General features: G+C 46.3%; 49 protein-coding genes and 1 rRNA gene. 20 read left to right on the top strand and 30 right to left on the bottom strand.

Going from position 1 to position 45,271, the window contains the following annotated elements; all coding sequences use genetic code 11:
* Nucleotides 1–87 precede the first annotated feature (87 nt).
* On the bottom strand, nt 88–690 hold the full coding sequence (locus L876_RS0114010; RefSeq protein WP_028764383.1) for a YhgN family NAAT transporter: 603 nt from the start codon (nt 688–690) through the stop codon (nt 88–90).
* Nucleotides 691–924: 234 nt separating this feature from the next.
* Here L876_RS0114010 and L876_RS0114005 point away from each other — a divergent pair, with 234 nt between their 5' ends.
* Together L876_RS0114005 and L876_RS0114000 are read left to right on the top strand one after the other, a co-directional pair.
* Nucleotides 925–2,508 (top strand): hypothetical protein, encoded by a 1,584-nt coding sequence (locus L876_RS0114005; protein ID WP_028764382.1) that lies wholly within the window; start codon nt 925–927, stop codon nt 2,506–2,508.
* Between the two features lie 98 nt (nt 2,509–2,606).
* The gene (locus tag L876_RS0114000) at nt 2,607–3,365 is read left to right on the top strand and encodes an NRDE family protein (protein WP_028764381.1); all 759 of its coding nucleotides are present in this window, start codon (nt 2,607–2,609) and stop codon (nt 3,363–3,365) included.
* Here L876_RS0114000 and L876_RS0113995 read toward each other — a convergent pair.
* On the bottom strand, nt 3,362–3,784 hold the full coding sequence (locus L876_RS0113995; RefSeq protein WP_028764380.1) for a YybH family protein: 423 nt from the start codon (nt 3,782–3,784) through the stop codon (nt 3,362–3,364). The genes L876_RS0114000 and L876_RS0113995 overlap by 4 nt on opposite strands.
* 111 nt (nt 3,785–3,895) lie before the next feature.
* On the opposite strand from L876_RS0113995, the gene L876_RS0113990 reads away from it, so the two are divergent.
* Together L876_RS0113990 and L876_RS0113985 are read left to right on the top strand one after the other, a co-directional pair.
* Nucleotides 3,896–4,447 carry a lysophospholipid acyltransferase family protein gene (locus L876_RS0113990; protein ID WP_028764379.1) on the top strand — a complete coding sequence of 184 codons (552 nt, stop codon included), beginning with the start codon at nt 3,896–3,898 and terminating at the stop codon, nt 4,445–4,447.
* An 82-nt stretch (nt 4,448–4,529) separates the two neighbouring features.
* Nucleotides 4,530–5,153 carry a LysE family translocator gene (locus L876_RS0113985; protein WP_028764378.1) on the top strand — a complete coding sequence of 208 codons (624 nt, stop codon included), beginning with the start codon at nt 4,530–4,532 and terminating at the stop codon, nt 5,151–5,153.
* A 129-nt stretch (nt 5,154–5,282) separates the two neighbouring features.
* On the opposite strand, the gene L876_RS0113980 is transcribed toward L876_RS0113985, so the two are convergent.
* Complete coding sequence (locus tag L876_RS0113980; protein WP_028764377.1) at nt 5,283–6,533, bottom strand: mechanosensitive ion channel family protein; 1,251 nt, start codon at nt 6,531–6,533, stop codon at nt 5,283–5,285.
* A 177-nt stretch (nt 6,534–6,710) separates the two neighbouring features.
* On the opposite strand from L876_RS0113980, the gene L876_RS0113975 reads away from it, so the two are divergent.
* Both L876_RS0113975 and L876_RS0113970 read left to right on the top strand, forming a co-directional pair.
* Nucleotides 6,711–7,247 (top strand): hypothetical protein, encoded by a 537-nt coding sequence (locus tag L876_RS0113975; RefSeq protein ID WP_028764376.1) that lies wholly within the window; start codon nt 6,711–6,713, stop codon nt 7,245–7,247.
* A gap of 100 nt (nt 7,248–7,347) precedes the next feature.
* Complete coding sequence (locus tag L876_RS0113970; protein ID WP_028764375.1) at nt 7,348–7,989, top strand: DUF3157 family protein; 642 nt, start codon at nt 7,348–7,350, stop codon at nt 7,987–7,989.
* 52 nt (nt 7,990–8,041) lie between these two features.
* On the opposite strand, the gene L876_RS0113965 is transcribed toward L876_RS0113970, so the two are convergent.
* From L876_RS0113965 to hutC, 4 genes are all read right to left on the bottom strand, one after another.
* Complete coding sequence (locus L876_RS0113965; RefSeq protein WP_028764374.1) at nt 8,042–8,503, bottom strand: PaaI family thioesterase; 462 nt, start codon at nt 8,501–8,503, stop codon at nt 8,042–8,044.
* A 170-nt stretch (nt 8,504–8,673) separates the two neighbouring features.
* Nucleotides 8,674–10,206, bottom strand: coding sequence for a histidine ammonia-lyase (gene hutH, locus L876_RS0113960; protein WP_028764373.1), 1,533 nt, complete (start codon nt 10,204–10,206; stop codon nt 8,674–8,676).
* A gap of 3 nt (nt 10,207–10,209) precedes the next feature.
* A complete protein-coding gene (gene hutU / locus L876_RS0113955) occupies nt 10,210–11,880 on the bottom strand; it encodes a urocanate hydratase (protein WP_028764372.1) in 1,671 nt (556 codons plus the stop codon).
* A 125-nt stretch (nt 11,881–12,005) separates the two neighbouring features.
* Complete coding sequence (hutC, locus tag L876_RS0113950; RefSeq protein WP_028764371.1) at nt 12,006–12,713, bottom strand: histidine utilization transcriptional repressor HutC; 708 nt, start codon at nt 12,711–12,713, stop codon at nt 12,006–12,008.
* A 186-nt stretch (nt 12,714–12,899) separates the two neighbouring features.
* Between hutC and hutI the strand changes: the two genes are divergently transcribed.
* Nucleotides 12,900–14,126 (top strand): imidazolonepropionase, encoded by a 1,227-nt coding sequence (gene hutI / locus L876_RS0113945; RefSeq protein ID WP_028764370.1) that lies wholly within the window; start codon nt 12,900–12,902, stop codon nt 14,124–14,126.
* A gap of 179 nt (nt 14,127–14,305) precedes the next feature.
* Here the strand turns inward: hutI and L876_RS22550 are convergent, their stop codons facing one another.
* The 5 genes from L876_RS22550 to L876_RS0113925 form a co-directional block, all read right to left on the bottom strand.
* Nucleotides 14,306–14,713, bottom strand: a complete 408-nt coding sequence (locus L876_RS22550) for a GFA family protein (RefSeq protein ID WP_081730715.1) — start codon at nt 14,711–14,713, stop codon at nt 14,306–14,308.
* A gap of 39 nt (nt 14,714–14,752) precedes the next feature.
* The gene (locus tag L876_RS0113940) at nt 14,753–15,052 is read right to left on the bottom strand and encodes a hypothetical protein (RefSeq protein ID WP_028764369.1); all 300 of its coding nucleotides are present in this window, start codon (nt 15,050–15,052) and stop codon (nt 14,753–14,755) included.
* An 89-nt stretch (nt 15,053–15,141) separates the two neighbouring features.
* Entirely contained in the window at nt 15,142–15,375 is a 234-nt protein-coding gene (locus tag L876_RS23060) for a GDCCVxC domain-containing (seleno)protein (RefSeq protein WP_081730714.1), read from the bottom strand.
* 236 nt (nt 15,376–15,611) lie between these two features.
* Nucleotides 15,612–16,784, bottom strand: a complete 1,173-nt coding sequence (locus L876_RS0113930; RefSeq protein ID WP_028764367.1) for an alpha/beta hydrolase-fold protein — start codon at nt 16,782–16,784, stop codon at nt 15,612–15,614.
* 111 nt (nt 16,785–16,895) lie between these two features.
* Nucleotides 16,896–17,702 carry a tetratricopeptide repeat protein gene (locus L876_RS0113925; protein ID WP_248674618.1) on the bottom strand — a complete coding sequence of 269 codons (807 nt, stop codon included), beginning with the start codon at nt 17,700–17,702 and terminating at the stop codon, nt 16,896–16,898.
* A gap of 241 nt (nt 17,703–17,943) precedes the next feature.
* On the opposite strand from L876_RS0113925, the gene mtnC reads away from it, so the two are divergent.
* Together mtnC and L876_RS0113915 are read left to right on the top strand one after the other, a co-directional pair.
* Nucleotides 17,944–18,621 (top strand): acireductone synthase, encoded by a 678-nt coding sequence (gene mtnC / locus L876_RS0113920; protein WP_028764365.1) that lies wholly within the window; start codon nt 17,944–17,946, stop codon nt 18,619–18,621.
* A 141-nt stretch (nt 18,622–18,762) separates the two neighbouring features.
* Nucleotides 18,763–19,191 (top strand): acyl-CoA thioesterase, encoded by a 429-nt coding sequence (locus tag L876_RS0113915; protein ID WP_028764364.1) that lies wholly within the window; start codon nt 18,763–18,765, stop codon nt 19,189–19,191.
* Between the two features lie 35 nt (nt 19,192–19,226).
* Here L876_RS0113915 and L876_RS0113910 read toward each other — a convergent pair whose 3' ends face one another.
* Nucleotides 19,227–20,195: a Solitary outer membrane autotransporter beta-barrel domain gene (locus L876_RS0113910; RefSeq protein ID WP_248674616.1), complete on the bottom strand. Its 969-nt coding sequence runs from the start codon at nt 20,193–20,195 to the stop codon at nt 19,227–19,229.
* 223 nt (nt 20,196–20,418) lie between these two features.
* On the opposite strand from L876_RS0113910, the gene L876_RS0113905 reads away from it, so the two are divergent.
* The gene (locus L876_RS0113905) at nt 20,419–20,664 is read left to right on the top strand and encodes a GNAT family N-acetyltransferase (RefSeq protein ID WP_028764362.1); all 246 of its coding nucleotides are present in this window, start codon (nt 20,419–20,421) and stop codon (nt 20,662–20,664) included.
* 43 nt (nt 20,665–20,707) lie between these two features.
* Here L876_RS0113905 and L876_RS0113900 read toward each other — a convergent pair whose 3' ends face one another.
* The 5 genes from L876_RS0113900 to L876_RS0113880 all read right to left on the bottom strand — a co-directional run bounded on the left by L876_RS0113900 (nt 20,708) and on the right by L876_RS0113880 (nt 25,677).
* Nucleotides 20,708–21,112 carry an acyl-CoA thioesterase gene (locus tag L876_RS0113900; protein WP_028764361.1) on the bottom strand — a complete coding sequence of 135 codons (405 nt, stop codon included), beginning with the start codon at nt 21,110–21,112 and terminating at the stop codon, nt 20,708–20,710.
* Between the two features lie 146 nt (nt 21,113–21,258).
* Entirely contained in the window at nt 21,259–23,052 is a 1,794-nt protein-coding gene (locus L876_RS0113895; protein ID WP_028764360.1) for an AMP-dependent synthetase/ligase, read from the bottom strand.
* Nucleotides 23,053–23,179: 127 nt separating this feature from the next.
* Nucleotides 23,180–24,445 (bottom strand): hypothetical protein, encoded by a 1,266-nt coding sequence (locus L876_RS21810; protein ID WP_037428794.1) that lies wholly within the window; start codon nt 24,443–24,445, stop codon nt 23,180–23,182.
* Complete coding sequence (locus tag L876_RS0113885; protein ID WP_028764359.1) at nt 24,442–25,287, bottom strand: ABC transporter ATP-binding protein; 846 nt, start codon at nt 25,285–25,287, stop codon at nt 24,442–24,444. Before L876_RS0113885 ends, L876_RS21810 begins: the two co-directional genes overlap by 4 nt.
* A 15-nt stretch (nt 25,288–25,302) precedes the next feature.
* Nucleotides 25,303–25,677: a GntR family transcriptional regulator gene (locus L876_RS0113880; RefSeq protein ID WP_028764358.1), complete on the bottom strand. Its 375-nt coding sequence runs from the start codon at nt 25,675–25,677 to the stop codon at nt 25,303–25,305.
* A 91-nt stretch (nt 25,678–25,768) separates the two neighbouring features.
* On the opposite strand from L876_RS0113880, the gene L876_RS21805 reads away from it, so the two are divergent.
* Genes L876_RS21805 through L876_RS0113855 form a run of 5 tightly spaced genes read left to right on the top strand, consistent with a single transcriptional unit; the run spans nt 25,769 to nt 29,756 of the window.
* Nucleotides 25,769–27,334 carry an alpha/beta hydrolase gene (locus L876_RS21805; RefSeq protein WP_051413140.1) on the top strand — a complete coding sequence of 522 codons (1,566 nt, stop codon included), beginning with the start codon at nt 25,769–25,771 and terminating at the stop codon, nt 27,332–27,334.
* Nucleotides 27,327–28,061, top strand: coding sequence for an ABC transporter ATP-binding protein (locus L876_RS0113870; RefSeq protein ID WP_028764357.1), 735 nt, complete (start codon nt 27,327–27,329; stop codon nt 28,059–28,061). Before L876_RS21805 ends, L876_RS0113870 begins: the two co-directional genes overlap by 8 nt.
* Nucleotides 28,061–29,194 (top strand): ABC transporter permease, encoded by a 1,134-nt coding sequence (locus L876_RS0113865; RefSeq protein ID WP_028764356.1) that lies wholly within the window; start codon nt 28,061–28,063, stop codon nt 29,192–29,194. The genes L876_RS0113870 and L876_RS0113865 overlap by 1 nt, the downstream gene beginning before the upstream one ends.
* A 60-nt stretch (nt 29,195–29,254) precedes the next feature.
* Entirely contained in the window at nt 29,255–29,506 is a 252-nt protein-coding gene (locus L876_RS0113860) for a superinfection immunity protein (RefSeq protein ID WP_028764355.1), read from the top strand.
* A gap of 13 nt (nt 29,507–29,519) precedes the next feature.
* A complete protein-coding gene (locus L876_RS0113855; protein WP_028764354.1) occupies nt 29,520–29,756 on the top strand; it encodes a hypothetical protein in 237 nt (78 codons plus the stop codon).
* 7 nt (nt 29,757–29,763) lie between these two features.
* Here the strand turns inward: L876_RS0113855 and L876_RS0113850 are convergent, their stop codons facing one another.
* A complete protein-coding gene (locus L876_RS0113850) occupies nt 29,764–30,771 on the bottom strand; it encodes a GlxA family transcriptional regulator (RefSeq protein WP_028764353.1) in 1,008 nt (335 codons plus the stop codon).
* Nucleotides 30,772–31,267: 496 nt separating this feature from the next.
* On the opposite strand from L876_RS0113850, the gene L876_RS0113845 reads away from it, so the two are divergent.
* Nucleotides 31,268–31,528 carry a hypothetical protein gene (locus L876_RS0113845; RefSeq protein ID WP_139151853.1) on the top strand — a complete coding sequence of 87 codons (261 nt, stop codon included), beginning with the start codon at nt 31,268–31,270 and terminating at the stop codon, nt 31,526–31,528.
* 32 nt (nt 31,529–31,560) lie between these two features.
* Here the strand turns inward: L876_RS0113845 and mog are convergent, their stop codons facing one another.
* From mog to L876_RS0113805, 8 genes are all read right to left on the bottom strand, one after another.
* A complete protein-coding gene (gene mog, locus L876_RS0113840; protein ID WP_028764351.1) occupies nt 31,561–32,094 on the bottom strand; it encodes a molybdopterin adenylyltransferase in 534 nt (177 codons plus the stop codon).
* Between the two features lie 146 nt (nt 32,095–32,240).
* Nucleotides 32,241–33,137, bottom strand: a complete 897-nt coding sequence (locus tag L876_RS0113835) for a GGDEF domain-containing response regulator (RefSeq protein ID WP_028764350.1) — start codon at nt 33,135–33,137, stop codon at nt 32,241–32,243.
* Between the two features lie 140 nt (nt 33,138–33,277).
* Entirely contained in the window at nt 33,278–33,793 is a 516-nt protein-coding gene (locus L876_RS0113830) for an NlpC/P60 family protein (RefSeq protein WP_069670913.1), read from the bottom strand.
* A 22-nt stretch (nt 33,794–33,815) separates the two neighbouring features.
* A complete protein-coding gene (locus tag L876_RS0113825; RefSeq protein WP_028764348.1) occupies nt 33,816–35,132 on the bottom strand; it encodes an anaerobic C4-dicarboxylate transporter in 1,317 nt (438 codons plus the stop codon).
* A gap of 286 nt (nt 35,133–35,418) precedes the next feature.
* Nucleotides 35,419–36,603, bottom strand: coding sequence for a BaiN/RdsA family NAD(P)/FAD-dependent oxidoreductase (locus L876_RS0113820; protein ID WP_028764347.1), 1,185 nt, complete (start codon nt 36,601–36,603; stop codon nt 35,419–35,421).
* A 76-nt stretch (nt 36,604–36,679) separates the two neighbouring features.
* Nucleotides 36,680–37,702: an NAD(P)H-dependent glycerol-3-phosphate dehydrogenase gene (gpsA, locus tag L876_RS0113815; protein ID WP_028764346.1), complete on the bottom strand. Its 1,023-nt coding sequence runs from the start codon at nt 37,700–37,702 to the stop codon at nt 36,680–36,682.
* 6 nt (nt 37,703–37,708) lie between these two features.
* A complete protein-coding gene (gene secB, locus L876_RS0113810) occupies nt 37,709–38,200 on the bottom strand; it encodes a protein-export chaperone SecB (protein WP_028764345.1) in 492 nt (163 codons plus the stop codon).
* A 205-nt stretch (nt 38,201–38,405) separates the two neighbouring features.
* Nucleotides 38,406–38,840: a rhodanese-like domain-containing protein gene (locus tag L876_RS0113805; protein ID WP_028764344.1), complete on the bottom strand. Its 435-nt coding sequence runs from the start codon at nt 38,838–38,840 to the stop codon at nt 38,406–38,408.
* A gap of 240 nt (nt 38,841–39,080) precedes the next feature.
* On the opposite strand from L876_RS0113805, the gene gpmM reads away from it, so the two are divergent.
* From gpmM to L876_RS0113785, 4 genes are read left to right on the top strand one after another with little or no spacing between them, the layout of a single operon-like run.
* The gene (gpmM, locus tag L876_RS0113800) at nt 39,081–40,625 is read left to right on the top strand and encodes a 2,3-bisphosphoglycerate-independent phosphoglycerate mutase (RefSeq protein WP_028764343.1); all 1,545 of its coding nucleotides are present in this window, start codon (nt 39,081–39,083) and stop codon (nt 40,623–40,625) included.
* A gap of 58 nt (nt 40,626–40,683) precedes the next feature.
* Entirely contained in the window at nt 40,684–41,769 is a 1,086-nt protein-coding gene (locus L876_RS0113795; RefSeq protein WP_081730716.1) for a murein hydrolase activator EnvC family protein, read from the top strand.
* Nucleotides 41,770–41,802: 33 nt separating this feature from the next.
* Nucleotides 41,803–43,008, top strand: a complete 1,206-nt coding sequence (locus L876_RS0113790; protein ID WP_028764341.1) for a S41 family peptidase — start codon at nt 41,803–41,805, stop codon at nt 43,006–43,008.
* A 14-nt stretch (nt 43,009–43,022) separates the two neighbouring features.
* On the top strand, nt 43,023–43,781 hold the full coding sequence (locus tag L876_RS0113785) for a divergent polysaccharide deacetylase family protein (RefSeq protein WP_028764340.1): 759 nt from the start codon (nt 43,023–43,025) through the stop codon (nt 43,779–43,781).
* A gap of 9 nt (nt 43,782–43,790) precedes the next feature.
* Here L876_RS0113785 and L876_RS0113780 read toward each other — a convergent pair whose 3' ends face one another.
* The 3 genes from L876_RS0113780 to rrf form a co-directional block, all read right to left on the bottom strand.
* Nucleotides 43,791–44,243, bottom strand: coding sequence for an Rrf2 family transcriptional regulator (locus L876_RS0113780; protein WP_028764339.1), 453 nt, complete (start codon nt 44,241–44,243; stop codon nt 43,791–43,793).
* Nucleotides 44,244–44,253: 10 nt separating this feature from the next.
* Nucleotides 44,254–44,508 (bottom strand): YkgJ family cysteine cluster protein, encoded by a 255-nt coding sequence (locus L876_RS0113775; RefSeq protein ID WP_028764338.1) that lies wholly within the window; start codon nt 44,506–44,508, stop codon nt 44,254–44,256.
* 527 nt (nt 44,509–45,035) lie between these two features.
* Nucleotides 45,036–45,151: ribosomal RNA gene (gene rrf / locus L876_RS0113770) — 5S ribosomal RNA — on the bottom strand.
* Nucleotides 45,152–45,271: the final 120 nt, after the last annotated feature.

Below are 45,271 nucleotides of genomic sequence, written 5' to 3'. Positions count from 1 at the left end.
TTGAGGGCTTGAGGGCTTGAGGGCTTGAGGGCTTGGCAATTATATCAAACGCCCAAGCCAATCAAGCACTCGCTGTTTTAATACCGATCAGTTCACCTGACCCGTATGCGCAATATAGTTAGCAACACCATCAAGGAACATCTGCACAGAAATCATTACCAGTACCATCCCCATCAGCCTTTCTACCGCGGTGAGGCCTTTCTCACCAAGCAGTTTAGTAAACACCTTATAGAAGAGCAAAATCACCGCACTCGCGCCCCAGGCCGCCAATAACGCAATCGTCCAGTCCACCATGCGGGTACTGTCGGTATGGGCTAATAGGATCAATGCCGCCAATACCGAAGGGCCAGCCATTAAAGGAATCGCCATCGGAACGATAAACGGCTCCTCACCTGCGGCCAAACCAACAACGCCGCCAGGCTGTGGGAAAATCATTCGAATCGCAATAAGGAACAAGATAATGCCACCAGCAATACTGACCGACTCAGATCGCAAATTCAAAAAATTAAGGATTGCTTCACCAGCAAATAGAAATAGCAGCATGATCCCCAACGCAAACAACAACTCGCGAATCAGTACTCTGCGTCTCTTTTTAGGATCGATATGGCGCAATATTGAAGCGAAAATTGGCAGATTCCCTAAGGGATCCATAATTAAAAACAACATAACGGCGGCTGAAAAAATATCCATAACTCAATGATCTTCTAATGAAGTAGACCTATATTGTATAACGTATTTTCAATAGTATTCAGCAAATAACATAACAAAATCCCAGCTAATGGCGTAAAACCTCACAAACTTGCCAATTTCCTACAGTTCATGAAGGAGTGTAAATATCATCCCTCCTTGACGCTAATTATTCGATTGGTGTCAATAACACTGATATACTAGCTGGCTTTCTAGGCTCCCTTGTTAACACTATCTATGTACTATCTCATCGCCAGTTGTATTGCGCTGTTGCTTGGCCCGGTTTTTTATCGGTTCTTTACCACAGGTACTGGCCTACAAAAAGGCTTAGACGGCTTTATATTCGTCTCGCTTGGCGGCTTAGTGTTGATCCACATTCTTCCTGAACTGCTGGAACATGGGGGCTTTCTTGCCATTGTCTTTGTGATCATAGGCTTATGGGGCCCCACGATCAGTGAACGTCTATTTCATCGCTATTCTGAAGTCACCCACAATCTCACCCTAACCTTAGGGATTACGGGCTTACTGCTGCACACTATTACCGATGGCGGCGCTATGGTATTGGCTCAACAAGATGGCAATTCGGCGCTACTGGCGCTAGGTGTCATACTGCACCGACTTCCCGTCGGTTTAGCAATTTGGTGGCTACTAAAGCCACAGGTGGGAAGCCGGTGGGCAATGACAGTCTTAGTGGGGATGATGCTACTTACAGGCGCTGGCTACTTTGCTGGTGAGCAACTTTTAGCTCATTTAAGCCTAGATAAAACAGTTTATTTACAAGCGTTTGTCACAGGTTCCATTTTACATGTGGTACTGCACCAACCCCATGGCAATAGCTTGAATGATGTCCAAGGTAAGTATGAATATCAAGCTGGCATCGGAAGCCTGCTGGGTATCGCCTTGCTATTTGTCCTGCTAATCATGGACTCTGGCGGTCATGAACATCATGATCATAGCCACACAACAGAGCAGCTAATAGCATGGTTACTCACCTTAGGTCCTGTATTGCTACTCAGTTATGCCATAGCTAGCTTACGCTTCAAACTCGGCCTGTCACCGCATAATAAGGGATTGGCACAGCGTTGGTTACAACGGTTAGCTGGCCCAGAAGCCCTTGTGATCACCTTGCTACTCCTGGGCCCCAGCATTGCCATTATTCAGTTAATCGGCGTAACGCTTGTGGGACTATTGCTCACATTGATTAAGGTCGAACCGACCGATCCTCACCTCAACCTGCCAGAATCAGCCTTCCGATTTGGCTTTGCCCACTTGGTCGATAGAAGTGCACCATGGATAATTTTGAGCCTTATTCTGGCCAACCTTATTGGCCACCCATCAGTACCACTGTCTAACCCAATGGTACAAGTGGCTGTGTTGCTCGTACTTTTTCTACCAATGCGCTTTTGTAATCTAGGAGGAGCGGTTCTCGCCCTATCACTGGCATACAGCGGTTGGAGTATTGAGGCTGTCATGGTGGCATTGATTGCCGCGCCCATTTTCAACCTGGCGCAACTCAAACTCATGAGTTGGATGCAGCGAGTAATGTTGTCGGGAGTCATACTTATCTGCCTGCTGGGCACCCAATGGCTTATTCCGCAATGGCACACCATTATTGCACTGCCGCAAGAGCTGAACATCGCCGCCTTAGCTGCCATAGCCCTGCTATTTGCGAGCAGTCTATTGCGCTTAGGGCCGCGTAAATTTATGGCGCGTATCATGCTTTGGAAACCGAAAGGGCACCACCATGATCACGATAGGCCATCACACCATCACGAGCCCGCTGTAACAGGCGAAGTGCACAAGCATAAACATCATCATTAGATAGCTTTTATTTTGGATGACGGCTAAGTTAAACCTATTAAATAAGATCAACGTTTTATTCATCGAACTGATATAGAACTGACTTTAAGGCTTAGCCCATGTGCATTCTCTTCGTGGCCATTGAGGCCCACCCCGATTACCCAGTGATCATTTGCGCTAATCGTGATGAGTTTCATCTCCGGCCTACTGAACCCGCTCATTTTTGGCCACCTGAAAACAATCTATTAGCGGGCAGAGATCTCGAAGCAGGGGGCTCTTGGCTCGGCATTAATCGTCAGGGATATATTGCAGGCCTAACCAATATCCGCGCCCCCGAGTTACACAAACCAGATATGCGCAGCCGCGGTGAATTGGTCGTCAATGCCCTATCCGATCCAGCATCGACTACAGTGGGCTGGTTGCGAGAACATGGTCACCAATATAACCCTTTCAATCTGCTTTTTGGCCGCCAGCATGAACTTTACTGCTATCACAGTATTAGCAAAGAGGTAAAACGATTAACCCCTGGATTTCATGCGATCAGCAATGGTGCATTAGATGATATCTGGCCCAAAATGGCCAAAGGAACCCAAGCATTAGAACACTATTTATCTTACCAGCAGCCAGATATTGATGCGCTACTTGCCATCATGACAGATCAAACACAAGCACAAGATAGCGAACTACCACAAACCGGAGTGGCGCTAGAGTGGGAGCGGCAGCTTTCTTCAATCTATATTAAGCACCTAGAATACGGAACCCGCTCCACCTCCATTATCTTGCAAGATCAGCAAGGAAACATCAGTTTTACCGAAGTACGCTATGACGGCAAAGGCAGAAATTTAGGCAAGCAGAGCTTTAAATTTTCAACCGCCTAATCGGAAGTATGGTCATGAGTGATTACCCACTTATCATCAACCTTCTCAACCAACAGGGTAAACACGCCATTAGGATTGTCTTTTACCCGCTTTAATTCCCAACGCCCCACCACAATAGCAGCATAGTTACTTAGCATTTTGGTTTCATTGATGCTGAAACTCAACACCCCCAAGGCTTCTTTATTAGGGTAGTTTTTCTTATAAGCGGCTAGCGTTTCTTCCCAGCCATAACGAAATTTTTTTCCTGAAACAAAACGCACTTTTTCATCATGCCAATAGCCTTGCATGTAGGCATCTAAATCTCCTCGGTTCCACGCATCCTGCTGCTCAGATAAAACTTGTGCAATATCATCCGTCGGCACAGCTTGCACCTGAAATGCTGCAATCAGCAACAGGGCTATCAATCCATTTTTTACCATCTTGTACTCCAAAGGGAGAAATTAAGGTGTAGTATATAATAATCGCTAAGGCATTATCCTTTAAACAAAAACGAGCCTAAAGCACATGATTATCTAATTCGAGTTTAACTTATGTTTCAAACTTTTTGTAAAGCCATACTAAAAATAGCCGGCTGGAAAATTGACGGCGCCATGCCTGCTATTGCGCAATACCTGGTCATTGTTGGTCCCCATACCAGTAATTGGGACTTCATTGTTGGCGTACTCGCGCGCGGAGCCTTGGGAGACAAGATTCACTTCCTCGGCAAGCATCAGCTGTTTATCCCGCCCTGGGGCTGGTTTTTCAAAGCTATTGGTGGAACCCCCGTGGATAGACGTAAAAATAACAACCTCGTTGACGCTGTTGCCCAGTTGTTCCAAAGCGATCCTGAGTTCAAACTAGCTTTAGCCCCAGAAGGCACTCGTAGCCCAGTTGAACGTTGGAAAACAGGCTTTTATCATATTGCCAACACCGCCAACGTCCCAATCGTCACTGTTGCACTAAATTTTGGTTCAAAGACAGTGATGATCCCAAAGCCGATAGAAGTTACAGGTAATATCGAAGCTGATATGTCACATATTCTCGCCTTCTATCGCACAATCAAAGGTCGTCACCCTAAGGTCATCCCTAACTACAAAACATAGAGCGGCTTGACGGTGCGATTGCCAAAACTTGCCGCACTGGTTATAGTGCGGCAACCTAGAACTTTGTATACAATTTTCAATCATGACGCTTGATATCTGGCTTTTATACCTGTTTGCCATCCTCTTAATTGCCATCTCCCCCGGGACAATGGCGGTACTCTCAATGAGCCACGGCATCCATTTTGGTAAAACTCGCAGTCTGGCAACGGCACTGGGCAGCGTCACGTCGGCACTGTTACTGATGTTTGCCTCTGCAGCGGGATTAGGCGCGCTGCTTAGCGCCACTGAATATGGGTTTACCATTTTAAAATACTGCGGCGCGGCGTATTTACTGTATCTGGGTATCAAGTTACTACTGACCAAAGCCTCTGCTCAAGGGTTAGATCTGCAACATATTCGAGGCAAAGGTTCGCCAAAACAGATGTTTAAGCAGGCATTTATGGTTGGGATCAGTAACCCCAAGGATCTACTGTTCTTCGCTGCATTATTTCCTCAGTTTATTGATGTAACCGCTCCCCAAGGACCCCAACTTGCGATATTGGCACTTACTTGGGCTATCGTGGATTTTAGCTTTGTGATGATCTATGCCAGCATGGCAAATGTGCTAGCACCAGCCCTTAAGTCAAGCAATAAACTGCATTGGTTTGACAGAACCAGTGGCGGCGTATTTATCACACTTGCCGCGATATTAGTAACGAGAGAATAGCTGGCTTTAAAGACTGGTGGACTATCAGGTGTAAAGTGCCCGAAAGTTCAAAGGTTTGAGGAATGTTAAAACCGCTTATGCCAACCTCAAACCTGAGTTGTCTGTGATGTTACTTTGCAGTAACTTTGTTCACCCCTTTAAACTACGAATGTCCGCCCCCGATGGTGCTTGGAATGCACGCAAACCAAACTCGGGCAATATTGCATAAACATGATCAAAGATATCCGCCTGAATATCTTCGTAAAAAGCCCAACGTATATCGTTGGTAAAAATATAGATCTCTATCGGCAAGCCTTCTGTTGTTGGTGCCAACTGCCGCACTAGCAGGGTCATCTCTTGATGCACCTTAGGATGATTACGCATATATTCCAGCAGATATGCCCTAAAGGTGCCCACATTGGTTAAATGCCGACTATTGACTGGCATGTCGCCATCTTGGACTTTGGCATTAAACTCAGCAATCTCAACCCGCTTTCTTTCTAAGTAAGCCTTAATGTAGTTGATCTTACCCAGATGTTGCTTCTGCTCAGCAGTTAAAAATCCAATTGATGAGATATCAATATTGATCGCACGCTTTATTCGCCGTCCCCCCGACTCCGACATACCGCGCCAGTTTTTAAAGGCGTCCGATACTAAAGCATAAGCGGGGATCATCGTGATGGTTTGGTCCCAGTTACGAACTTTCACCGTAGTCAGGGATACCTCTTCAACGGCACCGTCAGCACCATACTTGTCCATCTGAATCCAGTCACCAGGGCTCACCATGCGGTTTGCCGCCAATTGGATTCCGGCCACAAAGCCCAAAATGGTGTCTTTAAACACCAACATCACTAAACCAGTGGCCACACCTAAGCCGCTAAGGAAATAGACAGGAGACTGTTCGGCCAACACCGAGATTGAAATAATGATGGCAACAAAGAACATAAATAGCTTAAACAGCTGCACAAAGCTCTTGATGGGCAAACGCCGACTGACTAAGTTCACATCGGCAATTTCATTGGCCGCATCCAGTGCACTGTATACGCCGCGGACAAACAAAATCACAATCAAGACATCAAGCAGACGATCAGCCAAGCTGCTCACAAGGGGATGTTCGGTCAAGGCTAGCGGCAAAATGATATTAAGAATCAGCGCGGGAACAAGTTTAGCGAACTTCTCCAGCACTCGATGTTTCATAAAGATATCGTCCCAGCTCACACGAGAACGCTGGATCACCACATTCATAGCGCTCACCACGCCACGTTTAACCAGCACATAACCGATAAAAGCAACCAGCAGGCAACCCAATACCATGATCCCAGTGGAGACACCATCATCAGGACTGGCAATACCAACGCTTGTTAGCCAATGGGACACTTGTGAGCGTAGTTCTTGATCCAAAATATCTCTCCTCTGTGCAATCACTCAAGTATGCAAACCAGACTTAACAACCTCAATTAACCATACCAACAAATAAACTACAAGCATCTATTTTTAAAGGTAATTAAGCACTAATCATTGACTGTAATATAAAGATTAACAACAATCCATTTCTAACCATTGATAATTGAGATGACCATGTCTAAACGTCTGCTTGCTTGTGCCATGTTACTAATGAGTACCAACTTACACGCAGCCAATGAAGCTCAAGATGACACTTTCAAACTTGCGCCCACAATGACAATCAGTGTCGACTATGTTCCTGCTAGCAATGATATGTATGGTATCACCCTAGCACCTTATCACTATGACAGAGATTATAGTGACTGGGGCTACTACATTGGTTACGCACGCAGCAAAGATGAAACCTTCGAGGTGGAAGAACCCGGTGAAGCCTTCACACGGGAAACCTTGTGGCGTTTTGGTTTAAGCTACAGCCTCACTCGCCACTTCAGTGTTTATGGTGGCGCCAGCGTGTACATCGCCGAACTTCACTCCACCACCAACATCATGCCACTATGCACCGACTGCAAACCAGTATGGGAAAAAGATGATGATAAAAACTGGGGTGGAGAAGTGGGCCTTCGCTACATGACAGACATGGGGCTAATGATTGGCGCTGGGTATAACACGGCCACCGAGTCTGCGGTGATCAGCATTGGCTTTGCTATGTAAACCAACACCTTGATGAGTTTGGTGTTAATTGACTTACCTAGTGTTAATTTTACTTAAGTTTGTCTATGCTAGGTCAATCATCTCCAACAGGTCATAAACCATGCACAGAACACTGCTAACTTATCTCGCCATCACACTGATGCTCTTTAGCGTGTCAGCTTATTCGGCAGAAATCACCCCTGAAAAAGTCGCCATTGTCACCCTAGAAGACGGTACAAAAATTCAAATCAATGATGACTTCACTTGGGAATATGTTTTTCTAGAAAGTCAGACACCTACCAATAACCTAGAGGCAACCTCAGTAGCAACCAGTGCTTCAGTTATTGCAACAACCGAGCAAAACAGTGCTACGGCACACGTCGTTGCCGATACCCTAACCGCCAGCGCAATGAAACAAGCAACCTTGCTCAAGTCTACCGCAAAGAATGGGGTCAAAGTCAGCTTCCTAGACAGTCAATGGGATGATAAAAATCGCCTAGGTTTAACCTTTGAGTTATCCAGTAATAGCCCTGAGCACTACGTCGTTATTGAACTCGAAATCGGCCTTTTTTCAGATTCGGGATCACTGATAAAGAAAGAAACCGTCAAGGTATGGAAAGCGATATTTAGAATGCCCGAATCCTACCTACGTAAAGGCCAGATAAGAGAAAGCCGCGTATTTTGGATTGATGGTATAGATAAGCAGCAGTGGAATAAACAGCTGATGACACTCAAGGTCACCGAGATGGATTCACGGATGTAATCTCGTCTCAGTGTTCAACGACAAATAAGAGCAGGCTCTTCTCTGCTCTTTTTTATGCTTCAATCATCATACTCGCAGGCATCTTCACTGCCACCATATGCCCTTTGGCGCAGGTAACACCAGCAGCGATAAGGCTGATATCTAACACCACTTTTTTAGGTTTAATCTCGCGGATGACGCCGCGCAGTTCCAACTCTATCCCCATAGGGGTCGGCGCTAAATAATCAATGTTCAGTGCAGCGGTAACAAACCTTGGTGGCTCTTGAGAACTATCACAAAATGCCCTTGCTGCAGCAGCGCTAGCACTACCAGTTCCGTGACAATCGATTAACGATGCAATCAGTCCGCCGTAAACAAAGCCAGGAATGGCGGTATGGAAAGACTTAGGGGTGAAAAGCGCGATGGTTTCATCGTCATCCCAGTAACTTTTTAGCTGATGACCATGAGGATTATTTCTGCCGCAACCATAACAGTGACTGAGATCTTCTGGATATAAATCTTGGAATGCTTGCATTGCCTAGCCTTAGTTAGGATTAACTATCTTCAACTCATCAAACTACGCTATTACACATCTCTCGTTTCAACAACAGCGACATTCGACCTAAGACTAAAGCCTACGGATTAAGCCTGAATACAAAAAAGGGCCCTTAAGCCCTTTTATAAATCCGCTGTATCTGCTGATGCTTAAAAGCTTGGCAAGATATCTGCTGGCAAATATGCATTAAAACTAGCCGTGATCAGTAGATCGGTAGCAGCTTCGATATCTGGGCCAAAGAAACGGTCCTTATCGTAGTAGGTTACCAGTTCACGTAGCTCAGCTTTGGCTTTAGCAACAGCCACTGCAGGTTGCAGAGGACGACGGAAATCCAGGCCCTGCGCTGCAGCGAGTAGCTCAACCGCCAATACACCACGAGTGTTTTCAGACATATCACGCAGACGACGGGCCGCAAAAGTGGCCATAGACACATGATCTTCTTGGTTAGCAGAGGTTGGCAAGCTATCCACTGACGCAGGATGAGCGTAAGTCTTGTTCTCAGAAGCCAATGCCGCAGCCGTTACCTGAGCAATCATAAAGCCTGAGTTTACGCCGCCATTCTCAACGAGGAATGGAGGCAGCTTTGACAAGTTTGAGTCAATTAGCAGTGCAATACGGCGCTCGGCGATAGAGCCAAGCTCGGCAATCGCAATTGCTAAGTTGTCTGCGGCCATCGCCACTGGCTCTGCGTGGAAGTTACCGCCAGAGATAATGTCACCCGTATCTTGGAACACTAGAGGGTTATCCGTTACTCCGTTAGCCTCAGTGCCTAATACCTCAGCCGCATGGCGGATTTGCGTCAAACATGCTCCCAGTACCTGCGGCTGACAGCGCAATGAGTATGGATCTTGAACCTTCTCACAGTTTACATGATCGAGACTGATCTCTGACTCATCACCCAATAGGTGACGGAACACGGCAGCCGAATCGATTTGACCTTTTTGGCCGCGTGCAGCATGAATACGCGGATCAAACGGACTGCGACTTCCCATGGCGGCCTCTACGCTCATGGCGCCGATCACTGAACTTGCTGCAAACAGATCTTCTGCATTAAACAAGCCTTCAAGTGCCAATGCGGTTGAGGCCTGGGTACCGTTCAGCAACGCTAAGCCCTCTTTAGCTGCGAGCTCTAATGGTTTAAGGCCAGCAATTTCAAGGCCTTCTGCCGCTGAAATCAACTCGCCTTTATGGCTCATCTCACCTTCGGCAAGTAGCGGTAAACACATGTGTGACAATGGTGCTAAATCGCCCGACGCCCCGACAGAGCCTTTCTCGGGTACGCAAGGATAGACCTCAGCATTGACCAAGGCGATAAGGAAGTTAATCACCTCAAGACGAATGCCAGAGAAGCCACGGCTCAGCGAATTAATCTTCAGCACCATCATCAAGCGTACTGTCGCATCTTGCATATATTGGCCTGTGCCCGCTGCATGAGACAGTACAATTGAACGTTGCAACAACTGCAGGTCGTCGGTGCCTATTTTGGTATTGGCCAGTAAACCAAAACCAGTATTGATACCGTATACCGTGCGACCTTCATCCAGTACTTTTTGTACAAGCCCCGCACTGGTATTGATGTCGGCGATGGCACTAGGACATAGCTCAAGGCTCACTTTGCTACGACTAATTTCGCGTAACTGTTGCAGGCTAAGAGTGCCTGGTTTTAATATTAAATGACTCATCTTCTACTTCTCCAGCATCGGCAGGTCTAGACCCTGCTCTTTTGCACAGTCTTTTGCAATATCGTATCCAGCATCGGCATGGCGCATGACGCCCGTTGCAGGGTCATTCCACAGTACACGCCCTAACCGCTCTGCGGCATCATCACTGCCATTAGCCACAATCACGACACCCGAGTGCTGGCTAAAGCCCATGCCCACGCCACCGCCATGATGCAAAGACACCCAAGTAGCACCGCTGGCCGTATTGAGCAGCGCATTCATTAGTGGCCAATCAGACACAGCATCAGAACCATCAAGCATTGACTCTGTTTCACGATTAGGACTAGCAACAGAGCCTGAATCTAAGTGATCGCGACCAATCACAACTGGCGCTGATAACTCACCATTTTTAACCATCTCGTTAAAGGCTAGCGCTAAACGCGCGCGATCTTTTAGCCCTACCCAACAGATACGTGCAGGCAAGCCTTGGAATGCAATGCGCTCACGAGCCATATCTAGCCAGTTGTGCAGATGTGGATTATCAGGAATAAGCTCTTTGACCTTAGCGTCAGTCTTATAGATATCTTCAGGATCGCCAGATAGAGCAACCCAGCGGAATGGGCCAATTCCTTCGCAGAACAAAGGACGCACATAGGCAGGCACAAATCCGGGGAAATCAAATGCGTTTGCAACACCCTCTTCAAACGCCATCTGACGAATATTATTACCATAGTCGGTAGTGGCAGCGCCTGCGGCTTGCAGCGCTAGCATCGCCTTAACCTGCACAGCCATCGATTGCTTAGCTGCTTTAACCACAGCCGCTTCATCGGTCTTACGCATCTCAACCGCTTGCGCTAAGGTCCAGCCTTGTGGCAAGTATCCGTTGAGTGGATCGTGTGCTGAGGTTTGGTCGGTCACCACATCAGGGGTAATACCGCGCTCAACCAATTCGGCAAACACATCGGCCGCGTTGGCCAACAAGCCAACAGACACAGGAGTGCCCGCTTTGTTAGCGTCATCAATCATGGCTAACGCTTCATCCAAGCTAGTGGCCTTTTTATCCACATAGCGGGTACGCAAACGGAAATCGATACGAGTTTCGTCCACTTCACAAGCAAGCACTGAGTAACCCGCCATGGTACCAGCAAGAGGTTGCGCGCCGCCCATGCCACCGAGTCCACCCGTTAAGATCCACTTGCCCTTTGAATCACCACCAAAGTGCTGCTTAGCCATGGCAACAAATGTTTCGTAGGTGCCCTGCACAATGCCTTGCGTACCAATGTAAATCCAAGAGCCTGCCGTCATCTGGCCGTACATGGCCAAACCTTTCTTATCTAACTCGTTAAAGTGTTCCCAATTAGCCCAATGTGGCACTAGATTTGAGTTAGCAATGATCACTCGAGGAGCATTGTTGTGGGTCTTAAATACGCCCACAGGCTTACCAGACTGTACCAACAGGGTTTCGTCATCGTCTAAGCGCTGTAGGACTTCAACAATCTTGTCGTAACACTGCCAATCACGCGCCGCTCGACCAATACCGCCGTAGACTACAAGGTCTTCTGGACGCTCAGCCACATCAGGGTGAAGGTTATTCATCAACATACGCATCGCAGCTTCAGTGAGCCAACTTTTACAGCTCAGAGTTGTGCCATGTGGGGCGATGATGCGACGGCTTGGGTCGTGTCTCTTATCCATTGTTGCTTACCTCAATTTGTTTTATCTAATCGATTTAACTCAATTTTTATCATTATTTTTGCTTCAACCTGTCACCACTAGGGTTTATGGGAAACAGGTCGTTCCCGTAAAGTGTTTGATATGCACTAGCGATTGAAGGTCAAATGACCGCCAAGTCGGAAACGGCTACCAGGGTGAATCAGACGTGCAAAGCTCACCACCCCTTGGCGTGACCAAGTACGGCGTAAAATTTGTAAACAGGGCTCGCTCGCCTCAATCTGTAACTGTTGCTGCTGCTCATTATCTGCGACAACCGCCTCAATGGTATGGCGCGCCTCCGTTAACGGTGCGACAAAGGAGAGATACTCGTGAGGCGTTTGCAAACTAAAATCTTGTTTAAGGTAATCGGGCACCAATTGCGGGTTCACAAAGCGCTCTTCAAGCTGCAAGGGTAACTCTTGCTCACAATGCACCAGCACAGAGTAAAATACAGGGCTACCCTCTTCGAGCCCTAAAGCAATAGCAATCTGGGCTGTGGCACTTGTTTGAGTTAATCCTAACTGCCTCACACTGTAGCCATGACCGCGGTCCTTAATTTCATCGGCAATATTACGGATCGCCATCATCGATGACTGTGATTTTAGCCCCGCAACAAAGGTTCCTAACCCTTGAGAGCGCTCGAGCACACCGGTTTCGGCCAACTCAGTCAGTGCCCGCCTTGCTGTCATACGGCTACACTCAAACAGTTCTGCTAATTGGTTTTCAGAGGGAACCCGGCTATGTTCTTGCCATGCTCCCGACTCAACCTTAGTCAAAATAAACTGCTTAATTTCAGCAAACTTGGGCGTAGCCATCTAAGCTCCTTAACGCTTACTAGCCGTTCTCAATGTTAAGATGGCACATCAAAGAACAGCGATATCACTTTTCAAAGGGTAAAAATTACCGCTATAATCCTAGCTTGTATATACAAGTAAATACAAGCTAGCTCACATAAATATTTTGCCATTAGCACCATAAGTGCCCGCAAAGAGGGAAATTAGATGTCTTGGGATCAGGTTTGGATTGACGTTAACGTAGCAACAATGGACCCTTCTATTTCAGCGCCTTACGGTGCTATTACTGATGCGGCCGTTGCGGTACAAGCGGGAAAAATTGCGTGGATTGGCCCGCGTAGCGAGCTGCCGCAGTTTGATGTATTGTCAACGCCAGTTTACAGAGGCAAAGGCGGTTGGCTAACCCCAGGTCTCATTGATGCTCACACCCATCTAGTGTTTGCAGGCAACCGTGCTAATGAATTTGAACTGCGTCTACAAGGTGCCAGTTATGAAGAGATTGCTCGTGCTGGCGGCGGTATTATTTCAACAGTAAAAGCCTGCCGCGAAGCCTCAGAAGCGGAGCTATTTGAGCTAGGTAGACAGCGTCTAAATGCGCTGGCAAAAGAGGGCGTCACCACAGTTGAAATTAAATCAGGTTATGGCCTAGATACCGAAACAGAGCTCAAACTACTGCGGGTCGCCCGAGAGCTTGGCAAACATCACCATGTGGATGTGAAAACCACTTTTTTAGGCGCCCACGCGATTCCACCAGAGTATAAAGATAACAGCGATGCTTATGTCGACTTAGTAATAGATGAGATGCTGCCAGCGGTGATCAGTGAAAATCTTGCCGATGCCGCCGATGTTTTTTGTGAAAATATCGCCTTTAGCCTAGCGCAAACGGAACGCGTATTAAGCGCCGCCAAAAAAGCGGGACTGGATATCAAACTCCATGCAGAGCAGCTATCTAACTTAGGGGGCTCTGCTATGGCCGCCAAACTGGGGGCTAAGTCGGTGGATCATGTTGAGTATTTAGACGAAGCGGGTGTCAAAGCGCTGAGTGAAAGCGGCACCTGTGCCACCCTGCTCCCTGGCGCATACTATTTCCTCCGCGAAACCCAGATGCCCCCCATCGACTTACTGCGAAAATATCAAGTGCCTATGGTACTTGCCAGCGACTACAACCCCGGCTCATCGCCGCTCTGTTCTAGCCTATTGATGCTCAACATGGGTTGTACTCTGTTTCGCTTAACGCCAGAAGAGGCTATCGCAGGTATGACACGCAACGCGGCTAAGGCACTGGGTATTGAAGAGAGTGTAGGCGTATTGCGCGCAGGCATGCAGGCGGACTTCTGTCATTGGGATGTCACGACCCCAGCCGCACTCGCCTACAGTTATGGGGTCGATGTGTGTAAGGATGTGGTGAAAGCTGGCAAATTGGTTCATCAATAGTCTGTATTTAGCCAAAGCGAAGTGGTTGCACATCGTTTTGGCTTGTTTACCCGAAAGGTATTTGATACTTAGCCTGCATAGTTAACAACCATGGATTTATGGTGATCGATCGCTTGCGACAGCCGATTATAGCAGAGGAAGTGTGTGCTTTATCGTCGCTCTCAACAACTAATGAATGACTACTTTCTACTTGGCTCAAATGTCTCATAACGCGGTAAGTTGGCGTCCAAATCATCCCAGCTTGCTTTTGAAGTAACGAAATTATGAGATGCTGGCTTTTCAGAGATATCTGAGTCAAGTATGCCCAAACGTATCCTTAGTCGACTGGGATCTTGTTTATTACTGCTGAAAACAGGTGACCCACACCGACGACAGAAATGTCGGTTACGACCAGGCTTAAATGAAAATGTTGTCAGGCTCTCTGCTCCTGCCACAATTTCAAAGTCAGCACGGTTAATAAAACCATTAGTCGCGTACGCTGTACCACTATTTTTCCGACATAAAGAGCAGTGACAATGGATAATATCCGTTATCGGCCCATTCACTTTAATCGATATTTCGCCACAAAGGCATTGACCTAGGTACATAATTTACTCGCACCGTTATGAAATGGGGTAAAGTTCAGCTTAACGACGCAGCAGCTCAAGCCACTCATCGGCAAATGCCAAAATAAATTTATAGGAGTTGTCATCTGACAGGGTGATTTTAATGGCATCTGTGGTCACAGGAATAAAACCGCCACCCGTCGCCACGCATTTATCGACTTTAGATACCGATTGCCTATCGATCTTATAGGGGCCTAAGCCAAACTCTGTGTTGTAAGGCTCAAAATGGATATTACTTTCAGTGATCCAAAACTTACCATCTGCACGTGCGACGCCATTTTGAATAGTGGCATTTGACGACTTAATCACGGTTTGTTGCATGGCTTCCCCTCCATAGGAAAGATTAAAGTAGCAGGTAAAAATTATAAAACTCGCTAACAGAAATCAATAGGCCAAGCTTAAAAAGGTACTTATTGCTTAGTGGCATTAGCTTTACAACAATCACCACCTTGTTGAATGGGTGGACACTTGACTGTGCCGTAGGAGCAAAACACGCAGCAGTCGCCAGCCAGTGGCTTAAGTATTTGATGACAGCCTTTGCATTCATAGAAGAACTGACACGCATCGGTTGGCATGTTTTCTTTTTGCTGATGTCCGCAGTGAGGGCACCTGATTTGAGAAACTAACAAAATAGTATTAACCATGACGCTAACAATCCAACAGTGGCTAAACAGTCACTCAAATTTACGCCTACTGACGCTGAATTAACAGGGGCTTAGGTCACAAAGCCCTTTGCCTCCCATGCAATGCATTAGCAATTTTGTTTTCGCAATAGCCCTGTCATAACAACAGGGACATCATAGGTCTTTCATCTCATCCGTAAACGAACCACATTGGCGATAGCGTCTTAAAACATTATCTTCAGTGATAAAATTAACGATCACAGCGCCTTTTTAGCTTCAAAAGCGGCCAGGTTCTGAGAATATTTACGAGTCCAGAACGGATGGTCTGTATGTTCTAGCGCGAGCTTCTCGTGTTTAATCGCCTTGTCGAACTGCTTCATCTTGCCATAGGCACCAGCTAACGCATCGTGAGCAGTGTGAGAGTTAGGGTTAGCGCTGACAGCCGCCTGATAAACCACTAAACCTTTCGCCTCATTTTTAGCAAACTCCGCTTCGGCTAAAGCTATCAGCGACTCAGTAGAAGGAACATCGAAGCCATACTTTTCCTCTGACAGGTAACGATAGTGCGCGATAATGGCATCACTTCCTCGCTTGGAGATCGCAGAGTCTGCACTCAAAACTTGATGATAGTCATTGAATAACCGCTCTATACCATAAGCGGTAGCCAATATCGGCTGCGTCATATAGTAACTGCCATCGAAGCGCTTAATGTGATAATCCAACGTCTTAGTGGCATTGGTCGTTAAGACTTGCTCCATTAAGGCAAAGTCAGCCAACTGGCTTTTCTCAAAGTCGCTATCACTGGTACTCATCAGCAGAAAACGCGGTCTACCCTGCATCGCAGCCAACTTTTTGGGTGCATCTTTTATCACATAGGCAAAGTCTTGGCTCAACACAGGACTAGCCGCAAAGTAAGCATTAAACAGCCCTGGTCGGTTAATTAAGGTATAAAGCACTAACCCTGCATTACCGGTAAAACCATTAAAGATGCGAAAACCATTGGTGCGATAGTTGGCATCGATAGCTGGCAACAATGCTTGTTGCATAAAGTCGAGTAACTGAGTATCGCCCTGCTCTTCGATCGCTGCGGTTTTCATATTACCGAGCGGTTCGCTGCCATCTGGCGCGGTAACAATAATCGTTTCAAGCCATGGCCAAGCGCCGTTGTGACTCATCCAATCATGCATACCATCAAGATAAGCGCGACTGCGAGGATGAAAGTCAAACAACACCACATAACCCTGATCACTGTTATGGCTATAGTTAGGCGGGAGTGTGACCGTAAACTCTATAGGCTGCACCGAATAGCGCGAGGTCACCTTAAGGGTTTCAATGTGGTTGCTCTCATCAACGTTCGCCGCCAGAGCCAAACTTAAAGGCCCCATGGAAACGAGCATGACGATCAAACTCTGTCGTATTTTTTTTATCATATTTTCCCTACTCACCGTTTTTATTTTTCCATTGATTCTTGCATAACCACATATGAGTACTAGGTTAGGGATGATAGCGATTCCCCCCCCTAAAAAATTAATACTCATTGACTACCAAGTTGACATCAAGAAGTCTCTAATTCGCTCTTTATCGGTTTCAGTGTTACAAGCGATCATCTCGCCACAGGTTCTGCCGCGCAGTGACGTACCTGTACCACTTGCTCCATCCGGCACACCATTTCGCATTATTGAGATATGATAACTAAATACCTCCTCAAGGCTCAGCCCCTGAACCTCGATAACCTCCATCTCATCGGTAGGAGCCGCAATGCTCTGTTTTTTATGCTTAACCGTGTTTGCAGCCAATACCTGAGACGCTAGCGCGATGTCACTCGCCTCAGCCAATAACATCATCGTTGGCGGGTACTCAGCTTCATAGGCTTTAGTGAGATACTCCTTCGACTTTTCAGCATCTTTTTCAACTAAGTCCCCCTCCAAATAGAGCATCCCTAAGAGATGAGTAGCCTCACTCAGATCGGCTCTATTTGCTGAACGAAGATAGCGCATCGCCTTATCAACATCTTGCTCTTCTGTATCCTGAAGATAGATAATCGCCGCTTTATATTGCGCAAAAGGATTACCTAACCTCGCAGCACGGCGATACCACTTTGTGGCCAAACGCATATCAATATTTGCACCATAACCCACACGATACATCTCCGCTAACGTATACATGGCATCAGAATGACCATAACGAGACAAGGTTTTGTATTCTTTAAATTTTTTACTGCACTCAGTGCTATCACAAGCGGATAAGTGCATAGGCAGAGATTTAACCGACGGTTTTGCGGCTAAAGGCAATACAAGACTGCCGATGATGAGTATCAGTAAAACGGTGATGATTTTTGAGACGTTCATTGTCAATTTCCATCCTTTGAATATATGACGAGAACGTGCAAGTATGATATTTCTACAGAATCCCGTCAATAATGGTTAATATTCGTCCTTTTAGTCGTTTGATTGCAAAGTTGTCAGCTAAGCAGCCCATCGCAACATTAGTGGTGATAATTCACTAGCCAACGGGGGCAATACAGCTTAGGATCTGGAGTGTAAATTAAGCTATCATTTTTAGTAATGCATTGTGGAGTAAGCCAACGTTATGGGTATTCGAGCCATTGTTGTAGATACAGCGGGTACAACAACCGACCTAAACTTTATTCAGGACACCCTTTTCCCCTATTCGGCAAAGGCTCTCCCTGATTTCATTAAAGAAAATCAAAGCAATGTATTAGTCGACAACTGCATCTGTGATGTGCGTGATATCGCATTAGAGCCAGAAGCGTCACTCGACCGAGTCATAGAGATCCTGCAACAATGGGTGGCCGAAGACCGTAAGGCGACACCACTGAAAACCCTGCAAGGCTTAATCTGGAAACAAGGTTATGCCAAAGGTGAATTTAAAGGGCATATCTTCCCGGATTTTATCGAAGCAGTGAAAGGCTTTAAAGCTCACAATGTACGTCTATATAGCTTCTCTTCAGGGTCAGTTGATGCGCAGAAACTGTTATTTAGTCACAGTGACGGTGGCGACTTAACTCAATACTTCGACGGCCATTTCGATACCCGTACAGGTAATAAGCTTTTCAAGCAGGCATACAGCAACATCATCAACACCATCAGCTTAGCGCCTAAACAAGTGCTGTTTATCTCTGATGTCATTGAAGAGCTTAAAGCAGCCGATCAAGCTGGTCTTCGCACACTACAGATGGTTCGTGAAACCACTCAGCGTACTGGCGACTTCAAACAGATCACCAGTTTTGACGAATTAGAGATCTAGCCGTTAAGTTAGCCCTCTCCCAAAAGGCACCTAAGGTGCCTGTTTTTGTTCCTGCAGTTGCCTCTTGTTGCTACATAGTCATGCTGTTACGCTCAATCAAACAAGCGTTTAAATTTGAAAGAGCAAAAGGAAGTGATCCCCGTGGAAAAATTTATCCAACAATACCCAATTCATACTTCTATCTCGGTTGCTTGGGGGGAAATGGACGCCCTACAGCACGTCAACAATGTGGTCTATTTTCGCTACTTTGAAACAGCACGCATCGATTTTTTTAACCGATTTTTTCCGCTCGATGAGATGTATAAATCAGGCCTAGGCCCAGTGATCAGCGACAATAGCGCCCGCTATAAAAGACCGATCACCTTCCCCGATACGCTGCATGTTGGTGTGAGTATTAGTGATATTCAAAGCGACCGTTTTACCATGCACTATCAAGTCTTTAGTGAGCAGCAGCAAGCTGTAACCACAGTCGGTTCATCGGTGGCGGTCATGTTTAATTTCAACACTAAAACCAAGGCAGAATTAACGCCAGAACTACTCGCCGTTTTACGCGATCATCAAGCAAAATAGCCTAAAAGAACAAAGCTGGGTGGTGGAAAAGTGAATCAAAGCTCCTCATTGAGCAATAATACAATGCCACCGCCACTCAGGCCGCTATTGATATTAAGCGTGATCCCCACGCCAATATTGTTTAGCCAAGAGGATAACGATGGCGTTTCAACTATCCAGCCTGCACCGAGTTCATAATAGTCGCGAGTCCCCATTGGGTCGACCACATCACCTGTCAGATCAACCCGCTTAATCAGCATGCGCAGTTCATTACGGCTATCCCATGCATTAGGCAACTGATAATGAAATACGAAAGCGTTACTAAAACGCCCAACTTGGGGGGAAACCGCTTGAGCACCGTCATCTGTAAACACTGTACGTCCAACAGCGTAACGTAGTGAACTAATAAACTCCCATTTATGCCCATACCATTGACTGGCATAGGTTAACTCCGCATTGGGGTCAAACATAAGTGCACCATAACTGGTATTAACAAAGGCGTTGTCGATAAGGTTACTGAAACTTTCGAGAAGGGGATCTTGATATTTTAAGCTGTTTTCTAGCCACAGAAACTGACCACCTAAGCCCAAAGCGAGATTCCAGTTTTGATTGATCTCATATTTCCAGCGATACTCTCCCGCCAGAAGGTAACTCGTGTCTTCTAACGGACTTTGAAGTGTTCTATCGTCAATCCCCTCGATACTGTCAGTCGCACTCACATAAGAAAATCGTACGCCAACAGATCTAGTCCATTGTGGTGTCAGCTGTACGTCATCGCTTTCCCAAGGAACAGTGTAACTCTTTAGCTGGCTGCGCCGACGTAGGGTCTCTTCATCACCAACATTGATATCGCCTATCTCACTCAAGTCGACTAAAGAGTTAGGGTTAAAATCGACAATCCCTAACGAAATCAGGTTGGCATCGGTTAACACTATAGTGCTGGTGATGTCGCCTTTAACTTTAGCCTCAATCACATGACGCAAATCCGTACCGACAGCATGTACTTTAGTGCCTACGCCAGCCAAACAAAGCGCCATGGTAAGAGACGGGAGATAACGAGCCCTAAAAAAATGGTTACATCTATTTTTCAACACCTAGACTGACCCAACTAAAAAGTGAAAAAAATTATAATCTATCTGCGCCATAGCAGTCCGGTCGACGCAAGGTAGCCCCCAAATATAGCCATAGCTAACCGCAAGCAAAAACTGTTATAACAGAGACAATACTCAATCGGAGTGATAAAACCTTATGACAGAAATAGCCATTAAACATCAAGCTGAACAGCAGCAGTTTGTTATCGAAATCGACAATAATCAAGCTGTATTAGAATATGGCTTGCAAGGTGATCATGTTGATTTTTCACGCACGTATGTTCCCGAGGCCTTACGCGGTAAAGGGTTAGCAGAGCGTTTAGTCAGGCACGGGTTACTCTGGGCAAAAGCGCAGCAATACCAAATAACCGCAAGCTGCTGGTATGTAAAGAAATTTCTTTAAGGCTTATTTAAAGTCAACTTAGATTAAATAAGCCCTATTCAGGCTACCCGCCAGTTAGGTGCAACAGAGCCTGTTTGACCACATCTGCAATCGGGACGCTTTTTTCCACAGCATAATCATAATGCACCAGCGTCGTCTTAGCTTCAGCGGTCATCTTGCCAGCTTGCCAACTCTGCTGCGCGACTTCAAAACTGCTACTACCCACTCGACTTATCCAGGTTTTAACCTCTACGGGTTTACCGTAGTTAGTCGGCGCGGTATAGGCAATCGTAAACCCAGCGACAATGAGGTTCCACTCAGCCAGATTAAGGCTGGGATTGAAGATCTCAAACACGGGTTCACGCGCCGCCTCAAACCATACGGGGATGACGGTGTTATTGATGTGACCTAGGCCATCGGTTTCATTGAATCGTGGTTGAATAGCTAAGGTAAAAAAGGTCTGCGACACGGGAAGTTCCTTTATCGATTATCGTTTTATTATTGTGCTGCTGACGGTAACTGAGAACAGAAATGGATGCAACAGGACTCCACATTGGTAAAACAGCTCAATAAAAAAGGAACGTAAATACGTCCCTTTTTCTAATCAGTTACCGATCACTTAACATACATGGCACTAATTTCACTGGCATACTTGTGATAAATCATTTTGCGGCGCAGCTTCATCGTTGGTGTGATTAAACCCGCTTCCATCGAAAACGCCTCAGGCAGCAAGGTAAACTTCTTAATCTTTTCAAATCCTGCCAACTCACTCTGCAAAGTCTTTAAGCGCTGCTCAAAATGTTCAATCACGTGACTGTGGCGCAGTAAGTCAATCGGTGACTCATAGTGCAACCCTTTCTCTTGTGCCCAGCTCTCCAACGACTCAAAGGCTGGCACAATCAAGGCTGTCACGTAATTTTTGGCATCCGCAATAATAGCAACCTGCTCAATAAACGGGCAGCAGCCAACAGTACCTTCCACACGCTGAGGCGCAATATATTTGCCGTTAGAAGTTTTCATCAACTCTTTAATACGGTCTGTAATAAATAAGTTGCCTTGTTCGTCGATATGGCCAGCATCACCAGTTTTCAACCACCCCTCGTCGAAAGTCGCAGCGGTATCATCTGGGCGGTTATAGTAACCACGCATCACGGTATCACCGCGAACTAAAATCTCATTGTCTTTGCCCAGTTTTATCTCAACTTCTGGCAGAGTTTTTCCGTTGGATCCAGCAACACGGTTATCCAAAGTATTACAGGTAATCGTGGCGACAGTTTCGGTCATCCCATACCCACACAGTACAGGTACGTTGATCGCATGGAAAAAACTGGCAACATTTTGGTCCAGCGCAGCGCCACCACACGGCATAAATTTTAGGCGGCCCCCTAACACTTGCTGCAGCTTGCTAAACACCAATTTATTCGCCAATTTCCATTGCAGATTTAACGCTAATGAGCCCTTAGCACGCCCTTGCCCCACCTCAAACTGACGACTACCCACCGAGATAGCCCAAGTAAATAGTTTCTGACGCGTTTCGGGCGCCTTGATGACTTTGTCCTGCACAGCGCTGTAGACTTTCTCAAGAAAACGCGGCACCACACATAAAGTATGCGGTTTAACATCTACAATGGCGTCTTTTACCGTCATAGGGTCTTGCAGATAGACATTATGACCACCCCGGCATAATACGTAAAAGCTCCAGCCGCGCTCAAATACATGACTCAATGGCAGGAAGGCTAACGATACATCACCAGCAATAAACGGCAGTACCGTGTCGTGCTGGCGCACCATAGACGCAATATTACGATAATCGAGCATCACCCCTTTAGGGTCGCCCGTGGTACCAGAGGTATAAATGAGTGTGACTAAATCATCGAGATGACTCTCTTTAATACGCGCCGCTAATTCGACGTCCGACGCCGCAGCAAAGGTTTGCGCTATAAAGGTATCAAAATGGCTGTGAGTGCTATCTTTCAAGGCGACACTGGCATCAAAAACCACAATATCAACCAAGCTATCACACAGCTTAACAAGCTCGCAGGCCATCTTGTACTGCTCTGCATCACCGACAAATATCAACTTGGCTTGTGCATCGTTAATAATGTAACGCGCTTGCTCAATGGTGCTAGTTGGATAAATGGGTACCACAACTGCTTTCGCTTTTAGCGCACCGACATCCGCACAGGTCCATTGTGGGCAGTTTTGCGACAAAATAACGATTTTATCTTGACGCTCAATCGCTTTTTCAATGAGCGCTTTAGCAAGGTTGTCACTAATTTCACCAAAAGAACGCCAGCTAATGCGATCCCACGGAGCGGCCATTCCATAGCCTTCAAGGGCGGTCGCCTCACCGAGTTGGCGGCTCTGCTCTTGAATCAGACGAATTGGATGATATTGCTCGAGTGACATTTTTTATGACCTTTTTTAGCGTACAAGTGTACCTGTTTTGCGCATTTTACTTTAACATTGGCTAAAAAATAAGAGCTTTTGCTCAAATACTGTTAAGCGGTGCACAAAACCCATGGATTTCGTGGGGTTACGCCAGATCGCCACTCCAGAGCTTTTTCTTTCCCCACCAAAGGGTTAGCATGGAAAACGCCACTAATCCGATGTCTACAAATAACCAGTAAATTATTTCTTCACCATCGCGTATGGCAATCAGTGAACTGGACAACCATATAGAGTGGGCGACAACAACTAGCATAGTCAACGTTATATGTATCGCGCCTTTGGCTGCACAACCAAAACCCAACAGGAGCGCACAGGCACAGAAGGTACTGAGTACCACATGACCCCACAATACAAAGGTAAATGAATCATTCGACAGGCCAACTAAAGTTGCGATAACCGCCATCATTAGCGTAAGCAGAGCTAACAGTCGATATTGCGCCGCAGCAAACGCCTCCACCATCCCCTGTTTACCGTCAAATCCGGGCAACATATAAAGTGCCTCAACCGCTCGCCAACGCTGAACTCGGCTCCAATGCACCATTGCGCAGCAGATGGCACTAAACTGACCCAAAATAAATAGCACAGGCAGTTCTATATCAGCGATGTAGTTAATGAGGGTGACCAACAAGGCGATGATCGGCATAGTGACGACGATCATCGATAGCATTGCGCCCAAGAAAAAGTTTGCTGGATGCAAAAACCTATCGATGTAAGACATGAATCGCAACGAACCAAAGCTTGGCAACCAAAACCAACCCATCTCTAATCCATTGAGGTAAACAGAACGCGCCTCGTTGTGCCATTTTAACGCCACGATCTCTCGCCATAGCAGCCCTGCAACCATAAATACTGCGATGGCAATAATCAGCAAGCTCGGCCCAGGGATCTGCTTAGCAATATCGTCTAAAAATGGCAGCAGCAAGAACAAAAAGAAAGAGAAATAGAAACCTTTGACATAACGGCAGCAAAAATAGATAAAGCTTAAGCCAGCGAGCGTAGCCACCAGCACCAGCTCTACTCCCATAGGTAGTTCCAACAAGATACTGGTGAACACTGAAATGCTCGTCACTACAGAACCAATAAACACAGCCTGAATCAAGACGTTGTGGCGGTAATGCGGAACCAAGGCTGCCCATTCGGTCGCAGCTAAACGATTAAACTGCCACGCTATCGCGGCCGATGTAGATACTTGCATCATGCCCAGCATCATTGATATCGCTTCAAGCTTACCGCCCATGCTCAACAGCAACATCAACACAAACGCCAACATAGCCGTACCGAGAAAGCTGACACTCCCCAAGTCAAAGAACCACATGCACATCATGCCGCGCAGCGAATTTGGCCATCTCATCGATGCAGCTCCATAAACAACTGTTCAAGATTAACTGACGCCACCGCGTCGCAAAGGGGCGCTATTCCTTCGTGGTAGTTATCAACTAATAACTGCTCACCGAGTTGATTTAATACCAGTAATTCATTGGGTAACGATTGATTGGCTTTTAAGGTGATTAAGCGAATCTCTTCTCGCACGCGGTCTATCTCTTTAAAGATGACCAACTTACCTTTTTTCATCAATGCCAGATGACTGGCCACACGCTCTAAGTCTGAGGTGATATGAGAAGAAAACAATACAGCAGAGCCGGAATCTAAGGCTAAGTCAAACAGATCAGACATAAATTCACGACGAGCGATAGGGTCTAAACTGGCAACGGGTTCATCTAAGATCAATAACTTAGGTCTGTACGCCATGGCCATAATCAGGGCTAAAGATTGCCGTTGGCCCACAGATAATCGCTGCACCTGCTTTTTCCCCTCAAGCTCAAAGCGTGCTAGCCAATCTTGCTCTAATTTAATGTCCCAATCTGGGTAGAAGCTTCTATGTAACTGAAGGGCTTTTTCAACGGTGAATCCCTCATAACCAAAGGGTTGTTGAGGCACATAACCCAAGCGCTCTTTCACCTTTGAACTTAACTCACCACTAGACTCGCCTAACAATGAAACTTGACCCTGACTCACATCAACAATGCCCAAAGCACAACGCATTAATGTTGACTTACCGGCACCATTTTGCCCAAGTAAGCCCACAACCATACCAGGGTATAGCGCCATAGAGAGATCATTGATAGCAAGCTGATCATCAAACTGCTTACTCAGGTGCTGAAACGCTAAAATGGGCTGTTCGTTGTGGTCCATATTCAATCATCCTAATTATTTATGCCAAACTTTCGCAATCACATCTTGAAGTTCTTCGACGCTAACACCTAATTGGGTCGCCTGTGCAATTAGCGCTTCGACTTGTGGCACCAGCAACTGCGCGCCAGAGGTTGTTTCACTCTCCTCCCGCGCCGCAACCCTTGTGGGTTGGCCACGACGACGCTCAAGCCACCCTTGCTCCACCAGCAATTGTATGGCTCGTGATACCGTCATAGGGTTCACCGTTAAATGCTCAGCAATCTGCCTTACCGACGGTAATACCTGTTGCTGCTGCAGCTGCCCACCCACAATCAAACGCACAATCTGTTCGCTTAACTGTCGGTAAATTGGATCGCCACTACTGGGGTTGACATTAAGTAATTCTAGCATTAGCCTTTAGTCACTGTATTAATACATTGATACACCGATACAGTACTAAATTAACATAGATACAGTAAATTTCAACTAAGGAATAAGTATCATGCTTCATGGAAAGGTTAATCATATGGGCAATAACCCAAGCAACAAAATAAGCCTCAAACAGCTAGGCGCTCTAATGATCCCTGCTGCGGCTGGCTTGCTGCTATTCTCACAGCCCACTTGGGCCAACACAGACAACACGTCAACGGCTGAATCTTGTTATGTAGAAGGGCTTTCAGATAGGTTGCGCTGCGGCAGCGTATCGGTGCCAGAAAACTACAATCTGCCCGATAGCAAACAAATTCAAGTACACTATGTGATATTGCCTGCGATTAAACCTAGCTTCCCCAGCGAAGCCCTGCTGGCTATCGCGGGTGGCCCAGGCCAATCGGCCATCGAAAACGCCCCTGGTTTCGATAAAATCTTCAGCAAAGTGCGTCAACATAGAGATATTCTGCTCATCGACCAACGTGGTACGGGCCAATCAAATCTACTTGAGTGCACAGGAGAAGGGTTTGAAGGAGCACTCTCTATTAACGATAGTGATGTCGATATCGGCGCAGAAAGCCAAGCATGCTTAGATGGTATCGACGCAGATGTGACCCAGTATGGTAGCAATACAGCCCTCAAAGATTTTGAAGCGGTGCGTGAACACATAGGTTATCAAAAACTACATCTTTATGGCATCTCCTATGGCTCACGTATGGCACAACTCTATATGCGTCAGTATCCACAGGCTCTATCTACCGTCACTATCGATGGCGTAGTGCCTATGCAGCAAAGTGTATTACACATAGGTGACGCCATAAGCCGCGCACTTGACCTACTGCTACAAGATTGTCAAAACAATACCTTATGTCAGCAGCAGTTCCCGCAGTTGGCAACCGATTTTGCCCAGGTTAATGACAGACTAAGCCAAGGCCCTGCGATTAGCCAAACCCGAGATCCGCTTACCAGTGAGCCCACTCAGCTCACCATGACCCAAGCCAAGTTTATGGGTGCGGTGCGCATGGCGCTCTATATGCCAAATGTCAGAGCCCTGATCCCACACGCCATTAATCAGGCCGCACAAGATAATTTTCAACCTATTATGGGGCTTTACGCGCTCACCATTAACAGCACAGGTATCGCTGCGGGTATGCATGCTGCTGTAGTTTGCGGAGAAGACTGGCAACGCTTCAGCAGTGAAGAGCGCCAGCAGGCAGAGCAAGGCTATTTTGGCCGAGAGATGTTAAAAGTCTTCGATCAAAGCTGCCCTATTTGGAACATTCCAGCGGTAGACAGTGATTTTTCAGCCCCTATCGATAGTGCCATTCCAACCTTAGTGTTGTCGGGAGAGCTTGACCCTGCCACCCCACCAAGCTGGGGCGAAATGGCAATGGAAAAACTCAGCAATGCTAAACATTTCGTAGCCCCATATGCCACTCATGGTGTGGCCTATCAAAGCTGTGGTAATGACCTTATCGCGCAGCTTGTTAGCCAAGGTAAAGTCGATGAGCTCAGTGACGAATGTTTGAATAAAGATGTTCGCCGTAACTTTTACCTTAATGCCAGTACTGTTGAGGCGATTCCCCAAAAAACTGATGACTCGGTGCCAGCAAGCGCACAAGGAGCGGACCATGATTAAAGTATCGAATCTTTCAAAACGTATTGGCGACGTCCAAGCACTTAATGACCTTAGCTTTGAGGCATTAGATGGGCAAATCACAGGTCTGCTAGGCCCCAATGGTGCAGGTAAAACCACCTGCTTACGTACTGTGTTTGGCTTACTCAAACCAGATAATGGCCATGCTGAGATAGATGGCATTGATGTCGCTCAAAACCCGGTCGCCGCTAAACAACAACTGGGACTATTCCCAGATCCATTTGGGCTGTATGAGCGCTTAACCCCGCGGGAATATATCAGCTACTTTGCCGAGCTTAATGGCTTGAGCCGTAAAGATGCCAAAAACGCAGCAGCCAGTGTACTGGGCAAACTGCATATGAATGATATTGCTGATCGTAAATGCAAAGGATTCTCTCAGGGACAACGGATGAAAACGGCACTGGCACAGGCAATTGTGCATGAACCGACCAATATCATTCTCGACGAGCCAACCCGAGGTTTAGATGTGATGAGCACCCGAGTGCTTCGCGACCTACTTAAAGACCTCAAGGATGCGGGGCATTGTGTGCTGTTTTCTAGCCATGTGATGCAAGAGGTGGCCGCATTGTGTGATCAAGTGATTGTCATGGCTGAAGGTAAAGTAGTAGCCGTAGGTAGCCCAGAACAGCTGTGTCAGCAGACAGGGAAAACATCATTGGAAGATGCCTTTATTGAACTCATAGGCACCGACGAGGGGATTGCAGCATGATCAGTACAATAATCACTATGGTCAGAAAAGAGCTGACCGATGCCGCCAGAGATAAGCGCTCGGTCATGGCTGGCCTTTACTATGCCATTGGTGCCCCATTGATGATGTGTGGCATGTTTATGCTGCTTATCGGCCAAATAACTAGCCCTGAAGCACTCAACATCACCATCAGCCACAGCGAACGAGCCCCTGACTTGGTTAAGTTTCTTGCCAGCAATGAGATAAGCCAAGGCGATGATGCCGACCGTAAACAGATAGAGTTGATCATCAGTGAAGACTACGCAAGCAACATGGCTAACAGCCTGCCGGCGGAGATCACGCTTATCGCCGATAACTCTAATGAAAAGCTGCAATCGTCTATCAGACGTTTAGAGAAAAGTTTGCAAGTTTATAGCGCCGAAATGGGCAGCCTTCGTCTTATCGCTCGCGGTATCGACCCTAAGGTGGTGCAGCCACTAAAGGTTGTCGTTGAAGATCAGGCCACCTCTGACTCTAAGGGCGGTATGATCTTAGGTGTTGCCATTTTCATGATGGTGTACGCGGTATTTATCTCAGGTATGAACTTAGCTATAGACACCAGCGCAGGTGAGCGCGAGCGCAATTCACTGGCTTTGCTACTTAGTCATCCAGTGTCTACCCGCGATATCGTGCTGGCAAAAATTGCAGCAGTCACCATTTTTGCCATGGTGGGGCTTATTTTAACCTTAGTGATCTCAAAAATCGCCTATGGCTTTGTGCCTTGGCAGGAGCTTGGTTTTAGCGTCAATATTACCCCAGACTTTATCGCATTGATGTTAGTGATCGGCCTGCCAATATCATTAATGGCCGCAGCACTGCAGCTTTTTGTCTCCTTTATGGCTAAATCCTTTAAAGAGGCGCAGTCATATCTCACCATAGTACTGATTGTTCCTATGATGCTGTCGATGGCGGCGAGTTACAACATTGCGCCAGATACACTGCAATGGTTGCCAATCTCTGGACAGATGCAGGCACTTATAGCCTTTATCAAAGGCCAGGAGATCCCAATGTTGCAACTTGCACTATCAAGCACGACCACTGTCGCCATTGCCATCGTGCTGGCATTCGGCATGGAGCGTTCATTGAAAAGTGAAAAGATTGTTTTCGGATTATAAATAGAAACCGTTAAGCCCGGCGTACTCACGGCGACGGGCTTAACTTAAAGGAGAGAGAAAATGGAGTTTATAGATAAAATTTTAGCCCAAGAAAACTATGCATTTATGGCTCTGCTAGCTGTTGGAGTGCTCATTATCTGGTTTCTACCTGCCATGCTCGCACTGATGTTTAACCGCAAGCATTTTAAGCTCATTTTATTGGCGTGTATTCCAGCAGGGCTATCATTTATAGCTTGGGGCGGAGTCTTGATATGGGCGACAACTGGCAAGGTTGTCGATAAATACGCAAACAATGCTAAAACAGAAAGTTAATAAGGAGTTTATGATGGATAAAGAGATTATTGTTATGGTTATTATGCTGGCACTTATCATCAGCACAGCAATTAGCGAAGGCCTTAAACACTACTTCAGAATGAAGAAAATCACCAAGGCCGATATCAAACTCGATGAACTTGAACTGCTTCGCAAACAAAACCGCCATCTAGAAGACAGAGTACAAACTCTAGAGAAAATCGTGACAGATAGCAGTTACGACTTAAAGCAGCGGATCAATGCTCTCTAATTGCAGCCTAACAGCAGGTATGGGTATTGAATTTTTGCCGATAGACACGAGGTGAAAGACTCGTAAGCTGAATAAACAGTTTTCTAAACGAGCTGACATCTTCATAACCCACTCGTATCACAATCTGCTCTAGCGCCAACTCAGTGGTTTCTAGTAGGCGCTTGGCTTCATCAACACGTAACCTCTGCATATAGCTCGCGGGCGTTTCATTTAGTGCTTTCTTAAAACGGCGGATTAAGGTGCGCTTACCCACGGCAAACTTATCGGCCACCTCATCTAAAACCCAATTGTGGTTAAGATTAGAGTGCATCCACTGCTGGATCTTGTGGATCAACTCATCCTTGTGCTGCTCGGGATTAATGGCCATGGTCATAAAGGGTTGCTGCGAGCAGCGGTTTGGATCGATAAGTAATATCTTAGCCATCTGCTGCGCCAACGCCTCCCCAGCCAGCAAGCCCACTAAGTGTAACGCCAAGCTAAAATTTGATGTCGTTGCCCCTGCGGTATGAAACTGCTCATCGGACACCACCAATGCATCCATGCAAAGGTTAACCTGTTCAAAATTGCGCTCAAACATCTGAGACAACCACCAAACCGTGGTCGCACGGCGGCCATCGAGCAAGCCTGACGCTGCTAGCATTAAGGTTGCAGAACAATAGGCAGCAATGGGTTTACCTGTTTTCGCATAGGCTTGTAGCGGCGTTAACAGGCCTTCGAACTCCTGTTGATATAGTTGAAATTCTGCTTTATTGGTCACAAAAGAGGACGCCAATATCACCGCATCTGCCGCCATTATTGACTGTGCATCACTTAAGGCCATTGCAGGCAGTTGGAAGCCTTGATTAGTCGTGATCGCTTGCCCGTCAGCAGAGATAATATGGCAATGAAATAGATCTTGCGTGACCTCAGGATTAAGGCGGCGATATAAAGCGTTGGTAAAGCTGAATACATCTAAAAAGCCAACGATACCACCCGCCACAACATTACCCGCCGCTAGAATCATAACCGTTTTCATTTCGCCCCCACAAACTGTCATTAATCACCCTTATTTTGTCAATAATGACACTTTCATGCTGTTTGTCGAGTTTTTATACTGGCTTTAGTGTAAAGGATAAGGAAATAGTCAATGAATAAACCAAGATTACACCTGCTACTTAGCCTCTGTTACTTAGGGGGTAGCTGGACGCTACTATTGTGGTTAAATTTCAGCACTGAACCCAATCTGTTCGCACATTTTATTGCGATACCAAGCTTACTATTGTTTACGGGCTATAGTGCGCATCAGATTATTCGAAGAGGCATATGACGGCCACCATCGCCAAAATATCCTCAATCGCCAGCCACAGGTCTTTATTATTTAACCGTTATGGAAGGCAAGCATCGCCAGGATGTACAGCTTGATCCGACGATAAAATTAGTCGCGACTCATGTCAGTCATTAGCCTAATCGCCACAAAGCGCTTTGATTTCTATGATAGAGTGGCATTTTTTAAAATGCTGTCAGGTAAACATGTGAACAAGCAACTTTTTAAAACCAAGCGAGCCCTAGGACTGGTGATACTCGTATCGACAGTTTCAGGTTGTGCCAGTGCGCTATGTGATGCGCAAACCGATCGCGCTATTGACCCATTACAACAAGAATCAGAGAGAGTACGCTGTGAGCGACTGGTGGAAGATGCAATGGCAGAACATAAAAGTGAGAGGGAGCGAGACAATGAGGCGCAACTGAAAGCCTCTATGAGTAAACACCTTAAAGCAAAACCTAGCCACTGATGTCGCTAGGTTATTCACAACAGCCTCTTAAGCTATTTTGCCTTAGGTCTAAATGGCTTTATCACCGCTTCGTCGCACTCTAGAAAGGGCCCTTCCATCAGGTCTATGCAATAAGGGATAGCTGGGAATACTGCATCGAGGCATTCACGAATCGACTTAGGCTTACCTGGTAAATTAACGATAAGTGAGTCGCCACGAAGTCCCGCGGTTTGGCGAGATAAAATCGCTGTCGGCACAAATTTTAACGACTCGGCGCGCATCAACTCACCAAAGCCAGGCATCATGCGGTCGCATACCGCTTCTGTGGCCTCGGGGGTCACATCGCGCTTGGCTGGTCCGGTACCACCTGTAGTAACAATCAAGCAGCAATCCTGCTCGTCAGCCATCCTAATAAGGGTCGCTGAAATGACATCAGCTTCATCAGGAATCACCTCATACACTGGCTCCCACTCTGATGTAAGATACTGGTTTAGCGTATCAATAATAGCCTTGCCTGAAATATCTTCATACACGCCAGCACTGGCTCTATCACTGACGGTCACAATGCCAATTTTTGCTTTTGCCATTCCATAAATCCTTATCTACTACAGGTAAAAGTGGAAAATGTGGGCAGAACGCCCAACACATAGTGTGGCCATAAAATAACATATTTTACGCTTACTGAGACAGTGCTAAATGGGAAGAACAAGCCGATCTTCGCTTCGGCTTATGGCTAGTGGCTGGTTTGTGAAAGGTAATGCCCTTGATCATAGCAGACGATGCAATTACGTCCGTCAGCTTTAGCCTTATAAACCGCCTCATCGGCCAGTAACATAAGGTGTGAGAAGTCGAGATTATCGGCATTGACATTGACGACGCCAAAGCTACCCGTTAGCGGTAATCCCATTGGTTTGAGGTTCTGTAATAACTGGCGCACGGACTCAGTTTTATCAAGCACCTCCTCAATGCCCGACTCCATTAGAATCACAAACTCCTCCCCCCCCATGCGGGCAACCACATCCTCTTTACGAAAGGATTCTTGCAATAGTTTTGACACGATTTGCAATACCAAGTCACCGACATGGTGGCCATTAAAGTCATTGATATGGCGGAAACCATCTAAATCTAACAACACAATAGAGAGTGCCGTTTGATGACGCTGTATTTTCGACAAGCTTTGATGGGCGCGCTCCACCAAAAAATGCCGATTATACAAACCCGTTAGCTGGTCATGTAATGCAAGAAAATTAAGTTTATTGCCCTGAGACTGCAATTGAATATGGGTAGCAACGCGTGCCTTAAGGATAACCGCTTGAATAGGTTTACAGACAAAGTCTGCGGCACCACTATCCAGCATTGTGAGCCCTTCGCCATCGTCATTAACCAGTGCCAGAACGGGGATATTTTGAGTTTCAGGATTGGACTTTAACTGCTGCCAAACACTAATATCCGAGTCATCAAGAAGTGCCATGTTTAACAAAATTAACTCAGGTTTTTGCATGGCAGCAATGAGGCACTGCTCAACGGTGTCTGCAGTCAGCAGACGATATTGCCCGGTCAAAAACTGGCACACCGAATGACAGGCTTCACTCGCCCCATCAACAACAAGCACTACAGGTAGTTGTTCCATGCACCCCTCAATCTACGCCCAGTTTCCAAATTGATGACGTCTTAATATCAGTTTAGCAGAAACTGGTTCCAACAAAGGCTGGACGTAAACACATAACAGATGAGCGGTTGCACTGGATGACCGAACTCATCCAGCGCAATTTATAGTCGACGCGATTGCCAATACTTTTGCTGCCAATAACGATTGTCCAATCGAGATATCATTACCCCTTGGCTCGTTGAAGCATGTAAAAAACGTGAATCACTTAAATAAATTCCGACGTGCCTTGTCGACCAGCCCGTTTTAAATAGGACTAAATCTCCCGCTTGTAAATTGGCTTTGCTAATTGGCTTCCCTAGTTTTGCCAGCTCTTCCGTGGTGCGGGGTAACGGCAGAGCAAGTATCTCGCTGTAGGCCAGCACCACCAGCCCGGAACAATCAACCCCATGATGACTCATGCCACCTAAACGATAGCGAACGCCCTGCCATTGCTGAAAAAAGCTAAGTAGCTTGGTTTCAAACTCTTGTACCGAAATACGTTGCGATGAAGCGGAAGTAGGCTGAACATTTTTCATGTCAGCAACAGGAGGCGACGATGCACAGCCGCTTAGCATGACGATTAACACGACAAAGAATAACCGCACACAATCTCCCAACGAGGACCTTGGTAGCACCATAGGACTACCAAGGTTTATGACATCAATTAATGGTTATTGATATAAAGTAACCCACAACGGTTGCAGTCGTCACCCCGATAAAACCTGGCAGTATAAAACTATGGTTTAACACATACTTGCCAATACGTGTCGTACCACTGCGATCAAAGCTGATGGCCGCTAAGTCACTAGGATAAAATGGAAAGAAGAAGTAAGCATAGCAAGCGGGCAGCACGCCAATTAATACAGGCGCCGGGATACCCAGAGAAAACCCTAACGGCAGCATAATGGTTAACACCGCAGCTTGGCTTTTCAAAAATACCGACACCACAAACATCGCAATGGCAAATGTCCAAGGATATACAGCAACAATATCACTGACCGACTCAACCAAATACGATTTATGGTGACCGATAATGGTGTCACTCATCCACGCGATACCAAAGATAATGATCACAGCGGTCATGCCTGCCGTGAACACATTGCTTGTAGCTATTTTTTTAGGTGATACATTGGTCGCCAGTAAAATAATCCCCCCCACCGACAGCATCATAAACTGAATAGCCACAGACATTTTCACCCCTTCAGGTAAAAGCTGTTTACTGAATAACGCTATAATGATGACCGATAATATCCCCAATAAAAACACTATGAGGCCTTTCTTAGCCGTAGAATCTTGACTGTCGCTTGCACTAGTGGTGGTTTCGGGGTCGAGCAATGACGCCTTAAACTCTGGATCTTGCAGACGCGCTTGGAATTCAGGGTCATTATCTAAGTCTTTACCGCGTTTAAGGCTCCATAGGCAAGCAACCAATACACCAATCAAGGTTGATGGAATCGTCACCATCAGTACATCGATAAGGCCAATATCGAGTTGATTGTCCACAGCCGTAGCAATGACGACTGCAGCAGCGGCTGCGATGGGACTTGCTGTGATCCCCATTTGTGAGGCTACAGTGGCAATAGCCAATGGACGCTCAGGTCTAATTCCCTTTTTGTATGCCACATCATAAATAACAGGCAGCAATGGGTACACAGAGTGTCCGGTCCCCACTAATACGGTGAGCGAATAAGTACACAAAGGGCCAAGAAATACGATCTGCTCTGGGTGCTTACGCAGTAAACGCTCGGCATAACGCACCAAGAGCTTTAGGCCACCAGTGGCTTCCAAGGTCGCCGAGGCCGCCACCACAGCCAAGATTATCAACATCACGTTTATGGGCGGTGAGCCTGGCGCGATGCCAAACACAAACGCCAAAATGGATACCCCTAAGCCACCGAGCAGGCCAAAGGCTATTCCTCCATAACGGATCCCAACAAAGATCACCGCCAACAGCAACATCATATGAATAAAAAACATTCGTTAGTCCCCCATATTTGCTCATCAACAATGAGCGGTAGAGTACGCCATCCTTAGGTAAATTATTGTTGTTGTCGTCCATGACCTAACGCTAGTTATACGCCTGCGCAGCAAGACAACATAGCGATAACAAACCAGAGAGTGAAGGGGATCAAGCTAAGTGAGAACTTCTATTAATATCTGTGAGCTGAAAGGCGTTCAGAGTAATTACTCAATGGCAGAGTGACGCTCTGTCATTGAGTTGTTCTGGTAAGTTGAAATTGTATGGGTACTTTCGCTGACAAAACTAAACCGCTTGACCTACTGCGACACCCGATGCCCAAGCCCACTGGAAGTTGAACCCTCCTAGCCAACCGCTAACGTCCATCACTTCACCGGCAAAGAATAATCCTGGCACCTTCTTGCTCTGCATATCTTTTGAAGATAGTTCGTTGGTATCAACCCCGCCTAAAGTCACTTCAGCGGTACGATAACCTTCGGTACCGTTCATCAGCAGCTCCCAATCGTGCAGATCGGCAATGACTTGATCGCGCTGGGCGTGGACTAATTGATTAAGCGCCATATTCAGTAGCGACTCTTCAAATAACACCTCTACCAAGCGTTTAGGTAGCCATTGACTCAAGGTGTTACGCAAACTCTGTTTAGGATGGTTTGCCAATGCTTGAGCGAGTGCTTCGTTGGCATCCATATTTGGCAGCAGGTTAATTGAAATGGTTTCACCGGGTAGCCAATAGTTAGATATTTGCAACACAGCAGGACCAGATAAACCACGATGGGTAAACAGTAAAGCCTCGCTAAACTGGGTGCCGTCTTTCGCCGTAATGGTACTCGGTACCGCTATCCCTGACAGAGCCTCAAACTTTTGTTTTTGTTCGCTGTGCCAAGTAAAGGGCACCAATCCAGCATAGGTAGGTAACACCTTAAGGCCAAACTGTTCTGCAACATGATAACCAAAAGGTGTGGCACCCAGTTTGGGCATAGATAAGCCACCGGTTGCGATGACCAATGACTCACAGCTTAAGTCACCATTTGAGGTCGACAGTAAAAACTGACCACTGTCCACTTTAGCTATATTGGTTATCTCTGTACGCAGCTTAACGCTGACGCCCGCCCATTCACATTCAGTGAGCAGCATGGTTACAATCTCTTTAGCTGAGTCATTACAAAACAGCTGGCCGTGATCCCGTTGATGATATTCAATACCATGACGTTCGACCAATTCGATAAAATCTTGCGAGGAGTAGCGCGCTAACGCCGATTTCACAAAATGGGGGTTACCACAAATAAAGTTAGCCGGTTCGACTTTTTGGTTGGTAAAGTTGCAACGACCACCGCCGCTGATGAGAATTTTTCGCCCAGCTTGCTTAGCGTTGTCTAGCACTAATACATCACGACCTCGATAACCCGCTGTCGCGGCGCACATAAGACCCGCAGCACCTGCTCCGATAATGATCACGTCATGATGTTTCACTGAAATTGCCTTTACCTTACATACAAAAAGGGCGCTATTTTAGCACCCTTTTTACTATTCACATAAACCGATACGCTTATGAGTCGCTATCTGATGTCTCAGATTTTTTATCTCGAGATAACAGGGCTTTCGCCGCTTCATGGGGCGTTCCACCTTGATAAAGCACCCGATAGACCTGCTCTGTGATCGGCATCTCGACACCAAGTCGCTTAGCTAAGGTATAGACCTCTTTGGTATTGCGATAACCTTCAACCACTTGCCCAATCTCTTTCTGGGCAGTTTCAACATCTTGACCTTGGCCAAGTGCTAAACCAAAGCGACGATTACGAGATTGATTGTCAGTACAGGTCAACACTAAGTCACCTAAACCCGCCATCCCCATAAAGGTTGATGGCTGTGCGCCAATGGCCTCGCCAAGTCGCGTCAACTCAACGAGTCCACGGGTGATTAACGCTGTACGAGCATTAACACCAAAGCCAATTCCGTCAGACATTCCCGCACTAATCGCGATAACGTTTTTAACAGCACCACCAAGTTGTAGGCCTGTAAAGTCATCGTTTGCGTAAACACGCAAGCGCTTAGGGCTGTGCAGCAGTTCTACGAGCTCTTTAGTAAAGTGCTCATCGGTTCCTGCTACTGCAATGGCTGTTGGCATCCCCGCCGCTAACTCTTTAGCAAAGGTTGGCCCAGACAGCACAGCTAGTGGATACTTGTCACCAAGCACCTCTCGCGCCACTTCTTGAAGCAAACGGCCGGTTTCTGGCTCTAACCCTTTGGTCGCCCAAACGATACGAGAGTCGTCGCGTAGCAGCGGTTTAGCCTGCTTTAGTACCACACCAAACACATGGCTTGGCACGACAACTAACACATTGTTAGAGGCCGCTAGCGCCGTGGCAAGAGAGGCTTCAGGAATGAGTAAGTCAGGCAGTGCAATACCGGGTAAAAACTCACTATTACATCGATCACGCTTAAGGTTCTCGATATGTTCGGGCTCGTGGCCCCAAAGCAGTGTTTTATGACCGTTACTGGCTAAAGAAATAGCAAGGGCGGTGCCATAAGAGCCCGCCCCCAGTACCGTAATATCGGCTGTGTTGTTCATGCGTGATTAAGCGTTCGCTTCTTCAGCAGACTCAGGAGCCGCTTCAGCTGCAGCTTGACGCTGTTGAACGTACTGTGCAAATAGTGCGTCAAAGTTAACTGGTGCTAGGTTTAGCTGTGGGAAAGTACCACGAGCAACTAGGCTACCCACGGCTTCGCGAGCGTATGGGAATAGAACGTTAGGGCAGTATGCACCTAAAGAGTGAGCCAATTGCTGTTCAGTTAGACCACCAATCGCAAAGATACCTGCTTGTTGTACTTCACATAGGAATGCTGTTTCTTCGCCATTTTTAGCGGTAACAGTTAGAGAAAGTACCACTTCATAAACATCGTCAGCTAGCTTAGCGCTACGAGTGTCAAGGTCTAGCTTAACTTCTGGGTTCCACTCTTTTTGGAAAACAGCTGGGCTGTTTGGCGTTTCGAAAGAGATGTCTTTAGTGTAAACACGTTGAATGTTGAACTGTGGACCCTGTTGTTCGTTATTTGCTACTTCAGCCATAATTTCCTACCTAATAATTTGTTGGACTCTCCCTAAGGGAGAATCTTCTTTAGGGCTTTTGTTACTCGAGTCCTAAACTAGATCTCAGCCACCATCCCGGTTTTAGTTTTTTCTTGAACGATGGACGCATCGCTCAAGCCATTTTTTAAAGAGATGACACTCTACTCAAAGACGCCTTAAAAAAGCAATCTTTGAATGGGTATAATTAGCGCTTGGCCTTAGCCACAGGTAAATTACTTTGTTGCCACTCACCCATACCGCCTTTGAGATTATAAACAGATTCAAAACCTGCTTTTACCATCAGCTGGGCTGCTTGTGCCGAGGTCATTCCAGCATTGCATACCATTATAATGGGACTGGCTTTATACTTTTCAAGGGCTGATGCCTGATTATTTTTAATTTCTGATAACGGAACGTTAACAGCATCAACAATATGACCTTTTTTAAACTCTTCTTTTGAGCGAACATCAATCACTTTGGCGTCTTGCTTGTTAATTAACAACGTCGCTTGTTGATGATCTACGGTTTTGATTTTAGAAACACTAGACTTAAGAACGCTTACAATAAGTGCAACAAATAAACCAATCCAAGCAAGGCTAAGCATTGGGTTGGCTTTAAAAAATTCAATATATTCTTGCATAGTTTACGGCCTACTTCTGTGGCTTGAAAGACTGTCAGGGCAGAGAGTATAACCGATTGCGACATCATATTGCAGCAAGTTGTTAGCCTCTTAAGTGTCCCGCTTATTTGGCAACAGTCTAAAATGTGACAAGGTCGATGGCCTCTATCGGTGTAAATCGCTTTTTGATCTAGGGCGTCCGTAGTAATATTTAACCAATTTTAGAATTCAATCTTTGTTTTTAAACTTAAAGGTACCACCATGACGACACGCAAACGCCCATTGGCATTGCTCATCCTCGATGGCTGGGGTTACCGTGAGAATACCCATAACAATGCGGTATATCACGCCAACACACCAGTACTCGATAGACTCAACCAACAATATCCAAATAGTTTGATTTCTGGCTCAGGCCTCGACGTAGGTTTACCCGATGGACAAATGGGCAACTCTGAAGTTGGCCACATCAATATCGGCTCTGGCCGTGTGGTTTACCAGGAGTTAACTCGCATCGGCAAAGCCATTGATGACGGTGAATTTGATGCCAACCCAGCATTAGTCGCTGCCGTTGATAAAGCCATTGCCGTCAATGGTGCGGTGCACATCATGGGGTTACTCTCTCCTGGTGGTGTTCATAGCCATGAAAGCCATATTGAAGCCATGTGCAAAATGGCTGTTAAACGTGGTGCAAAGAAGGTTTATCTGCATGCCTTCCTTGATGGGCGAGATACACCACCTCGGAGTGCAAAGTCTAGCTTGGCACACTTCAATGAAGTTTTTGCCGCTTTAGGCACAGGTCGTGTTGCCTCGCTCATTGGCCGTTACTACGCCATGGACAGAGACAACCGCTGGGATCGCGTATCTCAAGCCTATGAGCTGATCACCGAAGGGAAATCACAACATCAATATACTGATGCTGTTGATGCACTGGAGGCGGCCTATGCACGTGATGAGAATGATGAGTTTGTCGCAAGCTCTGCTATTACTGATGCTGATGGTCAGGTTGCAACGCTTAATGATAACGACAGCCTAATCTTCATGAACTTTCGTGCTGACCGCGCTCGTCAAATCACTCGTAGCTTTGTTAATCCTGACTTCGACGGTTTTGAGCGTGCAGTCACGCCTAAGATTAACTTTGTCATGCTGACAGAATATGCTGGCGATATTAATGCCGGCATTGCTTATCCATCAGTTGATTTAGTTAACACCTTGGGTGAAGTGCTACAAAACAGTGGTAAAACGCAGTTACGTATCTCTGAAACTGAAAAATATGCCCACGTCACTTTCTTCTTTAATGGTGGCAAAGAGGAGCCTTTCGAAGGCGAAGATCGGATCCTAATCCAATCGCCTAAAGTAGCGACTTATGATCTGCAACCAGAGATGAGCTCTACCGAGTTAACCGATAAGTTAGTCGCAGCGATTGAGTCAACCCAATATGACGTCATCATCTGTAATTACCCTAACGGCGACATGGTCGGGCACACTGGTAACTTTGATGCGGCAGTTAAGGCTTGTGAGGCTGTCGATACCTGTATTGGCCGCGTTGTAGAAGCTCTTGCTAAGGTCGATGGTGAGTGTTTGATCACCGCCGATCACGGTAATGCAGAGCAGATGACAGACGAGCAAACAGGCCAAGCGCATACGGCACACACCAGTGAGTTAGTACCGCTAATTTATGTTGGCCGTAAAGGTGAAATATCACCTAACGGAAGACTAAGTGATTTAGCCCCAACCATGTTAACCTTGATGGAACAATCAGTTCCGTCAGAGATGACTGGACGCTCTATTATCACGTTAAGCGAGTAATACCTCTTTGCTTTTGCGAAACTGTTTTAATAAAGCCAGCATTTTTGCTGGCTTTATCATGCTCTCTTGTACTGTTCAGGCATCAGACCTAAAACAGCGACAAACCGAGCTTGAAGCACTGCAAAAGCAGATAAGTAGTCAGCAATCGACACTCAAAAACACCAACAAACAACATGAAAGGCTCATCAGTTTACTAAAAAAAGATGAGCAAGCGATCGCAGAAGCTGCCAAGAAGGTTAACAAGACCAAGCAAGCGTTAACCGCCACTGACAATAAGCTTACAGAACTTGATAAGCGTAAAGCAGAACTAGACAAACTCAAAAAGACCCAGCAAGACACGCTCTCCAATCAACTGGCTAGCGCCTACCTAGCGGGCAACCATGATTACACTAAAATGCTGCTCAACCAACAGAGCCCGGCAACCATTGAACGCCTATTGGCTTACTACCAATACCTCAATAATGCGCGTATGGCCTCTATTAATGAACTGCAAAAAACCTTAACCGAACTAGTTTCCGTTGAAACAGCACAGCGCCAGCAAAAGAATCGCCTCAATGAATTAGTATTAAATCAGCAGCAACAAGCAAAAGCACTGAACCAAGAGCAGGCACAGCGGCAACAAACCTTAACCCAGCTAAAGCGCACGCTTAATTCCCACGGAGCAAAACTAGAGCAACTTCAAATTGAAGAGGCCAGCTTAAAGCGAGTTGTAGAGCAAGCGCTCAAGGCGATGCAAGATAGCCCAGCCATGAATGGCTTAGTTAGCAATAAAGGTTTGAGGTGGCCCACCAAAGGACGCATTAAATCTGGCTTTGGCAGCCAACGTTCGGGACAAGTGAAGTGGAAGGGCATCATGCTCTCTGCGCCAGAGGGACAAAACATCAATAGCATTGCTGACGGACAAGTGATCTATGCTGACTGGTTACGCGGCTTTGGCATGGTAATGGTGATCGATCATGGTAAAGGTTATATGAGCCTCTATGGTCATGCCCAAACATTGCTAAAGAGTGCTGGTGATGCGGTTAAAAAAAGCGAAACCATCGCACTGGTCGGACGCTCGGGTGGACAAACAGAACCTGGCCTATACTTTGAGGTAAGGCACAAGGGGCAAGCTGTCGATCCTGCGAGATACTGCAGACGTTAATACAGCCACAACCCCGTTTAAAAGGGGTTGTATATGTCTAATATTATTCGTTATCTCACCTGTATTGCCCTCGGATTAACCTTAGGTTTGTCCATCACTCTATCAGGACAAGAGAACGCAGAACGTTTCGAATCTAAACTCAATTACCCACTACTCATCGACGTAATTAATACCGTTGAAACCTACTATGTCGATAAAATAACCCAGGAAGAGTTAATCGAAGCCGCCATCGATGGCATTTTTGCTAAGCTCGACCCCTATTCAAATTTTCTCGATAAAGATGCCTTCACCGATATTCGAGATGCCAACGCTGGCGAATATTTTGGCTTTGGCATTGAGATAGCGACCGATCAAGACTATGTCACCATTATCAGCCCCTTCCCTCACTCGCCAGCGGCCAATGCGGGCATACTACCTGGCGACAAAATAGTCAAAGTAAACAACGAGTCTGTTAGCGCTAATCACCTCGACAATGTATTAAAAGAGATTAAATTTCATAGCCAAAACAATCTCGCTATCAATTTGTCACTTACTCACCATAACTCTGATGCGGTGTTTGATGTAACACTTAAACCGAGTGTTATCGACGTTAATTCTGTCAGAGCTGAGTTACTTGGTGATGGAATTGGTTATATTAAGCTCTCAAGCTTTCAAGAGGACTCCAATGAAGATCTGATTCATCAACTCACTCAATGGCAAGGACAACCCATGAATGGTTTAATATTGGATCTGCGTAATAATCCCGGAGGACTATTAGACCAAGCCATAAAAATCGCTGACCTTTTTCTTGCTAAAGGGCGAATCGTATCAACCCGTGGCCGTTTTTTCGATGCCAACTCCGACTACTTCGCTTCTCCACAAACCTTGTTTTCCAAGTTGCCATTATTAGTGCTTATCAACAAAGGGTCGGCGTCAGCCTCTGAAGTACTGGCTGCCGCCCTTCAGGAAAATGGTCGCGCAACGGTAATTGGTGAGCAGAGTTTTGGTAAAGGGACGGTGCAAAGTTTAATCCCGACCTTAATGGACGGTAACGCAATAAAGTTGACCACCGCACATTACACTACCCCAAAAGGGCGAGATATCCATAGTATTGGTATAGAGCCAGACATAAAGATAGTAACTGAAGCTGTTACTGACCTACAAAGTATGCCTATAATCGTTGAACTGTCGCCCCATGAAGATATAGCTCAAGATCACATCATCAACTCGGCTATTACATGGATAAAAACCAATAGTTAGTGAATCCAAATTCTGTGCGCTTATTACTTTTATTTGCCGTCTTATTTTCTGTCAGTCCAGTTAATGCCTCACAAGTTTCAATCATCATTGACGATATCGGATATCGTCAAACCGATGAGGCCGTACTGACCCTCCCCTCAACAATCACCTTATCGGTGTTACCTCATACGCCACTTGGACAGAACATAGCCATGAGTGCCAACAAACGTGGCCATGAAATAATGCTTCACATTCCAATGCAGGCATTAAATGGCAAAGTATTAGGACCCGGCGGGTTAACGAACCAAATGGGCGAAGTAGAATTTAAGCACACAATTAATCAGGCACTTGATAGCATCCCCTACGCGAAAGGGGTAAATAATCATATGGGTAGCCTGCTTACTCAACTCGATGAGCCGATGCAGTGGTTAATGGAGAGTTTGAAACAGCAGGACAGTTACTTTGTCGATAGCATGACAACACGATATAGCAAGGCTGCTGACACGGCTAATATGCTGGGTATACCGCTACTTAAACGACAACTATTTCTAGATAATGATGTCACTGAAGCTGCATTAGAAAAGCAATTCCAACAGCTAATTCAGCTAGCTAACGCTCAAGGAAGCGTGGTAGCAATAGCTCACCCTTATCCAGAAACAATACGGTTTCTCAACGAGAATTTACCAAGACTAGCTGAACAAGGGATAACGCTAGTGCGGACCTCCTCTCTGTTACCCTATCGTGTTGCACAACAGGAGCCCAAAAACAGCCCAACTACCACACACCTACGTTAATGAGTGAACTTATAGCTCTAATACCGGAATAGAAAGATCGGGTAGCAATGCTTTGAGCTCTTGGCGATTACTGACAATATCAGCCAATGTATAGCGATCTAGTACCGCCAAATATGCATCGACAGCCTCAGAAAGAACGCCTTTTAACTGGCAAGCAGGCGTAAAACGACAGTAAGGTTTGCTGCAATCAATTGGTGCTAATGAGTTTTCTAAAATACGAACCAACTGACCTATATTGATCTGATCAGCCGCCATTCCAAGCCTGAATCCACCACTTTTACCTCGAATGGTTTGCAAGTAACCCTCTTTCCCCAAATGATGCACAATTTTAGATACATGATTGGGCGACAGATCAAACACCTCAGTGATCTCAGCAATTCTGAACAACGCCTCTCTTTCAGGAGAAAGTGCTAAATACATTAATGTACGAATACCAAAATCTGTATAACGCGTTAACTGCATAGTGAACCTTTTAAGACTGAGTCGCTGCTTCGAGTGAAGAGATCAACCATAATGCCTCTTCATTAGTCGTACCACAAACATCTTCTGTTGCCGCAAACCGATCACATAGATCGGGGCGTTCAGGTTTGCCAAAAATTTTACAAAGATTGTCATCATTCAACTGAATACAACGCACACCAGCGGGTTTACCTTGGGGCATTCCAGGTATGGCACTAGTTATTGAAGGCGCTATACAACAAGCACCACATCCGAGACGACAGTTCATGACCAATATTATACCTCTATTTACGTAGCATGTTACCCATTCAGATCACACGCGATTGAGATTCCTTGCGAAGTAGTATGATTGGAACTGTGACCAGAATTTATCAAGCATTATCAAGATGGGCAGACACAGTGGCATTACCAGTGAACAGCTCTCAGGTGGCCTGCCTACTTGAATGGAAGCCCGCCTACCATACGAATAGGACACATGTTTACCATCCATGCACAATAGCTCCCCCTTGCTCGTGTAATTATTTCACAAGCGGGCTTTATCGACTCTCTTTACGAGAAATTAAGCACCTAGAAATGAGCGACTCTTTATTATCCCCGAAGAGGACACATGGGCGTGCCAGCAACCGAGACGCATAAATGCAGTGTCTTGGGCGAAATGGGTAAGACACGCACGTGCTAAAGTAGATAAGTAACCCGTCTCACTTAAGGGCTGTCTCACGCTAATGATCTATTATTTTAAAAGGCCCAAACGCAAAAAAGCCACCTTAATAAGGTGGCTTCTCTACTTAATTAGGCGCCTGGAAATGACCTACTCTCACATGGGGAGACCCCACACTACCATCGGCGCGATTGCGTTTCACTTCTGAGTTCGGGATGGGATCAGGTGGTGCCACAATGCTATGGTTTCCAGACAAATTTGGTAAATTTGAAAAGCTGCTCTCAATTCTGTATTTCAAGAAGCAAGAGATATTAAAATTGAATCACACTAAATCAAGTGTCTGTATTCTTTCGCTAAAGTTAACCATTAACTG

Origin of the sequence: Shewanella colwelliana ATCC 39565 (assembly GCF_000518705.1) — a bacterium.
Taxonomy (GTDB): Bacteria; Pseudomonadota; Gammaproteobacteria; order Enterobacterales; family Shewanellaceae; genus Shewanella; species Shewanella colwelliana.
The sequence above is the reverse complement of the archived record's forward strand: the minus strand, read 5'-3'. Positions and strand labels throughout refer to the sequence as shown.

What these genes read in the sequence shown, in the direction of transcription:
- L876_RS0114010 (WP_028764383.1), bottom strand. Translation starts at nt 690, where the DNA reads ATGGATATTTTTTCAGCCGCCGTTATGTTGTTTTTAATTATGGATCCC.
- L876_RS0114005 (WP_028764382.1), top strand. Translation starts at nt 925, where the DNA reads ATGTACTATCTCATCGCCAGTTGTATTGCGCTGTTGCTTGGCCCGGTT.
- L876_RS0114000 (WP_028764381.1), top strand. Translation starts at nt 2,607, where the DNA reads ATGTGCATTCTCTTCGTGGCCATTGAGGCCCACCCCGATTACCCAGTG.
- L876_RS0113995 (WP_028764380.1), bottom strand. Translation starts at nt 3,784, where the DNA reads ATGGTAAAAAATGGATTGATAGCCCTGTTGCTGATTGCAGCATTTCAG.
- L876_RS0113990 (WP_028764379.1), top strand. Translation starts at nt 3,896, where the DNA reads ATGTTTCAAACTTTTTGTAAAGCCATACTAAAAATAGCCGGCTGGAAA.
- L876_RS0113985 (WP_028764378.1), top strand. Translation starts at nt 4,530, where the DNA reads ATGACGCTTGATATCTGGCTTTTATACCTGTTTGCCATCCTCTTAATT.
- L876_RS0113975 (WP_028764376.1), top strand. Translation starts at nt 6,711, where the DNA reads ATGTCTAAACGTCTGCTTGCTTGTGCCATGTTACTAATGAGTACCAAC.
- L876_RS0113970 (WP_028764375.1), top strand. Translation starts at nt 7,348, where the DNA reads ATGCACAGAACACTGCTAACTTATCTCGCCATCACACTGATGCTCTTT.
- L876_RS0113965 (WP_028764374.1), bottom strand. Translation starts at nt 8,503, where the DNA reads ATGCAAGCATTCCAAGATTTATATCCAGAAGATCTCAGTCACTGTTAT.
- hutH (WP_028764373.1), bottom strand. Translation starts at nt 10,206, where the DNA reads ATGAGTCATTTAATATTAAAACCAGGCACTCTTAGCCTGCAACAGTTA.
- hutU (WP_028764372.1), bottom strand. Translation starts at nt 11,880, where the DNA reads ATGGATAAGAGACACGACCCAAGCCGTCGCATCATCGCCCCACATGGC.
- hutC (WP_028764371.1), bottom strand. Translation starts at nt 12,713, where the DNA reads ATGGCTACGCCCAAGTTTGCTGAAATTAAGCAGTTTATTTTGACTAAG.
- hutI (WP_028764370.1), top strand. Translation starts at nt 12,900, where the DNA reads ATGTCTTGGGATCAGGTTTGGATTGACGTTAACGTAGCAACAATGGAC.
- L876_RS22550 (WP_081730715.1), bottom strand. Translation starts at nt 14,713, where the DNA reads ATGTACCTAGGTCAATGCCTTTGTGGCGAAATATCGATTAAAGTGAAT.
- L876_RS0113940 (WP_028764369.1), bottom strand. Translation starts at nt 15,052, where the DNA reads ATGCAACAAACCGTGATTAAGTCGTCAAATGCCACTATTCAAAATGGC.
- L876_RS23060 (WP_081730714.1), bottom strand. Translation starts at nt 15,375, where the DNA reads ATGGTTAATACTATTTTGTTAGTTTCTCAAATCAGGTGCCCTCACTGC.
- L876_RS0113930 (WP_028764367.1), bottom strand. Translation starts at nt 16,784, where the DNA reads ATGATAAAAAAAATACGACAGAGTTTGATCGTCATGCTCGTTTCCATG.
- L876_RS0113925 (WP_248674618.1), bottom strand. Translation starts at nt 17,702, where the DNA reads ATGAACGTCTCAAAAATCATCACCGTTTTACTGATACTCATCATCGGC.
- mtnC (WP_028764365.1), top strand. Translation starts at nt 17,944, where the DNA reads ATGGGTATTCGAGCCATTGTTGTAGATACAGCGGGTACAACAACCGAC.
- L876_RS0113905 (WP_028764362.1), top strand. Translation starts at nt 20,419, where the DNA reads ATGACAGAAATAGCCATTAAACATCAAGCTGAACAGCAGCAGTTTGTT.
- L876_RS0113895 (WP_028764360.1), bottom strand. Translation starts at nt 23,052, where the DNA reads ATGTCACTCGAGCAATATCATCCAATTCGTCTGATTCAAGAGCAGAGC.
- L876_RS21810 (WP_037428794.1), bottom strand. Translation starts at nt 24,445, where the DNA reads ATGAGATGGCCAAATTCGCTGCGCGGCATGATGTGCATGTGGTTCTTT.
- L876_RS0113885 (WP_028764359.1), bottom strand. Translation starts at nt 25,287, where the DNA reads ATGGACCACAACGAACAGCCCATTTTAGCGTTTCAGCACCTGAGTAAG.
- L876_RS0113880 (WP_028764358.1), bottom strand. Translation starts at nt 25,677, where the DNA reads ATGCTAGAATTACTTAATGTCAACCCCAGTAGTGGCGATCCAATTTAC.
- L876_RS21805 (WP_051413140.1), top strand. Translation starts at nt 25,769, where the DNA reads ATGCTTCATGGAAAGGTTAATCATATGGGCAATAACCCAAGCAACAAA.
- L876_RS0113870 (WP_028764357.1), top strand. Translation starts at nt 27,327, where the DNA reads ATGATTAAAGTATCGAATCTTTCAAAACGTATTGGCGACGTCCAAGCA.
- L876_RS0113860 (WP_028764355.1), top strand. Translation starts at nt 29,255, where the DNA reads ATGGAGTTTATAGATAAAATTTTAGCCCAAGAAAACTATGCATTTATG.
- L876_RS0113855 (WP_028764354.1), top strand. Translation starts at nt 29,520, where the DNA reads ATGGATAAAGAGATTATTGTTATGGTTATTATGCTGGCACTTATCATC.
- L876_RS0113850 (WP_028764353.1), bottom strand. Translation starts at nt 30,771, where the DNA reads ATGAAAACGGTTATGATTCTAGCGGCGGGTAATGTTGTGGCGGGTGGT.
- mog (WP_028764351.1), bottom strand. Translation starts at nt 32,094, where the DNA reads ATGGCAAAAGCAAAAATTGGCATTGTGACCGTCAGTGATAGAGCCAGT.
- L876_RS0113835 (WP_028764350.1), bottom strand. Translation starts at nt 33,137, where the DNA reads ATGGAACAACTACCTGTAGTGCTTGTTGTTGATGGGGCGAGTGAAGCC.
- L876_RS0113830 (WP_069670913.1), bottom strand. Translation starts at nt 33,793, where the DNA reads ATGGTGCTACCAAGGTCCTCGTTGGGAGATTGTGTGCGGTTATTCTTT.
- L876_RS0113825 (WP_028764348.1), bottom strand. Translation starts at nt 35,132, where the DNA reads ATGTTTTTTATTCATATGATGTTGCTGTTGGCGGTGATCTTTGTTGGG.
- gpsA (WP_028764346.1), bottom strand. Translation starts at nt 37,702, where the DNA reads ATGAACAACACAGCCGATATTACGGTACTGGGGGCGGGCTCTTATGGC.
- secB (WP_028764345.1), bottom strand. Translation starts at nt 38,200, where the DNA reads ATGGCTGAAGTAGCAAATAACGAACAACAGGGTCCACAGTTCAACATT.
- L876_RS0113805 (WP_028764344.1), bottom strand. Translation starts at nt 38,840, where the DNA reads ATGCAAGAATATATTGAATTTTTTAAAGCCAACCCAATGCTTAGCCTT.
- gpmM (WP_028764343.1), top strand. Translation starts at nt 39,081, where the DNA reads ATGACGACACGCAAACGCCCATTGGCATTGCTCATCCTCGATGGCTGG.
- L876_RS0113795 (WP_081730716.1), top strand. Translation starts at nt 40,684, where the DNA reads ATGCTCTCTTGTACTGTTCAGGCATCAGACCTAAAACAGCGACAAACC.
- L876_RS0113790 (WP_028764341.1), top strand. Translation starts at nt 41,803, where the DNA reads ATGTCTAATATTATTCGTTATCTCACCTGTATTGCCCTCGGATTAACC.
- L876_RS0113780 (WP_028764339.1), bottom strand. Translation starts at nt 44,243, where the DNA reads ATGCAGTTAACGCGTTATACAGATTTTGGTATTCGTACATTAATGTAT.
- L876_RS0113775 (WP_028764338.1), bottom strand. Translation starts at nt 44,508, where the DNA reads ATGAACTGTCGTCTCGGATGTGGTGCTTGTTGTATAGCGCCTTCAATA.